The 57,671-nt window shown below is 41.2% G+C and carries 41 protein-coding genes, 1 tRNA gene and 2 pseudogenes (1 of these 44 running past the window's edge); 24 read left to right on the top strand and 20 right to left on the bottom strand.

The window, feature by feature from the left end; genetic code table 11:
• Positions 1–4,109 carry the 3' portion of a translocation/assembly module TamB domain-containing protein gene (locus HWQ43_RS23650; protein WP_366932889.1) on the top strand. Its footprint begins 1,369 nt before the window's first position, so 4,109 of the gene's 5,478 nt are visible here — the last part of the coding sequence; its start codon lies off the left edge, out of view; its stop codon occupies positions 4,107–4,109.
• Positions 4,110–4,292: 183 nt separating this feature from the next.
• Here the strand turns inward: HWQ43_RS23650 and HWQ43_RS23645 are convergent, their stop codons facing one another.
• The 3 genes from HWQ43_RS23645 to HWQ43_RS23635 form a co-directional block, all read right to left on the bottom strand.
• Positions 4,293–5,225, bottom strand: a complete 933-nt coding sequence (locus HWQ43_RS23645; RefSeq protein ID WP_292738419.1) for a polysaccharide deacetylase family protein — start codon at positions 5,223–5,225, stop codon at positions 4,293–4,295.
• 454 nt (positions 5,226–5,679) lie between these two features.
• Positions 5,680–6,018: a hypothetical protein gene (locus HWQ43_RS23640; protein ID WP_292738418.1), complete on the bottom strand. Its 339-nt coding sequence runs from the start codon at positions 6,016–6,018 to the stop codon at positions 5,680–5,682.
• A gap of 243 nt (positions 6,019–6,261) precedes the next feature.
• Positions 6,262–7,620, bottom strand: a complete 1,359-nt coding sequence (locus HWQ43_RS23635) for a Rieske 2Fe-2S domain-containing protein (RefSeq protein ID WP_292738417.1) — start codon at positions 7,618–7,620, stop codon at positions 6,262–6,264.
• A 368-nt stretch (positions 7,621–7,988) separates the two neighbouring features.
• Between HWQ43_RS23635 and HWQ43_RS23630 the strand changes: the two genes are divergently transcribed.
• On the top strand, positions 7,989–8,252 hold the full coding sequence (locus tag HWQ43_RS23630; RefSeq protein WP_292738416.1) for a hypothetical protein: 264 nt from the start codon (positions 7,989–7,991) through the stop codon (positions 8,250–8,252).
• Positions 8,253–8,603: 351 nt separating this feature from the next.
• Here the strand turns inward: HWQ43_RS23630 and HWQ43_RS23625 are convergent, their stop codons facing one another.
• Positions 8,604–8,969: a Lin0512 family protein gene (locus HWQ43_RS23625; protein ID WP_099101269.1), complete on the bottom strand. Its 366-nt coding sequence runs from the start codon at positions 8,967–8,969 to the stop codon at positions 8,604–8,606.
• Between the two features lie 188 nt (positions 8,970–9,157).
• Positions 9,158–9,526, bottom strand: coding sequence for a Crp/Fnr family transcriptional regulator (locus HWQ43_RS23620; RefSeq protein WP_292738415.1), 369 nt, complete (start codon positions 9,524–9,526; stop codon positions 9,158–9,160).
• 427 nt (positions 9,527–9,953) lie between these two features.
• Here HWQ43_RS23620 and ileS point away from each other — a divergent pair, with 427 nt between their 5' ends.
• Both ileS and HWQ43_RS23610 read left to right on the top strand, forming a co-directional pair.
• Positions 9,954–12,836, top strand: coding sequence for an isoleucine--tRNA ligase (gene ileS, locus HWQ43_RS23615; RefSeq protein ID WP_292738414.1), 2,883 nt, complete (start codon positions 9,954–9,956; stop codon positions 12,834–12,836).
• A gap of 726 nt (positions 12,837–13,562) precedes the next feature.
• Positions 13,563–14,714 (top strand): histidine decarboxylase, encoded by a 1,152-nt coding sequence (locus tag HWQ43_RS23610; protein WP_292738413.1) that lies wholly within the window; start codon positions 13,563–13,565, stop codon positions 14,712–14,714.
• A gap of 73 nt (positions 14,715–14,787) precedes the next feature.
• Here the strand turns inward: HWQ43_RS23610 and HWQ43_RS23605 are convergent, their stop codons facing one another.
• Entirely contained in the window at positions 14,788–18,171 is a 3,384-nt protein-coding gene (locus HWQ43_RS23605) for an amino acid permease (protein WP_292738412.1), read from the bottom strand.
• A gap of 426 nt (positions 18,172–18,597) precedes the next feature.
• Positions 18,598–19,482 carry a ParA family protein gene (locus tag HWQ43_RS23600; RefSeq protein ID WP_292738411.1) on the bottom strand — a complete coding sequence of 295 codons (885 nt, stop codon included), beginning with the start codon at positions 19,480–19,482 and terminating at the stop codon, positions 18,598–18,600.
• A 912-nt stretch (positions 19,483–20,394) separates the two neighbouring features.
• Here HWQ43_RS23600 and HWQ43_RS23595 point away from each other — a divergent pair.
• From HWQ43_RS23595 to HWQ43_RS23585, 3 genes are all read left to right on the top strand, one after another.
• Complete coding sequence (locus tag HWQ43_RS23595; protein WP_292738410.1) at positions 20,395–20,805, top strand: 2TM domain-containing protein; 411 nt, start codon at positions 20,395–20,397, stop codon at positions 20,803–20,805.
• Between the two features lie 340 nt (positions 20,806–21,145).
• Positions 21,146–21,469 (top strand): phasin family protein, encoded by a 324-nt coding sequence (locus tag HWQ43_RS23590; RefSeq protein ID WP_094352173.1) that lies wholly within the window; start codon positions 21,146–21,148, stop codon positions 21,467–21,469.
• A gap of 78 nt (positions 21,470–21,547) precedes the next feature.
• Positions 21,548–22,069 carry an FKBP-type peptidyl-prolyl cis-trans isomerase gene (locus HWQ43_RS23585; RefSeq protein WP_292738409.1) on the top strand — a complete coding sequence of 174 codons (522 nt, stop codon included), beginning with the start codon at positions 21,548–21,550 and terminating at the stop codon, positions 22,067–22,069.
• Between the two features lie 75 nt (positions 22,070–22,144).
• Here HWQ43_RS23585 and HWQ43_RS23580 read toward each other — a convergent pair whose 3' ends face one another.
• From HWQ43_RS23580 to gloB, 3 genes are all read right to left on the bottom strand, one after another.
• Positions 22,145–24,025 (bottom strand): replicative DNA helicase, encoded by a 1,881-nt coding sequence (locus HWQ43_RS23580; RefSeq protein WP_292738408.1) that lies wholly within the window; start codon positions 24,023–24,025, stop codon positions 22,145–22,147.
• Positions 24,026–24,140: 115 nt separating this feature from the next.
• Positions 24,141–24,599, bottom strand: a complete 459-nt coding sequence (gene rplI, locus HWQ43_RS23575) for a 50S ribosomal protein L9 (protein WP_094352304.1) — start codon at positions 24,597–24,599, stop codon at positions 24,141–24,143.
• Positions 24,600–24,931: 332 nt separating this feature from the next.
• Complete coding sequence (gene gloB / locus HWQ43_RS23570) at positions 24,932–25,705, bottom strand: hydroxyacylglutathione hydrolase (RefSeq protein ID WP_292738407.1); 774 nt, start codon at positions 25,703–25,705, stop codon at positions 24,932–24,934.
• A 426-nt stretch (positions 25,706–26,131) separates the two neighbouring features.
• On the opposite strand from gloB, the gene HWQ43_RS23565 reads away from it, so the two are divergent.
• The 8 genes from HWQ43_RS23565 (at position 26,132) to HWQ43_RS23530 (ending at position 36,264) form a co-directional block, all read left to right on the top strand.
• Entirely contained in the window at positions 26,132–27,496 is a 1,365-nt protein-coding gene (locus HWQ43_RS23565; protein WP_292738406.1) for a glycosyltransferase, read from the top strand.
• Positions 27,497–27,618: 122 nt separating this feature from the next.
• A complete protein-coding gene (locus tag HWQ43_RS23560) occupies positions 27,619–28,782 on the top strand; it encodes a glycosyltransferase family 4 protein (protein ID WP_292738405.1) in 1,164 nt (387 codons plus the stop codon).
• Positions 28,783–28,823: 41 nt separating this feature from the next.
• On the top strand, positions 28,824–31,064 hold the full coding sequence (locus HWQ43_RS23555) for an ATP-binding cassette domain-containing protein (RefSeq protein WP_292738404.1): 2,241 nt from the start codon (positions 28,824–28,826) through the stop codon (positions 31,062–31,064).
• Positions 31,065–31,131: 67 nt separating this feature from the next.
• The gene (locus HWQ43_RS23550; protein WP_292738403.1) at positions 31,132–32,349 is read left to right on the top strand and encodes a glycosyltransferase; all 1,218 of its coding nucleotides are present in this window, start codon (positions 31,132–31,134) and stop codon (positions 32,347–32,349) included.
• A 31-nt stretch (positions 32,350–32,380) separates the two neighbouring features.
• On the top strand, positions 32,381–33,340 hold the full coding sequence (locus tag HWQ43_RS23545; RefSeq protein ID WP_289798677.1) for a glycosyltransferase family 10: 960 nt from the start codon (positions 32,381–32,383) through the stop codon (positions 33,338–33,340).
• Between the two features lie 3 nt (positions 33,341–33,343).
• Entirely contained in the window at positions 33,344–34,324 is a 981-nt protein-coding gene (locus tag HWQ43_RS23540) for an Npun_R2821/Npun_R2822 family protein (protein WP_292738402.1), read from the top strand.
• A gap of 3 nt (positions 34,325–34,327) precedes the next feature.
• On the top strand, positions 34,328–35,218 hold the full coding sequence (locus tag HWQ43_RS23535; RefSeq protein WP_292738401.1) for an Npun_R2821/Npun_R2822 family protein: 891 nt from the start codon (positions 34,328–34,330) through the stop codon (positions 35,216–35,218).
• A 17-nt stretch (positions 35,219–35,235) separates the two neighbouring features.
• Positions 35,236–36,264, top strand: coding sequence for an Npun_R2821/Npun_R2822 family protein (locus tag HWQ43_RS23530; RefSeq protein ID WP_292738400.1), 1,029 nt, complete (start codon positions 35,236–35,238; stop codon positions 36,262–36,264).
• Positions 36,265–36,322: 58 nt separating this feature from the next.
• Here the strand turns inward: HWQ43_RS23530 and HWQ43_RS23525 are convergent, their stop codons facing one another.
• The 3 genes from HWQ43_RS23525 to HWQ43_RS23515 form a co-directional block, all read right to left on the bottom strand.
• Positions 36,323–36,697, bottom strand: coding sequence for a hypothetical protein (locus tag HWQ43_RS23525; RefSeq protein ID WP_292738399.1), 375 nt, complete (start codon positions 36,695–36,697; stop codon positions 36,323–36,325).
• Between the two features lie 29 nt (positions 36,698–36,726).
• On the bottom strand, positions 36,727–38,451 hold the full coding sequence (locus HWQ43_RS23520; protein WP_292738398.1) for an AarF/ABC1/UbiB kinase family protein: 1,725 nt from the start codon (positions 38,449–38,451) through the stop codon (positions 36,727–36,729).
• A 500-nt stretch (positions 38,452–38,951) separates the two neighbouring features.
• Positions 38,952–41,573 carry a M1 family metallopeptidase gene (locus HWQ43_RS23515; protein ID WP_292738397.1) on the bottom strand — a complete coding sequence of 874 codons (2,622 nt, stop codon included), beginning with the start codon at positions 41,571–41,573 and terminating at the stop codon, positions 38,952–38,954.
• A 1,083-nt stretch (positions 41,574–42,656) separates the two neighbouring features.
• Here HWQ43_RS23515 and HWQ43_RS23510 point away from each other — a divergent pair.
• The 4 genes and pseudogenes from HWQ43_RS23510 to HWQ43_RS23495 all read left to right on the top strand — a co-directional run bounded on the left by HWQ43_RS23510 (position 42,657) and on the right by HWQ43_RS23495 (position 47,098).
• Positions 42,657–44,333 carry a DUF3352 domain-containing protein gene (locus tag HWQ43_RS23510; protein WP_292738396.1) on the top strand — a complete coding sequence of 559 codons (1,677 nt, stop codon included), beginning with the start codon at positions 42,657–42,659 and terminating at the stop codon, positions 44,331–44,333.
• Between the two features lie 242 nt (positions 44,334–44,575).
• On the top strand, positions 44,576–45,496 hold the full coding sequence (locus HWQ43_RS23505) for a class I SAM-dependent methyltransferase (RefSeq protein ID WP_292738395.1): 921 nt from the start codon (positions 44,576–44,578) through the stop codon (positions 45,494–45,496).
• The gene (locus tag HWQ43_RS23500; protein WP_292738394.1) at positions 45,489–46,484 is read left to right on the top strand and encodes a PrsW family glutamic-type intramembrane protease; all 996 of its coding nucleotides are present in this window, start codon (positions 45,489–45,491) and stop codon (positions 46,482–46,484) included. Before HWQ43_RS23505 ends, HWQ43_RS23500 begins: the two co-directional genes overlap by 8 nt.
• A 32-nt stretch (positions 46,485–46,516) precedes the next feature.
• Positions 46,517–47,098, top strand: a pseudogene (locus HWQ43_RS23495) (Uma2 family endonuclease).
• A gap of 76 nt (positions 47,099–47,174) precedes the next feature.
• Here the strand turns inward: HWQ43_RS23495 and HWQ43_RS23490 are convergent.
• From HWQ43_RS23490 to psbD, 7 genes are all read right to left on the bottom strand, one after another.
• Positions 47,175–48,047 carry a 6-carboxytetrahydropterin synthase gene (locus tag HWQ43_RS23490; RefSeq protein WP_292738393.1) on the bottom strand — a complete coding sequence of 291 codons (873 nt, stop codon included), beginning with the start codon at positions 48,045–48,047 and terminating at the stop codon, positions 47,175–47,177.
• Positions 48,048–48,202: 155 nt separating this feature from the next.
• Positions 48,203–48,904, bottom strand: coding sequence for a J domain-containing protein (locus HWQ43_RS23485; protein WP_292738392.1), 702 nt, complete (start codon positions 48,902–48,904; stop codon positions 48,203–48,205).
• A 15-nt stretch (positions 48,905–48,919) separates the two neighbouring features.
• Entirely contained in the window at positions 48,920–49,882 is a 963-nt protein-coding gene (cysK, locus tag HWQ43_RS23480) for a cysteine synthase A (protein WP_292738391.1), read from the bottom strand.
• Between the two features lie 70 nt (positions 49,883–49,952).
• A complete protein-coding gene (locus tag HWQ43_RS23475) occupies positions 49,953–50,390 on the bottom strand; it encodes an Rrf2 family transcriptional regulator (RefSeq protein ID WP_099101920.1) in 438 nt (145 codons plus the stop codon).
• 334 nt (positions 50,391–50,724) lie between these two features.
• Entirely contained in the window at positions 50,725–52,449 is a 1,725-nt protein-coding gene (locus HWQ43_RS23470) for an iron uptake porin (RefSeq protein WP_292738390.1), read from the bottom strand.
• A 490-nt stretch (positions 52,450–52,939) separates the two neighbouring features.
• Positions 52,940–53,221, bottom strand: a complete 282-nt coding sequence (locus HWQ43_RS23465) for a 4a-hydroxytetrahydrobiopterin dehydratase (RefSeq protein WP_292738389.1) — start codon at positions 53,219–53,221, stop codon at positions 52,940–52,942.
• A 787-nt stretch (positions 53,222–54,008) separates the two neighbouring features.
• Entirely contained in the window at positions 54,009–55,064 is a 1,056-nt protein-coding gene (gene psbD, locus HWQ43_RS23460; RefSeq protein ID WP_012409998.1) for a photosystem II D2 protein (photosystem q(a) protein), read from the bottom strand.
• Between the two features lie 354 nt (positions 55,065–55,418).
• Here psbD and HWQ43_RS23455 point away from each other — a divergent pair, with 354 nt between their 5' ends.
• From HWQ43_RS23455 to HWQ43_RS23435, 5 genes and pseudogenes are all read left to right on the top strand, one after another.
• Complete coding sequence (locus tag HWQ43_RS23455) at positions 55,419–55,691, top strand: hypothetical protein (RefSeq protein WP_012410874.1); 273 nt, start codon at positions 55,419–55,421, stop codon at positions 55,689–55,691.
• A gap of 13 nt (positions 55,692–55,704) precedes the next feature.
• Entirely contained in the window at positions 55,705–56,382 is a 678-nt protein-coding gene (locus HWQ43_RS23450; protein ID WP_292738388.1) for an ABC transporter ATP-binding protein, read from the top strand.
• Between the two features lie 288 nt (positions 56,383–56,670).
• Positions 56,671–57,222 carry an NYN domain-containing protein gene (locus HWQ43_RS23445; protein ID WP_094352149.1) on the top strand — a complete coding sequence of 184 codons (552 nt, stop codon included), beginning with the start codon at positions 56,671–56,673 and terminating at the stop codon, positions 57,220–57,222.
• 144 nt (positions 57,223–57,366) lie between these two features.
• Positions 57,367–57,438, top strand: a tRNA-Asn gene (locus HWQ43_RS23440).
• Positions 57,439–57,462: 24 nt separating this feature from the next.
• Positions 57,463–57,606, top strand: a pseudogene (locus tag HWQ43_RS23435) (aminotransferase); the annotation flags it as partial.
• Between the last annotated feature and the right edge of the window lie 65 nt (positions 57,607–57,671).

The raw sequence follows: 57,671 nt of genomic DNA, 5'->3' as shown, positions 1-57,671 counted from the left end.
ATGGGGTAATATTTAATGCTCAAGCTGATGGCATATCAGGAGATATACTAGCACGAAGCTATGGCGTTACTCTACCGATCGCAGTGGGGAATGTTTCAGCAAAAGCCCAAATTTCTGGCTCACTTCGCAAACAGCCCTTGAAACTTGATGTTTCCAATGTTCAAGTAACGCCGCCAGCCGGAGGGAAAATCACCGCTAATGGTCAAATTCAACTGGCTCCCCAAGGTGAAGTAGGCGTAGATATTCAAGCTCAAGGTATCCCAGGAAATGCGATCGCTCAAGGTTACGGCATTTCAACTCCCATTAATATTGGTGGTATATCAGCGAACGCTAAAATTTCTGGTTCTCTGGGTACACCGTTAAACGTCAATATTTCTCGCGTTCAAGCAAATCCAGATGTGGGAGGGCAAGTCACAGCTAGCGGACGAGTTCAGCTTGCACCTCAAGGTAGGGTGGCATTGAATGTCCAAGCAAAAAATATACCAGGGGATGCGATCGCCAAAGCCTACAATTCCTCACCTTCCATCACCATTGGGAATGTCTCGGCAAATGCCGATATTTCCGGCACTCTGAGCAATCTGCAAACAGTCGCGCGGGTGCAAGCGCCTAGTGCAACTTATCCCACTACTGGACGAGTTGTTGTTACCAAACAAGGAGAGAATATCGTCTTTCCCGATGCGGTTGTGAACGTCGCAGGTGGGACAATCACAGCTCAAGGTCAACTTGCACAACAACGCTGGCAAGGAACTGTCAAAACTTCTCAAATTCAACTCAGTCGTTTCTCACCACAATTGCGAGGACGGCTGAATAGCAATATTCAGTTAGCTGGCACAACAAAATCTTTCCAACTTGCGGATATTCGCGCCGCCGGACAAATCAGCCTTCCCCAAGGAGTAGCGCAGCTGGCAAAACCTGTTACCGCAAAATTTCAGTGGAATGGACAGCAGATTATCGTTGAAAACGCAAGTACCGCAGGATTTAGTGCTAATGGTGCGATCGCTATTCAGTCTCCCCCAACTGGCGCACCCCAAATTGCGGGATTTGATTTAAATGTACTGGCGCGAAATTTCAACTTACAAAATACTGGCTTTAAAGTTCCTGGGGACGTAGCAATAGCAGGGCGACTTGATTTTAATGGGAAAGTTACAGGAACTCCAGATGTACCGCAAGCTAATGGGAATATCCGACTGCGGAATTTCAATGTAAGTAACTTGGCGTTTGACCCACTTTTAACCGGAAATGTGAATTTTCAAGGCGGACAAGGAGGAAGTCTGCGATTAGCTGGGAAACAAGATCGGATTGCCCTTAACTTAGGCGCAGATTATCGTCCCACTTCATTTTTAGTTAAACGCGATCAGGCAGTTACTACAGGTAGAACTGAGGGAGATAACTTGATTATCAACGCCCAACAGTTTCCCATCGCACTTGTTGGCGGCTTTTTACCTAACAATCAATTGAAACCTCTGGGGGGGCAATTATCGGGTAATTTAGTTGTCAATCTGAATAATTATGCCATTGCGGGGGATGTGGCGATCGCAGCACCTCGCGTTGCCAGAGTCGCAGCAGATGAATTTCGCGGCAGCATCAATTATGCCGATGGAACTGCTAGCTTGGCTAATGGTCTATTGCGGATTGGCGATAGCAACATCGCTCTCAGTGGTAATGTGCAAGCAGGGAATGACCCGCAATTTCAATTCCAAGCTAATTTTGCCGAAGCCAAAATCCAAAGACTTTTACAAGCGTTTAATATCTTCGACTTTCAAGACTTTAGTACCGGGTTGCAGCCTCCGATGTTAGCTGGTGCAGAAGCACTGCCAACTGAATCTATCAGTTTGCCGAATGCAGACTTGAAAACACAGTTAGCATATTTCTCGAATATTACAGCAGCGATGTCTACGACGGGCTACGCCAACGCCAAAGAACAGCAAGCAGAGAAAAAACAAACCCCATCTTTGCCCAGCCTTGCAGAATTAACAGGTGCTTTAAGCGGAGCAATTACAGCCAATGGCTCCTTAAAATCTGGGTTGAATGTCGGCTTTAATTTTCAAGGTGCTAATTGGCAATGGGGTAATTATTCCATCAATCAAGTCGTTGCTCAAGGGACTTTTGCCGATGGTATCGTCACACTTTCGCCCTTGAGTGTGGGGATTAATCAAGGACTAGTGGCCTTTTCGGGACAGTTAGGAACTGAGCAACTATCTGGAAAATTGAATGTAGCCAGTCTACCTCTATCACTTTTAGAGCCTTTTATCGAAAAATACCCCGTAGATATCACTGGTAATGTAAATGCTGATGCCACCTTAGCAGGTAGTTTGCAAGACCCTAGTGCGAAAGGCAAAGTGACGCTAGCAAATGCGACTCTTAACAAACAACCTGTGCAAACAGGAGAGGTGAACTTTGATTACAACAAAGCTCGCTTAACTTTTGATAGTACCTTACTAGTAACAGGAACGCAGCCAGTTGCAATTACAGGTAGCGTACCTGCTCCTTTGCCTTTTGCCAAAGTGCAACCTGATAGCAATCAAATCAACATCGACGCCAATGTGCAAAATGAAGGATTGGCACTGTTAAATCTGCTTACCAACAATCAAGTCGCTTGGGTAGATGGTCAAGGAAAAGTAGATTTAAATGTTCGAGGTACTTTAAATGAACCAATTATCAACGGCAATGCCACACTTAATAATGCGACCTTTCGCGCTGAAGCCCTATCTGAACCTCTAACCAATGTCACAGGAACAGCGCAATTTAATGGTAGTACGGTAAGCGTTGAAAATATCCAAGGTAATTACAATCAAGGGCAAGTAACTGCATCAGGTATCTTGCCAATTTTTGATGCTCAACAAGCCGCAGCCAATCCCCTGACAGTATCAATAGCAGACAAACTCAACTTTAAGCTTGCAGGACTGTATGAAGGCGGTGTTGGTGGCGATGTCGTGATTCGCGGCACAGCGTTAAAACCTGTAATTGGTGGAGAGATTAAACTGAGTGATGGTCAGGTAATTATTGGCAACTCGACTACTACTGCTAAAAAATCAGCAGCGACAGCAGAGGCTAACACTAACGTCATAAATTTAGATAGACAAGAGGTTAACCCTAACGTCACACCGACAGCAGAGAATAGCGCTAACCCAGTAGCTACAGTAGACGGAAGCAGTAAGCCAGTGGCGACAGCAGACGGAAGCACTAGCGTCGCAACTCCACCCAATTTACCTGTAGAGTTTGCAGATTTAAAGTTGATTTTAGACAAAGATATTCGGGTTACAACTCAGTCTCTACTCAGCTTTGTACCAGGAGGAGCAGCATTAAGTCAGCCTTTATTGAGCTTTGACGCTAAAGGCGACTTAACTATCAATGGTACATTAGCCAAACCACTTCCTGAAGGAGTCATTCGTTTGACAGGAGGACGACTGAGTTTATTTTCCACTGAGTTTACCTTGGCGCGGGGCTATGAACAAACTGCGCGGTTTACCCCAAGTCAAGGACTTGACCCGACTTTGGATGTCCGACTGACCGCAATTGTACCGGAAGCATCAGCAAGGAACACTCAAACTTTGGAATCACCCTTGTCTTCTGAAGTCAGCGATGTTTCTGTCAATAACTTTGGGACTTTACGTAGCGTTACCGTTCAAGCTAGGGTGAACGGGCCAGCTAGTAAATTGGGTGACAATCTAGAACTGACGAGCGAACCTAGCCGCAGTAAGGGAGAAATAGTTGCTTTGCTGGGTGGCTCAATTCTAGGTTCTTTCGGTCAAGCAGATGCAGGACAAGGACTGACTAATTTCGCTAGTTCTACCATTTTAGGTAGTTTACAAGGAACTATCACTGCGATCGGACAGGCTGTTGGTTTCAGTGAATTTCGGATATTTCCGACTCCATCTATTAATAATGAAGAATCAAAAGCATCAAGAGCTTCAATTCTTAATTTATCAGCGGAAGGTGTGTTTGATATTAATAAAAATTTCTCTGCCTCTTTATCACGCGCTCTTTCTAGCGATGACTCTTTCCGTTTCAATGTCCTCTATCGAGTCAATGACGAAATTCTGATGCGAGGCTCAACTGATGTGGGGGATGACAATCAACTTCAAGTTGAGTATGAAACTCGATTTTAGATTGCTACATTGGCATTGTCAGCCAACACAATCGCATTGCTGGCCAATAAACTAACTAATTACCTGGACAGGATATCAAGGATATCACTCAATACTGTTTGGTTAAGGCAAGACGCGATGAATCGCCGTCTTTGACGAGCAATAATTTTCATCAAAAAACCTTAACCGAACCGTATTGGGATATCACTGATGATTAAGTTGTTGGTTTGGATGTTCTTGATTTTTTACCACAGGTGATACTTCTGTCTCCACACTTTTTTCTTGGGCTTGTATTTCCAGTAGTTGGGGAATCGTCACAAATCTATAGCCTTCGGCTTTTAAACCTGCGATCATTTCTGGTAAAGCTTTGACAGATTTGGAACGGTTGCCGCCCCCATCATGCAACAGTACAATTGCACCAGGTTTTGCATATTTCAGCACATTTTTGACCAGCCCCGTAACTGGAGGCGAACGACGTTCAGCATCTCCCGATTGTTCTGACCACATCATGACAGCGTACTTCTTGTTTCTGGCATATTCGGCTAGTCCATTATTCAGAAAACCGCCAGGAGGACGAAATAGACTAGTTTTCTCTCCAGTAGTCTTGTAGATGATCTCTGCTGTACGATCGATTTCACTGGCCGCAGTAGCTAAGTCCATGTGACGATACCAATGATGCCATGTGTGATTACCAATTACGTGACCATCAGCAGCCACTTGCTTGGCAACTTGAGGAAAATATTTCACCATTTGCCCAATCATGAAGAATGTGGCTTTGACATCATTTTTCTTCAAAATTTCTAAAATCTGTGCCGTATTTTTGGGGCCAGGGCCATCATCAAAAGTTAGGGCGATAACTTTTTCATTCGGTTTTAGTTTCCCTTGATAAACGATTGTTCCCTGAAATGCCTTTGGCACTTCATTCATCTGGCCTGTTGCTGGAATGATATTCTGTGCATCTGCACTCATCAGTTTGTTATGACTCGCTTTAGCACTCTCGCTTTTTGGTTTTATAATTCCAAACAAATGCTCAAATCCGCTTGTGGTTAAAAGCAAGCTGATACATAGACTACTAGCACCAGTAACCAATGTAATAATTATTAGTTTTAGTAACAAAGATAATTTACGACTAGACACATTAAATCTCCTCAAATATTAGTTATTAGTTATTGGAGATTGGTTTCTCCCTGATGTTTCCATACCTTTACCCGGACTTGATATTACTCGTAGCCTGTTGTAATTAATATATCTACTGCTGAAAGAAAAAAGAAAACAATAAAATACCTTGAAACATTCCAGCTAAAGCTAAAGAATGTCTCAATTTAATCTGTACTAATTTGCTACTATTATTAATCTGAATAAAATAATACTCAGTAGATTTAGCTGACCAGTAGAGTCAGCAATGATAGCAGTATAACCGTAACCTGGACAAATGCTAGATAGTCATTGATTTACATAGTCGAGGACTTTGCAAGTGTCAATATTCGTTATTTGCTTGCGATCGCTTCCAGCGGGCGGTTACGCCATCGCAGTTTTTGCTTATCCTTGCCTAGAGAGGCAGAAGGTGAAAACCTACTACCTCATATCCTCTTCAATCTTCATCAAGGGCTGGGAAAGCTTCTTCAAGCTGCCACAACCGATCTTTATTTTCAACGAACCAAACACGAGTTTCTGGAGTTAATTTACTCCAAATGTCTTCAACAGGGATGTGAGGAGATGCATACTGGTACTGCTGACCAAGTGATTTGAGATTGTCCGCTACATCACGGGGAATTCCGAATTGTTCCCAGTCAACTGTTATATGTCTTCCCGAAACTCCGGCTGTGGGGTCGAAAACCAATTGTGCCGATCTGACTAAATCAGCAAAGTGTTTCGGTTTGAGTTTGGTGATTTCCTGAAGTTGGAGTGATTCGTTATGCTCTTGAGACATGATCGCCGCAGTGGTAAAGATTAGTGATTCAGTTGAACTTACTGCCAGAGATTTTTATCCCAATATTTTTACTTTAGCGCAGACCCATTAACTCGATCGTGACTTAACAAGACTTGGGGTTTGAGCAAATCGTTTGAGGTGAGCAAATTTACCACACATCTATCAGTAAAATGTCTAAGCTAGTAATGAAAAGTTTGTAGTAAGCACTAAAGTGCTTACTACGAAATGTTCTCAGCACTTATTTTAGTGACGAGTGTAGGAACGCTCAAAGCGAGTTTTGAGTGTATGAGCCATAACAGATATGACAATTGCTGCTATGGAAAGCGATATTGCTGCGATTTTGATTCTAGAATCATCTGCAAGTATCGCTACAGCAGCTAGAGCGATCGCTACTCCGATACAACTTTGTTTAACCCGATTTGTCACTTGATAAGCTCGATTGCAAGAACTACAAATAAGTGTGTGTCGTGAAAATCTATCTAGCAAAATCGGCTTTGAATTCAACTCGTCATTCTCAACATTTTTCCATGTAGAATAGCCTTGATAAAAAGGCAAAGATGACCCAAATTTATCTAGCCACTTACGGAACTCAATCACTAATGTGTCAGATGTTTTTAGCGGCAAATATAATTCTTTGAGACTTCTTCCCAAGCGCTCAATTTCTGCCTGTTGTCCCGCAATCAGAGGCAAATCCTGCTCCAATATTTTGTTTGTATTCAAGTGATCGAGCCAGCGCGGCCTCAGCTTGACTCCCCAAGTCATGAAATTACGATAACCTCTAGCTAAAAGACGGCATCGCCCTTTACCTAAAGGAATTGAATACAAAGCTAGTCCAAATGTCCAATCTTTTTTTTCAATATAAGCAGTGTTCAGCACAAGACTTGGAGCAACAAAATCAACATACTTCCAGGCTTCATTTGATTTGTTAGCTCCCCGCCACCTGCCTTTAACCCCCTGAACCGAATTCTCTAGCACTTCCATTTCTAGCGGTTGGGCATTTTTACGATTACCACCACCCCTAGTGCCATTATGGCTAATAGCAACATGAGCCGGATCGATAACATTTTCGACTAGATATGTTTGGTCATAAGGCAGATCCAATATAAAGTCTGCACACACAAATCCTGACTTATCTAAATCTGGCAAAATTGGAATAATTTCATCAACAGCAGTTTCTTTTTCGCCAGCCCATACCCAAATCATACCTTGGCGTTCCACAACTTTAAAGGATGGCACGCAAGCATTGACTGGAATTTTTGCATCTGTTGGTAATTGGGGAATGTGCAGACATTGACCATCACTGCCAAATTGCCAGCCGTGATATAAGCATTCAATTTTGCCGTCAATAATTTGTCCTTCAGAAAGTTTGGCTGTACGGTGAGGACAACGATCTGCTAAACAAATCAATTGTCCATCTTTGTCTTTGAACAAAACCAAAGGTTCATCGTACAGGGAAAAGCTATGAGGGTGGTTGGCAGGCAAATCTTTTACGAAGGTGACGGGATACCAGCATTGCCTCCAGTTAAATTCTTGCTTTTCCTCTAGTTTCTCAAAGGTAGAAGTTGGTGGTGTCGCCTGTAGTGTTTCTGTTTCTGATGACATATTTCTCTCCAGGTTTCTATTATTTTAGACTTTTGGATTGGTAAATCTTTAGTCCCATAGATAGAACATTTCTAGGGTAAAAATTAAAAAATCACTAAAGTAGAGCGGTGTAAATAATTCAAGGTTTGTAGCTTCAGCCCTATTATGAGGACTAAAGTCCTCTCTGCGAGACGCTTCGCGAACACTACAAACTAATCTCAATATCTTTTACATTAATTAATCTAGTTTTATTTATTCTCACCGAATTATTAATGGGCAAGCATTTTGAACAAGTCAAAGGTCATTTTGCTTGCGGAAAACACTGAAATGAGTAAGCAAACTGGGGTTTGAATAAGTCAAAGTTCGTTTTGCTTGCGGAAAACACCAAAATGAGTAAGCAAACACAGCTTTTGAATAAGTCAAACGTCATTTTGCTTGCGGAAAACACCAAAATGAGTAAGCAAACACAGCTTTTGAATAAGTCAAACGTCATTTTGCTTGCGGAAAACACCAAAATGAGTAAGCAAACACAGCTTTTGAATAAGTCAAACGTCATTTTGCTTGCGGAAAACACCAAAATGAGTAAGCAAACACAGCTTTTGAGTAAGTCAAACGTCATTTTGAGAAAGCATTTAAGTATTTTTAGCAAGTAAACGGGTATTTTTATAAAGAAATGAGGCTTTTTGTTGAAGAAGGCAGAAGGCAGGAGGCAGAGGGCAGAAGGGACAATTAAGAAGGGGATTCAGACCCCTCCTTAATTGGGGCCACCAAATCAGAGATTGTGGTGGGGGTCTTAAACCCTTACTCCCTCCGGTCGTGGCAGAGGGCAGAAAACAGTATTCCTTCTGCCTCCTGCCCTCTGCCTTTCTTGATAAAGTAATCAGCAAATATACTTGACGATTAAAAATAGCGTCGGTACAAATAAAGTAAACGCTCAAATCACTTAATAACTTTTCTATAACTTTCAATTAGTGATTTGTTTATAGAGGAAGGAATTGCCTCAGCTACTCATCTTCGATTAGAACTGTAACAGCAGCGATCGCAATCAACATTTCGTCATTTTTATCGTTGAGTTCGGGAATCGCCCGCCCCTGAACGATCATCCCGCCAGATTCTACGGTGAGGGTTTTTCGCCCAAATGGTAATACAGCGAGTACTTCTTCTTCTCTAACTTGTTCTGGGTATGGCACTGCCACTTGAACTTCTATAATCATTTGATTGGGATGACTTAAACCTGCAACTTCCCAAACACCAGGTAAGGCATTGTGAGCGATCGCATTTCGTACTGCCCTAGATGCTGCTACAGTCGGTTCTTGTCCATGCTGATCGATTCCCATCCCCATCTCAATAATCAATCGTTTACGCGCCATTAGCTACCTCCGGTAAATTTTGCACCTTTGACTTTATATAAATCAGGAGTCAAAAGCCAGCATCTAGAATTCTTTGAATACTGACTTCTAACTCCCCAAGCGAGAGAATTATATCTATGGCCTTCTAAAAAAGGAGGCAAAATTAGTGGTAGATTCTGATTATTGGAACTTATGCCGACTGAGGTGATTTAGACCATACGCTGCAAGCGACTCAAACGCTCGGAGTAACTTTTCATCACCTGTATCGCAAACATAGGTGTTTCCTGAACAGCAAAGAGAAACCCCTCTTCATCAAGGAAACCTAGTTTAGTATCCACCTTAGCAATAGCTGTGTAATTTCTATTTTTTTGCCCTACAAGTATCCCAGCACCAAAAACTTCGCCTGTTTCAATGGTTTCTACAACCTTGCCATTGACTACTATATCTACCTCTCCTTCCAGAATGCCGTACATATTATCACCAGACTGTCCTTCTTCAAAGATGACTTCACCTGCTGAGAATACTTTAGGATCGGGTTGTTTTTGAAAGATACTGACTGTTATTACAGGACTTAGCATTAGAGCAACCCCAAAATTTTTGGTTTTTAGACGAAACTTGTTGATAGCTTTAGGCGAACCCAGAAAAGTATACTACTTTCTGTCGATTAACTCTCAATCTCCGCAAAATTTCTGATTAATCGTCTATAAACCTCTCCCTGGTTTTACAATGCAAAACCGTCCCTCTCGCCCGTCGGAGAGAGACACTTTTACCCCACCCTAACCCTCCCCTTTCTAAGGGGAGGGAACTAGATTTTCTTGTTTCCCCCCAATGCATCGGGGGGATTAAGGGGGGTAATTCGACTTGTGTATACACGCCGAAGCGGAGAGGGACTGGGGGGAAGGTCAAATAATACTTATCAAACTCAGGTTAAAATAGTGAATTTTGGTTTTCAGGCTATCTTCTATAATTAATAAAACCTGCACACCTAATTCTAGGCATGAGACTGTGACCGAATCAGGAAGTTACAAAGATACTGTAAACCTACCCAAGACTAATTTTGATATGCGGGCAAACGCCATCAAGCGCGAGCCTGAAATCCAAAAATTTTGGGAAGAAAATAAAATTTACGATCGCCTCTTTGAAAATAACCCCGGCGAATTATTTATACTGCACGATGGGCCTCCCTACGCTAATGGCTCACTCCATATTGGTCATGCCTTAAATAAAATTCTCAAAGATATTATTAACCGCTACCAAATGTTACAAGGGCGTAAAGTTCGCTACGTTCCTGGTTGGGATTGTCACGGATTGCCAATTGAGTTAAAAGTTTTGCAGAACATGAAGTCAGCAGAACGGCAAAATTTAACGTCTTTACAACTGCGGCAGAAAGCAAAAGAATTTGGTCTAGCTACGGTAAATGACCAGCGCCAAAATTTTAAACGCTACGGTATTTGGGGGGATTGGGAAAACCCTTATCTAACTCTGAAGCCGGAATATGAAGCGGCTCAAATTGGCGTGTTTGGTCAGATGTTCTTAAAAGGCTACATCTATCGCGGTTTGAAGCCGGTTCACTGGAGTCCCAGTTCTAAAACCGCTTTGGCTGAAGCTGAGTTGGAATATCCAGAAGGTCACGTTTCCCGCAGTATCTATGCAGCTTTTGCAATCACAAGTTTGGCGGAAGCTGTAAAACCACTGTTGGCGGAATATCAATCAGATTTGGGCGTGGCTATCTGGACGACTACACCTTGGACAATTCCAGGGAATTTGGCTGTGGCGGTAAATGCAGATTTAAATTATGCAGTGGTGGAAGTTTCTCGCCCAGAGGGGGAGGCGCAGAGTAATTTCAAATACCTAATCGTTGCTGCTGATTTAGTAGAACGTTTATCTTCAACGTTGGGAGTTGAGTTAACTGTAAAAGCCACGTTCAAAGGGAATGATTTAGAACATACTACTTATCGTCATCCTCTATATGACCGCGAAAGTCCGATTGTCGTCGGCGGTGATTACATTACTACTGAATCGGGTACGGGATTAGTGCATACTGCTCCCGGTCATGGTCAAGAAGACTACATTGTTGGTCAACGCTACGGTTTGCCTATCCTTGCACCAGTAGATGACAATGGCAATTTTACCGAAGAAGCGGGACAATTTGCGGGGTTAAATGTTCTGGGTGATGGGAATCAAGCGGTAATTGATGCATTAAATGCGGCTGGTTCTTTGTTGAAAGAAGAACCATACCCCCACAAATATCCTTATGATTGGCGGACGAAAAAGCCAACGATTTTCCGCGCCACTGAACAATGGTTTGCTTCGGTGGAAGGATTTAGAGAAGAAGCATTAAAGGCGATCGCCACGGTAAAATGGATTCCAGCCCAAGGTGAAAATCGCATCACGCCAATGGTGGCGGAACGTTCCGATTGGTGTATCTCTCGTCAACGCGCTTGGGGTGTACCCATTCCCGTTTTCTACGATGAAGCCACGGGAGAACCACTGCTGAATGAGGAAACTATTAACTACGTCCAAGCAATTATCGCTGAAAAAGGTTCCGATGCTTGGTGGGAACTTTCGGTTGAGGAGTTATTACCCGAATCCTATCGTAATAATGGCAAGTCTTACCGCCGGGGTACAGACACAATGGATGTATGGTTTGATTCTGGCTCATCTTGGGCAGCTGTCGTTCAACAGCGTCCAGAGTTACGCTACCCAGCTGACATATATTTGGAAGGTTCCGACCAACATCGCGGTTGGTTTCAATCCAGTTTGCTCACCAGCGTAGCAGTAAATGACATTGCGCCTTACAAAACTGTGCTAACTCACGGCTTCGCTTTGGATGAACAAGGGCGAAAGATGAGTAAGTCAGAAGGAAATGTGGTTGACCCAAATACAATCATTGAAGGCGGAAAAAATCAAAAAGTAGAACCGCCTTACGGTGCAGATGTATTGCGATTGTGGGTATCATCGGTTGACTACTCCGGCGATGTTCGCATTGGCAAAAACATCATCAAGCAAATGAATGATGTTAGAGGCAAAATTCGCAATACGGTGCGGTTTTTGTTGGGTAGCTTGGATGATTTTGACCCGGAAAAAGATGCAGTTCCCTTCGAAGAATTGCCAGAACTTGACCGTTATATGCTGCACCGCATCACCGAAGTATTTGAAGAAGTAACCGAAGCCTTTGAGAGTTTCCAATTCTTCCGCTTTTTCCAAACAGTGCAGAATTTCTGCGTGGTGGATTTATCCAACTTTTATTTAGATGTTGCCAAAGACAGGCTGTACATCAGTGCAAAAGATGCTTTCCGCCGTCGCAGTTGTCAAACGGTGCTGAAGATAGCTTTAGAAAATTTAGCACGAGCGATCGCACCAGTGTTATCTCACACTGCCGAAGATATCTGGCAATATTTCCCTTACAAAACACCTTACAAATCGGTATTTGAAGCCGGTTGGGTACAGGTTGAAGAAAAATGGCGTAATCCAGAGTTAGCGGAATTTTGGGAAACGCTGCGACAACTTCGCACCGATGTGAATAAGGTGTTAGAACAAGCCAGGATAGAAAAACTCATTGGTTCTTCCTTGGAAGCCAAAGCTTTGATTCATATACCTCACAAACAATTAGGCGATGCTATCAAAGCCTTTAACCCGGTTAAAGGTAACGGGATTGACGAACTGCGGTATTTATTGCTGACTTCCCAAGTGAAATTATTAGATTCTGCTGAGGGTTTGCAAGGATTAGAATATACAGCACAGACAGAAGACTGGACAATTGCTGTAGTAAAAGCAGATGGGCAAAAGTGCGATCGCTGTTGGAACTACTCTATTCATGTGGGAGAATCAGCAGAACATCCCCTAATTTGCGAACGATGCGTTGCAGCCTTAGCTGGAGAATTCTAAAAGCAAAAATCCCACAGTAGGAGTGAAAAAGAATATAGAGACGAGCAGTGCTAAGTCTCTATTAGGGTTCTGTATAACGCCTATTTAATTTCTGGAAATATTTTTTTAGCTTGATGAAGTCCGCATAAGCGGACTTCGCTTGTATAGCTAGTGTTCTGTCCCATTAATTTTGATGGGTGAATCAAATTTCAAATTCTCTTCTTTCCTTCTTCCTTCGTGTACTTCGCGCCTTCTCTGCGAGATGCTACGCGTAGCTTCTCCGTGGGAGTATGCGGTTCGTTCTCTTGGCCCTGAAATGTAATGAGACAGACTACTAGTACAGCACGGCTTAAATAAACATACCATTTCAAATGGCGCAAGAAGCTCGGAATACAATTCTTTTGACTTTTGACTTCCGCCTTGCGGTACTAGTCATTACCAGAAATTACGCAACTTGCACAAAGTTAAATATGTGATTAAATCAGGTTGCAGTCAGCGACTGAAAAAAGATTTTATGTAATACGCATTATAGTTATCTCGTATTATGTAGAAGTTCTAAGTGTAATATACTTTTACATAAAAAATTTGGGTATTATCACTGAATCTTCGTCAGTATTTTCACTGTATTATTTTCAATTAAGGAGCCAAACCAATAGATTGTTAAGAAAATCTAAAGGTATGGATTAATACGTAGAATTTAGTTTAAAACATCCATTAACTCAATCAAAATTTAACAGATACAAAGATATGTCAAATAAAGTTGCTAAAGAATTGGCTGATTTTCTGATGCAAATAGAACAGCGATCGCAGCTTCATGCAGGCTATCCATATAATTTAAGTTGTGATTATAGTGCGATCAGCAAATTTTTCAATTTTCTATTAAATAATGCTGGAGATCCATATATTGAACCAGATTTTGGTCTCCATTCTCGTAAATTTGAGCAAGAAGTATTATCTTTTTTTGCCCACCTGTACAAAATTCCAGAAAATCAGTTTTGGGGTTATGTTACTGCTGGCGGAACTGAAGGTAATTTATATGGAATATTCTTAGCAAGAGAAATCTATCCCGATGGCATTCTTTACTCATCACAAGACTCTCATTACTCCATACCAAAAGCAGCAAAACTATTCCGCATCAAACATAATATTGTTAACTCACAAATTAATGGAGAGATGAATTATGAACATTTTGAAAAACTTGTTAGCGAAAATCGGAATTATCCTGCGATCGTCAATTTGAATATTGGGACTACTGTCAAAGGTGCAATTGATAACTTAGACAAAGTTCTCGAAATCTTAGAACGCAATCAGATTAAAGATTACTACATTCACTGTGATGCTGCACTTTCAGGATTAATATTACCCTTTCTAGATGGCGCTCCACAAGTTAACTTTCAAAAACCCATAGATAGTATAGCTATTTCTGCTAAATTCATTGGTTCTCCCTTACCTTGCGGTGTAGTTTTAACCAAGAAAAAATGGGTAGAAAAAGTTGAAACAGAAATTGAATATATTGGTTCATCAGATACAACAATTCTGGGTTCTAGAAACGGTCATACCCCTCTGATTCTCTGGTATGCAATACAAACAAGAGGTTATGATGGATTAGCCAAAGAAGCAAAAACCTGTATAGATAATGCTCAATATCTTTTCCAACAACTTAAAATCAGAGAATATCCATGTATGCTCAATAAATTTTCCAATACCGTAGTATTTCAAAAACCTTCTCAAAAATTAATTAAAAAGTGGCAGTTAGCAATTTATGAAAATTGGGTACACATCGTAGTCATGCAAAATATCGAGCGGCACAAAATTGATACTTTTGTTAACGAGCTTTTGTTAGAAGAAGGGTTACTTGATAACGTAGAAAATTTCCAGCTACAGTCAGCGCTACACTAAAAATAAATTGGCAAGTGAAATTTATTGCCCAGGTTGAAAAGTGTTTCTCTAAACAGAATTTGCTCCCAAGATTTTATCTTTTTAAAAAGTTTTTTCCGCACAAGTTAGCAGCAAGTAGTATTTCTACTTCTGCCCGTTCCATAGGTGGTAAGAAGAAATACCCTTGCCCATAATCACATTGTAAAGCCTTCAATTGCGCTAATTGGTCTAAAGTTTCTATGCCTTCTGCTGTTACAGACATATTTAAATTATGGGCTAATGTCACAATCGCGCGAATAATTTCTAAGTTTTCTCCTCGACTACCTATACTAGTGACAAAAGAGCGGTCAATCTTAATGGTTTTGATTGGTAGGCGATGTAGATAACTCAAAGATGAATAGCCAGTCCCAAAATCATCCATGTGCATCTCGACATTCAGCGCTGTTAACTGGGAAAGGACGGTGGTAGCTAATTCAAAATTATCCATCAACAAGCTTTCAGTAATTTCCAATTTCAAATAGCATGGCTCAAGTCCAGTTTGCTGCAAAATATGTTTAACCTGTTTAAACACATCAGGTTGTGTGATTTGCTTACCAGAAAAATTTACGCTAATTGTCAGAGGTTGTGAGATAGGAAATTGTTTATGCCATTTCTGCATTTGGTAACAGGCTTCATAAAGCACCCATTGTCCGATACTAATAATCATGCCAGTTTCCTCAGCCAAAGGAATAAAATCTTGAGGGGAAATAAGCCCTCGTTCTGGATGATACCAACGTATCAGTGCCTCAAATCCAATAATTTTGCCAGTTTCTAGTGAAATAATTGGCTGGTAATCAAGGCGAAATTCTTCTTGCTTGAGCAGCGCATTTCGCAGAGCAGTTTCTAACTCTAAGAGTAAAGCTGCACCCTCGTGCATCTTTGGATCAAAAACCTCATAACGTGCTTTACCAAGTGATTTAGCACAATACATTGCCACATCAGCATCGCGTAGAATCTGCGCTGCTTGCTCATAATCTGCTCTACTTAAAGCAATGCCAATACTAACATTAGTAAACACCCGATGCTCATTTAATTGAAATGGCAAAGCTAGCACCTTTTTAATTCGCTCGGCCACCTGTATTGGGGTGTTAATATCCTCAATTTCGTCAATTAAGATTGTGAACTCATCTCCGCCAAAACGAGCAACTATGTCTCCGCCTCGCAGAACTGACTTTAGCCGATGAGAAATTGCAATCAAAAGTTGATTTCCTAGTAGATGTCCAAGGCTGTCATTAACAACTTTAAAGCGGTCTAGGTCTAAGAAGAGTACAGCAAATAAATAATTATTTTGCTGTTTACCCTGTTCTATTGCCTGCTGCACCCGCTCCATAAATAATCGTTGATTAGGTAATCCAGTTAGCCCATCATGAAGACTATTGTGCAGTAATTGTTCTTGTGCTTCTTGACGTTTAACAATGTCTTGTTGAAGTTGTTGATTAACTCTAATCAGTTCAATAGTGCGTTCTAGCACCAACTGCTCAAGCTGATAACGATACTGGACTAATTCTTCTTCTGCTAGCTTTCGTTTAGTGATATCACGAACAATCACAATATACTCCCGTAGCAGAGAATTAAATGGCTGTGAAATCGTCGATTCAACAATTCGCAAACCTTGGTTAATTTTCAAGCTTTGCTCACTCCGAGTAGACCATTGCTCCGGTTTACCGCGATAGCATATTAGAAGTTGACTCAAGTTTTGTCCAAGCAGCTGCTGAACACTTGTCTGAAATAATTCTTCAGCAGCAGCATTTGTCTGAGAAATTGTCCCGTCTTCATCTAATACTAAAACAGTATCGGGAACGGTATCGAGAGTAGTGATAAATAGGTTTCTTGCTTGTTTGCGTGCTTCATCAATAGCAATAATTTGTGGTAAAGTTGTCCAGCAAGCGATCGCAACCCCTGTAAAAGAAAGCGTCACTAATAAAATCGCTAAAAAAGAATGTTGAGGATTACTAGAAAGTCTATCTAAAAAATCGCGAATAACCCAACTGATTGTGGCAGTAATACAAATTAATGATACTAAAACAATCACTTGTAATACTACAAAATCTGGATTATTTCTACTAGACTTAGTATCGTAACGCTGTGTCCACCAAGTTGGGTGTAAAGGTGCAAATCTTAAGCGGCGTAGTAATAAATCTCCGAGCATCAAAATAATGGGTAATAATAATCCCACTAAGAAATCTCTCCAGTTCCAAGCTAAACCTCCCACTATTAGAACTACTGCTTCTATCAAGAAAAACCCAAGCGACAACCAAGGCCATAACACGTAAGGTTTACCACGGCACATCCATAATCCCAGATGTAGACCCATAATAGACATGAGATAACAGGTGCCTGCTACTGTGACAAGTTGAGATATATTTCCCAAATTTAGACAAAGCAAACTGAGTAGAAAGGTAACTAAAATAGCAGGGACAAGGACACCTTGACGGGAAACTAATGCAAATATAGGAGCAAGCTGTCTGTCTAAGGCAAGCTGATATAATATCCGAGGAGAATTAGAAACTGCTGTAGCAGAACTTAGAAGGCAAGATATAGTAATCAGAAGTGTTACTAAAAAGGAGGTAGATTCACCCCAAAAAGGTTTAGAAGCCGCTACCAGATTTAAGAATACATCGTCACCTATTGTTGAATTGGGAGCAGAACACATTAATACCCAAGAACCACCTAGAAACACCGGAGGAATTAACCAAGCAGCTACGGTTAAAAACTTTAAAGTTTTATATGGGTGGCGACTATCAGCAACAAAAGAAGAAGTGGTTTCACAAGCATAAATTGAATAGCTAGCTAGAAAAAACCACTTTGCCCATTCTTGAAAGCTCAAGTTATGTGTGCTAATTGGGAGAAAATTAAAATTAGCAGATGAGAAGGTTAACCATAATACGCCTTGGACACAAAACACTAACAGTAATAAAATTGCTGGAAATACAAAAAATAAATGTAGGAGCGCCAAAGCACGGGTGCCACTGAACGCTAAAATGAATGGAATGGCTGTAAATAAAACTTTTAAGAAAGTTTCTGGACAATAAAGACCTAATGTTTCAAAATTGACTTTAATTAAGTTAGTGAGAATAATCGCATACAGTGCTGGTGCTGCTGCCCAGCTAAAAAAGTATCCTAATGCTACGTAACGGCCTAAGCTAGGAAATTTCTTTAATAACCTTGTGGTATAGTTTGGTGTCCCTCCAGCAACATCTAACCAATGTCTACCTAGACTTTGTACTTGCAAGTTAAGCAAAAAGGAAATAATCGTGCCAAAAAACCAAACTAAGATAGCTTTTGGGCCTAACGCTGCATGAATGATGGGGGCAGTACCAATCCATCCAACATGACCAGTTAACCCGAAGCCCCAGGTTTCGAGATAACTTAGAGTCCGTGGTAGGCGCATTAGCAAGTGTTGATTGTTCTCCGCCCGTGCAGAATCATTACTAACCATTGTTTCTTAGTGAGATTTACTGACCTTTTCACTCAATAGCTGAATCTCACCGATTATAGCTTCCGTATAACTGCTGAACTTTAGAAAAGGATAACTCATTTGTCACTGAATTGTGAATTTTAGATTTTAGATTTTAGATTTACCCCATACCTAAAGCCTTTTTCTGCAAGAAAGAATTTTAACTTTGGGATTTGAGATTTGTTCCACGTAGCTTGTTTCTCACGGAGTAAATATAAATTCTCTTTCTTTAGACCTTTGTGAAAATCGAAAGGTTCAGATTTCTGACTTAATTTAATAGACAGCTCCAGAAATTAATTATTCATTGCCTGAAACCCTTGTAAAGACGTAGCATTGCTGCGTCTTTACAATTCATATCTCTAATTTAATAAATCAGAAATTATGTTGTTCATCAATGATTAAGTAGGGCTATAGCTTTTGCAACAACTCCTGAGTTAATTGCAAGAAAGCTTTTGAACCTGCTGATTGAGGAGCAATTAAAACAGCTGGCATAAAACTATCAACAGCCTTAGCAACGTTGACATCAACTGGTATTTGTACTTTGCAAATTTTTTCGACACCAAAATCTTCTACAACGCGGTGCATTACTTGTTTATAGTATCTCCCCGTGAGCAGGTTAGCGCTAGACATACTAAATACAATTCCCAACATTTTTATATCTATCTTGGTTTCATGTCCGTGACTATCTTTTAATTGGGCAATCCGTCTTTCTAGGAGTTGAATACCTACTACAGATAATGGTTCTGGTTTCGCAGGGAGTATGTAGAAATCACTAGCGGCTAAAGCGCTACGAGTCAATAGATTATAGCCAGGGGCGCAATCGAGAAGGATAAAATCATATTCTTGACGTACTGGTTTTAAGATGTTATTAATTAAGACCCTTTCAAAGCGATTCCAAATCGTTTCAAAGTCCTGTTCGCCCAAAGCAGTTGCTTGCTGATGCAGCATTTCTGAAACAACAAATTCATCATATAAATCGATGTCTCCTGGCAATAAATCTAGTCCGGGAAGATTACAAACCTGGGATTGAATAATATCCTGAATTGTAAGTTTTGCTTGTGGGTCTGGATTGATAACTTCGTCTATCAGATACCTAAATGTCTTACTTTGTTTCCGACGCTTGGCAAAATCTAAAGGCGACATCAAGCTGAGTGTGGCACTAATTTGGCTGTCTAAATCAAGGACAAGCACCCGCTTGCCATGATTTTTAGCTAAACAGGTAGCTAAGTTGACGGTGAGGGTGGTTTTACCAACACCACCTTTCATATTGGCAGTAGCAATTACATATCCCATTGATTGAGTCCTCTATTGACGCATTCCCACTAGTACCGCAAGGCGGAAGTCAAAAGTCAACTGATTTTGGATTTTAAATTTTGGATTTTGGATTGATCCCGACCACAAGGGTCAACTGATTTTGAATTGACGATTTTGGATTTTGGATTAAAAAATTCTCAATCTAAAATCTAAAATTGGCACGGTCAAAAGTCAAAATGAATACAGCGTAAGAGTTTCGTTGATTTGGAATGGGTGGTTTATTTACGCCGTGATGTACTAGTCTGTCAAGAAATAATTGAGAGGTGCGGATTGTTTGTAGTTAGCGTTAAAGCACAAACTACGAACCTAACGCGGTGTGCAACTTTCTCTCAAACCTAACCCCCAGCCCCTTCCCTACAAGGGAAGGAGAGCAAGACTTAAAGCCCTCTCCCCGCTTGCCTAACGGCAGGCTGACGCCAACGGGGAGAGGTTTAGAGAGAGGTTTCAAGAATAAGTCGCACATCGCACAACCTATCAAATCAAACTTGACAGACTAGTAGGTAGCGTACACCTCTGCTGATATTTTAAATCTTCCATTAAATTTAATATTTTCGGAAATTCAAAAGAGTGATTTCAGCGATGTTTACTCGATTGAGGCAGCAATATGTAGTTGGATCTCTTTACCTGGAATCCAGCTAACAGCCTTCTTTACTCCATAATGGCAATGTTTGGCTTAATGCCGTAACAGCGATCGCTCTTATCAAAGCAATTATAGAGGTATTGACAAATACAGTAGCCCTAAATCAATTGTGAGAAAATAATAGTGTTGTGAATATCACTAAGTATTGGGTGCAAAATGTGGATGCATTTGCTAATTGAATTGAACGAAGCGGATTGATAATTTCGTGAAATCAAAGGCGCATTTACACACAAACTTATAAGGTAATTAAAATGACTTACGATTCAGAAGATGTAGAACAAATCCTGCAAAAAGCACTCACTCGTAAAGACAAAGGTGAATTTTCACGAGAACAGCTTTTAGAAATGGCATCTGAGTTAGGTATTTCTTCTAATATTTTGGAAGCAACTGAACAAAAGTGGTTGGCTCAACAAGAAGAGAAACGTTTACGACACAAATTTAATACTTTCCGACGCAGAGCCTTTTGGACACACTTTGTTTCTTTCCTAGCGGTGAATTTATTCCTCATTCTCTTAAATTTAATCACTAGTCCTAGTTATTTTTGGGCTATTTTCCCAGTATTAGGATGGGGGTTAGGATTATTTTTTCATTGGTGGAGTGTTTATCAGAGTAAATCAGAGGATTACGAGATCGCTTTTCAGAAATGGCGTACACAAATTTAACTTCTCCTTTAACGATCAATCTTAGATATTCAGCGATCGCTATTATCCTAATTTGTGCCTCCTTCTAGATAAAATCTTCCCATAAACAACTCACATTCACCGCCAGGGGTGAGTGTGAGCTTTGTAATTTATAGGGAATTGCCTCTGACATCGCAAAATAGGTAAATTTGGGCAACCTTAAACTTGAGGAGTTGTGTAATCACGCCCTTTGATCCTTATCCTTGTGCTTGCCAATTTGCCAAAATAGAGCTGTAGGCTAGAATAACTACGCTTTAAGAAGCTTGATTGCCTAAACTCAGGAGCAAGAGTCGGCTGGTTAATAAGATAAAAGGAAGGGAATATGGATAACAACAACTGGTTGCAACAGCTAATGATGGTAGGCCTTGGTACAACGTCTATAGTCGCAGAAAAACTGCGGCAAGTCAGCGATGATTTAGTCAAAGACGGTAAACTCAATCCTGAGCAAGCCAAGGCGGTAATAGATGATATTGCCCAGCAGTTAAAGTCGGAACAGGGAAACTTCGATGTGCAAATGCAACGGCAAATGCGAAATATGATGCAGGATTTGGGGGTGGCTCGCCAGTCAGAAGTGGACGAGTTGAGGGGTAGAATTGACCGTTTAGAGCGGCAATTGCGCGATTTAGAAAATAAGCTTTGGCGTTAGAATGTCCTTTGTGATTTAAACTAAATGTGTCCTGTTGGTAATCTTTTTGCCAGGATACCTAAGTAAGGAGAACTGATTTTGAAACCAATTTTCCTCAGCGTGGCGTTCATGCTGGTGTGTGTTGTGCTTTTGGTTGTGGGGCAAGTAGGAAGTAAACAGAATACTGCCATTGCTGCCGAGTTAACCCAAACGCCGCCAGTATCCACAACTGTAACTGAAAACAATATCTTAATTGCGAGTAATACTATGTCTGATGCTAATGCCGTAACCACTCCCTCTGGATTAAAGTATGTGGAGTTAAAAGAGGGGACTGGGGCGACTCCTAAACCTGGACAAACGGTTGAAGTTCACTATGTCGGCACTCTAGAAAATGGTACTCAGTTTGATAGTTCACGCGATCGCGGTCAACCCTTCAGCTTTAAAATCGGTGCTGGACAGGTAATCAAAGGTTGGGATGAAGGACTTAGCACTATGAAAGTAGGCGGTCGTCGTCAGTTAATCATCCCATCGGAGTTAGGCTATGGCGCTCGTGGTGCTGGTGGCGTAATTCCACCCAATGCAACTCTAATTTTTGATGTGGAATTGCTGGGAGTTAAGTAAAAACTAGAGTATTGGGCATTGGGCATTGGGCATTGGCTTCTCTTAGTCCCCCATTCCCAGTCCCCAATTCAATGGCTAAATTTTTAAATTTTGAAACTTTGTAAATTGTGGATTAAACAAAAGTTTCGCAGTACCTGTAGGGCCATTGCGATGTTTAGCTATAATTACTTCTGCAATGCCGCGATCGGGAGTATCGGGAGAGTAATATTCATCACGGTATAACATTATTACTAAATCAGCATCTTGTTCAATGGAATTGTGAACAATAATATTATTTGCAACAAAATTATGCAAACCAGGAACGGTGAGGTCAAACACTTCTTCCTCGCCACTATATTCAATTGAAAGTATCTCATCCCAATAAACATCACTTGTGGCAAGAGTAATCAGTTTAGATGATTGAACAACGTTGCTGACTTTTAAATGTCCTAATAATGCAACTTCCGCATAAGTCATGCTTTGTTTATCAGAACTAGGGAGATGTCTTGGTAAACATAGATGTTGTTTAGGAGTTAATTCATCAAGTCTTTCCCAGCCATTAATTGTTAAAAACTTGTGATTACCTGTGGCACGGATTTTTCGACCCAATCGAGTTGTTAAAGTAAACAGAGGCTTTACACCGGTGGAAAAAGCATTGCTAACAATTGCTTTTTCTAGCTGCATTGTAGCTTCGTTCAACGCCCAAACTCCAAAACCAGATTTACCTGCTAATTCCCTAATTGGTACTTGCAGTCCTGAAGCAGCTAATGTCACCAGACTATCGCCTGCTAAACAACCGGATTCTCTCAAATCTGATAACATCGGACGCTTGTTAGTACGCGCTTCCACTCCTCGACTTAACTGAGATAAGGCAATAACTGGTACAGATAATTCCCGCGCTAAACCTTTGAGTTGTCGCGTAATTTTTGATAATTCTTGTACGCGATTATCACCTGCTCCTTCCATCAATTGCAAGTAATCTATTACAATTAATCCTAATTCAGTTCCAATTTCAGCTTGCAGTCTTCTTGATTGACTACGCATTTGTGTAACTGTAATATTCGGCGTGTCATCAATATAAATTGGCATCTCAGAAAGGATACCAATAGCACGGCTTAAAGGTTCCCACTGCGTTTGACTCAGGCGGCCAGTTCGCAAATAACTACTTTCAATTTGCGCTTCGCTAGCTAATAAACGTTGCGTCAGTTGCTCTTTTGACATTTCTAAGCTGAAAAAAGCAACTGGTAATTTATAAGAAGCGGCGATATTATGAGCAAGGTTTAAGCAAAATGCTGTTTTTCCCATTGATGGGCGGCCCGCGATAATAATCAAATCAGAACGCTGAAAGCCGCTGGTCATTGCATCTAAATCGTAAAATCCGCAGGGAATTCCAGGTAAGGCAATACCTTGGTTTCTATCTTCAATATCCTGGAAATTATTAATTAGAGTATCAGAAATGTGAACTAAACCCGATTGGGGACGCTCTTGAGTAACACCGAAAACTTTCTGTTCTGCCTGATCTAAAACTTGTGGTAACTCGGTTTCTGTCTCGTAACCAAGATGTACAATTTCATTCCCAGCTTTAATTAACTGTCGCCGCAGGTATTTTTCCATGACTAACCCTGCTAAGGCGTCGATGTTAACGGCTGACACTGTACGGTCTACCAGAGTTGCTAATTTATTTCTACCACCAATGCGGGGAAGCAAATCATGGTCAGTCAGCCAACTTGTAACTGAGAGTAAATCTGTGGGTTTACCTTGAGCGTGGAGCCTCACAGCAGCTTGATAAATATCTTTGTGAGCGCTAATGTAAAAAGCTTCGGGAAGAAGGCGATCGCTAACTCGACTAATCGCTTCTGGATCTAGCAAAATACCCCCCAAAATCGCTTCTTCCGCCTCAATATTTTGTGGTGGGAGGCGTAGTTTACCGCCGTAGGCATCGCTACCATCGCCTTGAAAACTCAATTCTTCAGCCATAAACGATTTTAGTTTTGAGATTTTGCGAGAGACGCGATTAATCGCGTCTGTACAGGAGTTTGGAGTTTGTATTTACCCCTACTTTCCCTGCTTCCTATGCTCCCACTGCTGTCTCCTAGCTAGCTACGACTTGAATATCGACTTGCGCCGCTACTTCCGAATGCAGCTTGATTTCGGCTTGATAAGTACCAAGGTGGTTAATATCGGGGATGGTAATTCCACGCCGATCGATTTCTTGACCAGTGGCTGCCTTAATTGCATCTACAACATCTTGGGTGGTGATAGTACCGAAAATTGCTTCGTTTTCACCAACTGGCTTGGCAATTGTCAAGCTGCCAACTTTTTCTAAAGATTCTTTTTGCTCAAGAGCTTGTTGTCTGAGTTCTAATTGCCGTTGACGCTCTTGCTCGCGACGGCGTTCTACTTGCTTGAGAATACCAGGAGTGGCATTGGTTGCCAATTTCTGGGGAATCAGATAGTTACGAGCGTAGCCAGGAGCTACTTCCACTAAATCGCCAGATTTTCCTAGCTTGCTGATATCCTGATTTAAAACTAACTGCACACGTTTCGCCATCGTTTTTCGTTTTTCCTGTAAAATCTGATTAATTTGGGTGGGTTTGGGCAGCATAGCTCACTAAAACAATGCTGTTAGCAGTAGCGGGGCCTTGAGCCAGTGCTGTTGCGGTAGCAGGGCGTTGAGCCAGTGCGGAGTCAAGAGTCCTGAATAACTAGTGTTTTTTCAGAACTTAGAACTCCTGAAATGAGTATATTTTCCCAAGTAGCTTTGCCCATACCTTAAAGCTTACAGATCCTAGCGAAAGGAAGGGTGCGATCGCAACTATTAGCGCTAGAAAGTTGGAGGAATGGGGGATGAGGGAGCAGGGGAGAAAAATCAATGCCCAATGCCTAAAAGTTATTTTTCATTTCCCGTATCCGCGCAAAGGTTTGCACTCCATCGCTACCTTTAACAGTTGATTGTAAGGATGGCTGATCCCAACGTAAAAAAGGATTGGTTCGCTTCTCAACTCCCAGCAGCGAGGGTATAGTAGCTTCTCCTCGACTACGGTAAGCCTTCACCTCATTGAAGCGTTTTTGTAAGTCGGCATTGTCGCCATCTACAGTTAGGGCAAATTGCAAATTTCCTAAAGTGTATTCGTGGGCACACCAGATACGCGTATCATCTGGTAGATAGCGCAGTTTGGTTAAAGAATCCACCATTTGGGTTGGTGTTCCTTCAAACAAACGACCGCAACCGCCAGAAAATAAGGTATCACCACAGAATAAATCGCCTGTCTCACCAGCTTTTTCGGGGGGAAAGTAGTAAGCGATGTGAGCGCGGGTATGTCCGGGGACAAAAATAACTTCAGCTATGCGATCTGCAAACTGGACGCGATCGCCTTGTTGCAAAAACACCTGCTGTCCGGGAATTCGCCCGCGATCTTCGACGCCACCGTAGACTGTTAGTTGCGGGAAGTGTTCTATTAATTGCTGATTGCCACCTACATGGTCATTGTGGTGGTGTGTGTTGAAAATCGCTACCAACTCAACTTTTAACTGTGCAAGTTGCTTTAGTACTGGTTCAGCCTCTGCTGGATCTACAACCGCAGCAATTTGTTGCTGGCGATCCACCAGCAAAAATATGTAGTTATCCGAGAGTGCCTCAAGCCTGATTACTTGCATTAATATCTCCCTTTCAAGATAAGTACTTTGGAATTTATCAGCAATCTTAAATATCTCAGTGAGAAAAGGTTGAGAAAGTCCATAAATACTATGATAGTACACAACCGTAATAATACTTAAGAATATGATAAGTAACTATAAATTATGATTTGGGTATATCAGTAAAATTTCTCTGGGAGGAAGTGTAAAAGCTAAGTTAGATTTATTCTGTTCTTTTTGTCCTAAATTGTCTTTTTTACTCAAAAACACCAAATCAGTCATCGAAAATTTTATTTGTACATACTAACTATTAATACGGATAATACGGAATTTTATAGATTCACTTTGGGTTATTTATAAAAGATAGATGTTAATAACGATTAAATAGAGCAATCAATCGTGGTAAAAAAAGATGAGCTTTCCAATTTTTTCTTTGCAGGTTCATAAATGAAGCTAATCCATACAACTAGCTGGTATTTTCCTGATACATCAGCCGGTGCTGAAGTATACTTAGATTCACTACTGCATGGCTTACAAGTACATGGACTAGAAAGTATTGTTGCTGCTCCTAAACAAGGTACAGAAGAAGATAGCTACGAATACAATGGCATCTCAGTTTATCGTTATCCTGTTTTTCCCAACCCCAGTAAGATAGAGGTACACAAGCAGCTACCCCACGGCGGCTTTAAAACTTTTGCTAATTGGCTAGAAAACAATCGAGCCGATGTATATCATCAACATTCTTGGCGATTTGACTGCGGTTTACATCACCTTGCTCTCGCCCGCCAGTTAGGGATGGCTACTGTAGTCACCGTCCACATACCTGAGCCTATATGTCTGCGTGGTACAATGATGCGCTGGGGTGAAGAACCTTGCAATGGGCTGATTGACTCTGTTAATTGTAGTCAATGCTTGGGAGTAGCAAAACAAGTATCGCCTTGGATGCTCAAGGCTTTTAGTCAAGTTCCCTTGGATGTTGGCATAGCAGCAGAAACAAAATTACTTACCTCTAAAAATTTCAAGCTGCGTCTACTTGGTAAAACTCTTGGTATTCCTACCCTAGTGTCTCAACATAGACGTAATTTGATGCAACTAGCAAAACTAGCCGATCGCATTGTTGTAACGAGTAATTGGCAATACAATGCTTTTGTTGCAAACAAGGTTCCTCCCGAAAAACTTACTGTCTCTCGACAAGGTGTTGCTAATACTTTCAAACGTGAAGTAACACCAAATAAACTACAAAACTCTACATTAAAAATCGGCTTTTTGGGCCGCTGGCAAGAAACTAAAGGGGTACAAGTTTTAGTAGAAGCCGTACATAGTCTACCGAATGATGTACCTGTAGAGTTAATTCTTCATGCTACTCATCCGGGAAAATACGGTGCTGCCAATCGTGAAAAAGTTATGGCGATCGCATCTCGCGATCGCCGGATTCGGATTGCTGAACCACTTGCACGCGAAGCAGTACCAGAGGCATTAGCCGGTTTCGATATACTAGCAATACCATCGCAGTGGTTAGAAACTGGGCCCATAGTTGCTTTAGAAGCGCAAGCTATGGGCATTCCCGTACTAGGTTCAAATTTAGGAGGAATTGCTGAGTTAGTCCGTCATGGGATCGATGGTTGGTTAGTTCCAGCCAAGGATGTCCAAGCATGGGCTGAAGCGATCGCAACTTTAGCCAAAGACGGCGATTTACTAGCTAAATTACGTCAAGGTATCCAGCCAGTACGTACAATGGATACTGTTGCTTCAGAGATGCTGACACTTTACCATGAAATATTAAAAATCCCTCAGAAAAACTTTGTATCTTGATGGATTGACACCTAATTTATTTAGTTGCTCCAGCTCCTACAAAACAAATTAAATTAATATTTGCAGATTTAGCAACAGTTGACAAATCCTTGAAAAATTAAATAATAACCAGTATAAAAATAGTGAGAAAATTTTATAAAATATCCTTGTTGGTTTCAGATTTATCAAGTGCAGCGATTCTGCGTGCATACTTGATAGCAAAAGCTCTCAATCAGTTAGGATATGAAGTTGAAATTATGGGTTTTTTATTTGGAAATAACTTCTATTTAAATTTACCATCCGAATTCAACGTTTATAACTTACCAGGCAAAGACTTTCCAGACTTTTTTGGAGAAATTCAAAAAATTTTACCAAAAATAAATGGCGATATAATTTATGCCATCAAACCACAAATAGCAAGTTTTGGAGTTGGACTATTAAAGAAAATATTCACTAGAAAGCCATTAATTTTAGACATAGACGATTGGGAACTCAGCTGGCATGGAGGTGATAACTGGCATTATCATCCTACACCCAAAGAATTTGCTAGGGACTTGCTGAAACCACAGGGCGCACTAAAAAATCCTCATCATACTTTATATGTGAAATGGATGGAAGGTTTGGTAAGTCACGCTGATGCTGTGACAGTGCATACTAAATTTTTGCAGCAGCGTTTTGGTGGTACATTGGTTCCGAATGGCAAAGATGTTTCTTTATTCGATCCCGCTCAATATGATGCTGAATCCAGTAGGAATCGTTATGGTTTATCTGAATATCGCATTTTAATGTTTCCCGGTGCGCCAAGACCTTATAAAGGTTTAGAAGATGTTCTCATCGCGCTCGATAAACTTAATCAACCAGACTTGAGACTAGTAATTGTAGGTGGTAGTCCTTATGATGATTATGATAAACAACTTCAACAAAAGTGGGGACGTTGGATTATTAAATTACCTAAGTATCCAGCCGACGTTATGCCTGATTTGGTAGCAGCTGCTCACATTGTAGTTGTTCCCCAGCGAGATACTCCAGAAACTCGCGCTCAATTTCCCTTGAAGTTGACAGATGGGATGGCAATGGCTAAACCTGTATTATCAACGCGTGTTGGAGATATTCCCCAAATTTTAGGTGATACTGGTTATTTAGTCGAGCCTGGTTGTCCTGAGCAAATTGCTGAACAAATTCAATTGATTTTTCAGAATTTAGAGTCAGCAAACCAGAAAGCTATCAAGGCAAGAGAAAGATGTGTCGAACACTATAGCATAGAGGCTATGGCTTCTACGCTCAAGTCAGTAATTGCTCAGTTGTGAATAATATTAATAATTAAGTTAAATTTGCATAAAAATACCCAATGTCTACCAGAAAACTAATACTAAGATTCGCCAAACCCTATCCAGGTTTAATTATCCTAACAATGCTGTTGGGATTTTCTGGTGCTTTATTTAATGGTGTCGGTGTGACTTTGATTGTGCCAGTAATTTTGAGAATTGTCGGACAACCAGTAGATTTAACTGGTTTTCCTCCGATTCTCAAAGCTGTGATGTTCCCATTTGATAATCTTCCCGAAAATTATCGTAATTTGGGAATGGCTGGAACAATTATATTTATAATTTTATTAAAAAACTTATCTAGTTATTTTAGTATTTTAACATCGAGTGTTTTCACTCGGAGATTAAATGCGGATATTCGCGAAGCTAGCTTAGAGTTATTGCTAGATATTGATATAGACTATTATTCAAAAACGAAAGTAGGCGATATTATTAATCGGCTTGGTTCGGAAACTGCCCGCACTTCTAGCGCTATCGGTAGTATTATCAATTTAATTATTTTAATAATTACAATTTTAGTTTTCGTTGCCTTATTATTAGCCATTTCTTGGCAGCTAACAATCGCAGCAACAATTTTGTTGGGTTTTATAACATTAATCAATCAATACACAATTAGTAGAGCGAAACAATTTGGTCAACAACTATCAGAAATGTCTACCTCTTATTCAATCAGTGTTTTAGAAACATTGAATGGAATTCGTTTGGTAAAGTCAACTGCTAATGAAGACAGAGAATATCAAAAGATTACCAAATTAATCCGCGATCGCGAAAAAGCAGATTTTCAATCTCAAGTAAACTCACAAGCGATCGGGCCGATAAGTGAGGTAATGGGAGTTATAGCCTTACTTATGATTGTGTTCTTGAGTAAAGCTTTCTTTGCCAACCAGGTTTCTTTCATTTCTACAGTACTACTGACATATTTATTAGTATTACTGCGACTGCTGCCTTTGGTATCTCAGTTAAATAGTCTTCGTAGTAGCTTTGCTAATAGTGCTACTAGCGTAGAAATAGTAACTGAGTTTTTAAGTCGCGATCGCAAGCCGTTTATGAAAAACGGTAATGTTATCTACACAGAATTAAAAAAAGGAATAAGTTTTAATTCACTTTCTTTTGCCTACCCTAGTCATGAAAAGTTAGTACTGAAAGATGTAAATTTATTTTTACCCCGTGCTACAACTCTCGCTTTGGTAGGTGGTTCTGGTGCTGGTAAGTCAACCTTGGCTGACCTCTTACCCAGATTTTACGATCCGACATCTGGCAGGATCTCTATCGATGGCACAGACCTGCGTGATTTTGATATCAAATCTCTCAGAACACAGATGGGAATTGTCAGTCAAGATACATTTCTCTTTAATGACTCGGTGCGAAATAACATTGCTTATGGAAGACCTGAAGCTACAGAAGATGAAATTATCTCAGCAGCCAAACGAGCCAATGCTTATGAATTTATTGATAAATTACCTCAAGGGTTAGACAGCCAAATTGGCGATCGCGGCGTCATGTTGTCTGGTGGACAAAGGCAAAGATTAGCGATCGCTCGCGCCCTCCTGCAAAACCCAGAAATTTTGATTTTAGATGAAGCCACCAGCGCTTTAGATACCGTTTCCGAACGCTTAGTACAAGCTGCACTCGACGATCTAAGTCGCGATCGCACAACCCTTGTAATTGCTCACCGCCTTTCCACAGTCCAAAAAGCCGATCAAATTGCCGTTTTAGATCAAGGACAGGTGGTAGAAGTGGGAACCCATGAAACACTTTTACCAAAAGGTGGCTACTACTCACGCCTCTACTCAATGCAATTTGTCGGACAGACTGAAGTTTCCACCAAAACTAATCCTAGCTTTAACCGCATTTCTCACGAACTGCGTACAAGGCTTAACTCAATGATTGGTTTCCTGGGATTATTAGTTGACGATCTAGTAGACAATTCCCAAGAGCGGCAGGAATTAATTGACCAATCATACAACTCATCTGTAAGAGTTCTCAACGCCATCGATCTCTTCAGCGATGTAGTTAACCTGAAAATTAACTGGCAGTTATCGTCAGATATAGACCAAAATCAAGATGAACATAAGCAGTATCAAAACTTTAGTCATATCTCGGATGAGTTTCGCACGTGTCTCTATCCTCTCATTAGCTCTCTGCGTTTGCTAGCCGATAAATTAGAATCCGAACCCCAAAAACAAAATCTATTAATTGCAGAATCTTATCAATCTGCTATTTACCTATTAGATATATTAAAAGTTTTTGAAAATAAAGTTTAATTTTAGTTAATGTCAGGAACAAAAGTAGTTATACCACAATCTTTAAAAACCTATCATCCCCAAAAAAATGATAAATTCTTCAAATAAAAATCAATATATTTTTTATACCGGAGAGCTATCATTCAAGCCGGACACAGCACACGAAATTCATGATGTTCTTTGTGCCAATGCCGCAGCTAACTTAGGCTACTCCTCAGTTTTAATTTATCAAGATAAAAAAAATTCTTCTGTTAATTTACTATCGTTAATTTATCCTTATCAACCCAAAAAACCCGGCAGAGAATTTATCGAATTTTACGATGTTCAAGAAAAGCTCAAAATTGCGGCATTGCCAATGCCTTGGCCTATCGATCGAATAGGTGGTAAATTTACTAACTCTAGTACAGTAGTAACCAAATATTATTTACCAGTTCATATCCTACCTCATACTAAAGTTGTCCATACGCGAGATTGGAACTTTGTGAAAGCCGCAGTCAAAAATAAAGTTCCTACAATCTATGAACGTCACTATTTTCAAGACCGAAAATTTGAGCAGGACATCATCCACAGCCCCTATTTTAAAATAGCCATAACTCAGTCAGAACCCATCCGGCAAAGCCTAATAGAAAATGGAATGCCACCGGAAAAAGTAGTTTGGCTACATAACGGATTCAATCAATCATTTTCAATCAGACAGCCCCAAGAAGCCGAAAGATGGCGGCAAGAATTACTTATCAATGGACGGAAGCATTTAGTTGTCTATTCAGGTGCTTTGTACCCTTTCAAAGGAGTCGATCTCTTAATTGATTCTGCTAAAGAATTGCCAGAAATTCAGTTTGTAATCACAGGAGGAACAGAAGCACAAGTACAAGCATATCAACAAATAGCCAGAGATAAAAATATCGAAAACGTTAAATTATTAGGCTGGATACTTCCACGAGAACGATTAGTCAGCTTGTTTCAAGCAGCTGATATTTTGGTTCATCCTCACTGCGCTGGAAAATCAGCAGATTTCACGAATCCAGTTAAGTTTTTTCAGTACATGGCTGCTGGCACTCCTATAGTTGCAACTGAGATTCCACCCTTAATGGAATTCAAAACATCGCCTTTGATTGCCAGTTGGTGTACACCAGATAACCCGCATAAACTTGCCCAATCTATTCAACATACTTTAGAAACTTATCCCAGGAAAATAGAGGGTTATGCAGCTAGTATAGATTTTGCCCAGCAATTTTCTTGGGAGAATAGAATTACCAAAATATTAAGCTACGTAGAAGAAGATCGGCGTCCACCAATTCTGGGGTAACGGTACAAAAATAACCGAATAAATACGATTTATGACTATTAAAACTGTTGGCATGATTAGCAGCTATTCAGGTCTTGCTAAAAACAAAGATTGGTTATGGCAACAAACTCCGCACTACTTTGGTGTTTGGAAGAACATGCAAATGTTGAAAATGGCACAAAAGCCAGACTTTATGTTGCTGTATCAATTTGATTTTCCTCAAGCATCGCCGCAAAAATCTTGGTTAGATAGTTTTCGCAAACAGCAGCAAAAACCAGTAGTAAATGTTGAATCTCTACTGCGTGGTGTTAACAAAGAGCGGATTATTTATTTGCTCAGAGAACCGCCTTTAGATGAGGTTGTAAAAATAACTAATCATAATTATCAAGAAGCCCAAAAGTATTGCGGCTACGTTTCTGGCCCCGATGATTTTGCTCCCATTCCTGACTATATGCCTGCTATTTGGTATCACTCAAATTCATTTCAAGATTTAAATGAAATGCCACCGCCCCCAAAAGTTGCCCCATGTAGTTGGATTACTTCGGGAATTAGCCGCACAGCCAATCATCGTCAGCGTTTAGATTTTTTACAATCTTTGCAATCTAGTGGTATGAAATTTGATTTGTATGGGCGTAACTTACCAGAATGGGCGAACAGTTCGGGAGAACTAGGTAACAAATGGTATGGAATGGCACCATACTATTACAATCTGGCAATTGAAAACTATGCTGATAATAATTGGTATGTGAGTGAGAAACTTTGGGATAGTTTACTTGCTTGGTGTTTACCAATTTACTATGGTGGCCCGGCTGCTGATAAATTATTGCCACCAGGTAGTTTTTTGCGGTTGCCCAGTTTAGATGAAAAAGGCATTGCTTACATCCAAGAAGTGACAGCTACACCTGATGCTTGGTATGCTGCCAAAGATGCGATCGCAGAAGCACGTCAAATCATTTTACACAAATTAAACTTGCTTAACTGGTTATCAAACTTTGTCGATCAACACTCATAAATTATGAATGGTATTTGTACCCTTGGCAATGATTATGTTTTCGATCAACTGGTGGCTTTGCTCAACAGTATTGATGTTATCTTAGGCCCAGAAACTCCTGTTTGTATCTATCCTTTCGACGATCGGACACAACGGATTGCTGACGAAATAGCTAAACGCCCTAATGTATTTCTTTACGATGACCAAGAATCAATCAACCGCTGGGATCAATTTATGTTGGCAGCAGCCCCAGAAAGATTGAATCGGAGTAAATCTCGTCTTTATGGCGCTCACCGTCGTTTTTGCGCTTTTGATGGGCCATTCGAGAAGTTTATCTATTTAGATGCAGACACCTTGGTGATGAACTCACTAGCGACGGTGTTTGAAAAGCTAGAGAGTTATGATTTTGTAGTCTATGATTTTCAATTTACAGATGTTAGCAAAATATATAATGTTACTTCTCCCAAATTACTAAAATTTTTTGAGCAAAAACGCATTGATTCCGAAATATTTTGCTCAGGATTTTATGGCGCAAAAAAAGGACTATTCGACTCGGAAAAAAGAGATTGGCTAATATCAAATTTACAAAATGGAGAGTCAGAAATTTTGTATGGTGGTGCTGGCGAACAACCATTAATCAACTATATGGTAATGAGGTCTAATCTTTCTATTTATAACTTTGCTCGCCAACTGCCAGATAATGAAAAAACAGGATGTTCTGCTAGCTCTAAACATTTCGAGGAACGAGAACATATTCTTTACGATCGCGGTAATCAGCTAACTTATCTCCATTACATTGGGATTCCTCCTAATATCAATCAAGCAGTCTGTGCGGGAGAAAATATTCAGTTTCCCTATCGAGAGTTATTTCTCTATTATCGTTACTTACACGAACCAGAAAAGCGTCCAGTATTTACCAATCCTCCTAAAAATTATAATGACGCTCCAGCGCCAAATTTCCTTACCAGAGCTTTGCAAAAACTTAAGTTAATTAACCAAGGATAATTTATGAGTAGGGGCATTTATATAGTTGCCAATGACCGCGTTATCGATAATGCTATTGCTCTACTCAATAGCATTCGTTACTATGACCCAGAAGTTACTATTTATCTCATACCTTTTAATGACAATTACCACAAGGTCGCAGAACAGCTTGCTACCTTACACAACGTCCAAATTTTCCCAGATTTAGAACTTATTGATACCTTTACCAAACGCATCGGAGAAATTTTTGACCGAGATTTCCTCGCCTTACCCAACAAAATGCGTAAATTGGTGGCGTGGTTTGGACCTTTAGATGAATTTATTTATATTGATACGGATATTGTCGTTTTTGAAAAAATTGCCGACAATTTAGACAAACTTTCAGAAGTCGATTTCTTCTGCTGTGATTACCATCATGCTAATGAAAAGCTGCGAAATATATTTTCCCCATTTGTGAAAGAACAGCAAATTTTTTCCGATACCCAACTTCAAGATGTTTTCAACAGCGGTTTTTGGGCTTCGAGAAAAGGAGTTATTACCGAACAACAAATGGATGAAGCTCTACGCGAGTGTGCAGCACATCGCGAATATTTCGATTTTTCGGAAGGAGTTACAGACCAACCAATTTTAAATTATCTTGTTCTCAAACTAATTTCTAAACGTGGAAATCTCGTCAAAATTCCTGGGGGAGGGCCTGGTAGTTGGGCAGGTTCGCAAAATTTTCAACAGCAAGATTACGCCCTCTATGACCGAGGACAACGACTCAAATATCTCCATTGGGCTGGTACGCGGATGAAAACTGGTAGTCCCTATTGGCAATTGTGGGAACACTATCGTTATCTGCATGAGGGTAAATTTGCCTTCATCCCCAAACTGACTCGCCGTTTATTTCCCTTTGTTTCTGCGCGTACTTAAATATTAGGAGTATTCCAATGATTGATGGTATTTACACCTTAGCGAATGATGTTGTCTATGACCAACTAGTTGCTTTGCTCAACAGCATAGAAGCTAATGCTGGTAGAGAAATTCCTGTTTGTGTAATTCCATATAATGACCAGCTAGAGAAAGTCAAGGCAGAAATTGCATCTAGAGATAATGTTACTTTATTTGAAAATTCTGATTCCATAGCCTACTGGGAGGACTTTGGCTCTCGTATCTGGAAAGCTCACCCAAGGGCGTTAAAGCTATGGCGAGAGTATGGTTTGCCAGAGAATTATCGCATAGAAAGACATCGAAAACTCTGCTGTCTAGATGGCCCATTTGACAAATTTATCTTCTTTGATGGAGATACATTATTGATGAAATCACTCGATGATGTTTATCAAAAGTTGGATGAATATGATTGGATTACGAATGACTTTCAATATAGATCCGATTTGAATTATATTTTCAACTGGACAGAAGATAAGCTAGCAAAGATTTTTCCTATAGAAGATATTAGGAATCAAATTTTTTGTTCTGGTTGGTTTGCTTCTAAAAAGGGTGTTTTTAACGATGCTAATTTAGCAACTTTACTAGCAAACTTAGAAGCAGGTGAAGCTGATGCACTAGCATGGGCAGATTCCGATCAAACAGTTCTCAACTATTTAGTTTTACGTAGTGGAATTTCTTACTACAATTACGCCTATCACGGTAAAGCGACTGGTTGCCATTGGACTTCTAAATTTGATGTTGTAGATAATATTCTTTACGACCAAGGGCAGAAATTGACATACTTACACTATATGAGTGTATCTTCTTCAGCTTTTACGAGGCTTTGTGGGGGTGAAGATGTTGATATTGCTTACCGCGATGTTTTCTTATATTATCGCTATTTAAAATCACCTGAAAAACGTCCTCAAAGCTTTAAGCGCCCAAGCAGACTAACACTTCTGCAAAAGTCCACTAGTAGCTTTATTCAGCAAAGAATAAACAACATTAAGCTAAAGTATCGCAACTTTAAGCATAGAATTGCTCAATAAACATTAAAGAGAGTCTGAAACTCTCTTTAATTTTAAATTATTAATTTCCTACTCTTTTCTAAGAAAAAGAATCTAAATCTAAAGATTGCATACCTTCACGTTCTATAAAAGTCATCATACTTCCCAACTGCAACCAAACTAGCAAACAAGTAAAAAGACTAATTGGTAGACCGACTCCTAAAGCCAAGGATGAGGGAAAGCCAAATATCTCTAAACCTGAAGACATAAATAGACAAGTACCGCCTGTTATACCGATAAATGGTACAAGTAATTGTTTCAGTGAGGAACGTGGCTGAGTATTTTCTGTTCGTTCGCTTGGCCATTTCTGCACAATTACTTTCAAAGTGCCAGATAATGCTAAACCAGATGTTAATGCTATCAAAAAGCCAACAAGTAAGAGAAAGTAAGGCGGTTGCTCAGGAAAATAATACATGAAAACTCCTAATTTCTATTAAAGATTTTTTACTTTTTATTTGTTGACTGGTTCTCAGCAAAAGACCCAAGTAATGTCGCTTTTGGCAGGATAGCGGCTGCCCCTTCTCTGGATAACTCTGTTAAAATCCCGATCGCTACATTTAATAAACGATCCGGTTTTAAGTCATCTTTAACCAGGTTCCACAGGCGTTGGACATCTTCGGTGTGTAGGCGGTCATCTTCGGTGAGAGCAAGCACCAACTGTCGCCGAAGAAACTTGCCTTCTTCCGACATTAAGTATTGGAACCCCATCTGAGCTGTGGGCAATACATCAAAGTTGTTATCGGTACGAGCGATCGCAATCAAATTCTCTAACCGCTGCCACTGAAATTTACCATCTTTGAATAACACATTCAATAATCGTCGTCTTAATTCCGGCGATTCTCCTGTCAGCAACCGCCGCGCTATATAGGGATAACCCACTTCAACAATTTTGAAATCGGGGTTAAGGCTAAGGGCAATACCTTCTTGGGTAACTAGAGAACGAATAATCAAAGCAAACTTTGCCGGAACTCGGAAAGGATATTCGTACATCAGTTCCGAAAATTCATCGGTAATAGTTTTGAAGTTAAAATCCTTGACATTTTTGCCAATAGCGTTTCCTAGCACCGCTTCTAGCGCTGGCACTATTGGGCAAATATTCGTATCTGGAGTCAGAAACCCTAATTTTACAAAGTCTTCGGCTAAGTCGGTGTAGTCTTTATTCACCAAATGTACTAGTGCATCTACCAATGTTTCTTTGGTGCTTTCTTCCAACTGATCCATCATGCCGAAGTCAATATAAGCCATACGACCATCGGGTACAGCAAACAAATTGCCAGGATGAGGGTCAGCATGGAAGAAGCCATATTCTAAAAGCTGTTGCAATCCTGATGTAACACCAATTTGGATGATCGCTTCTGGGTCTAAACCCGCTTCGCGAATGCGTTGAGTATCCGTCAGCTTGAAGCCGTCAATCCATTCCAGGGTTAAAACGTGGGTATTGGTGTAACGCCAGTAAATACCTGGAACTTTTACTTCTGGGTCATTGTGGAAGTTGCTAGCAAATTTTTCGGCGTTGCGGCCTTCATTAATATAGTCAATTTCTTCAAATAACTTTGTGCCAAACTCGTCCACAATTAAAGTTAGGTCGTGACCGAGATTTAAAGGCAACCAAGGAGCTAGCCAACCTGCTGCCCAACGCATCAGATATAGGTCGCGTGTAATTACCGGATGTAAGTTAGGGCGTTGCACCTTCACGGCGACTTCTTCGCCGCTAACCAAACGACCCCGGTAAACTTGACCCAAGCTAGCAGCAGCTACTGGGTGAGGTGACAGTTCGCTAAAACTTTCGTGAATTGGACGACCTAGTTCACTTTCGATAATCTGGTAAGCGATCGCATTATCGAAAGGTGGTAACTGATCTTGTAACTTTATCAGTTCTTCTAAGAAATCTTTGCGTATCAGGTCAGGCCTAGTGGAGAGGGCTTGACCAACTTTAATAAAAGTCGGGCCGAGGCGGGTGAGCAGTTCTCGCAACTGGATAGCTCGTTTACCCTTGTTCTGCTCAACTTTATCTTGCCACTCGTCCCACTTCAGACTGAATATAAATCCTGCAAAGGAGGAGATAATTCTCAGCACTCGCCCCCAGGCTAGCCAAGGACGGTAACTATAGTAGCGAGCGATCGCATCTGGATTATAGAGTTTTAGTTGAGCAGGTTGATACTGACCCACGCCTTTTTTTGCCTCTTCAACTGAAAAATTTACAATGATTGTTTTTCTCCTGACCCACAAGTTAGTTGCAAGTTCAGGATAGCAGTAGCCTTTTATCTAAAACAACTAGAACTCTACCCTTTGGGGATAGTGTTCGAGGCGATTTTAGCATCTGTTACTGCCTAGATTTGTTTATCTTTTTCTTAATTATACTTTATAAAACTACAACTACTTATCCAACTTTTAGATGATTTTATCTTTTCTTAACCATTTTTTATAAAAATATAAATATGTACCTATATATGCAAATTGAAACTCAGTAACCGCTTACAACATAAAGATCCCCGACTTATGTTAGAAGCCGGGGATCTTGATACTATGTTTATTTATACCTGTGATTTAAGTGGAAAATAAAATATTTTATGTGTCCACAATAAAATTACAGTATCAACTAAAACCTTGGTAATTGTTAATAGCTTTGCCACAATTACCAATTACCTGCTTTTAATTGTCATGTAGTGCTATTTAGATTTGGCCTCCAAGTTTTCTAAACGGCTTCTCAATTCCTGATTTTGTTGTTTGAGTTGATCGAAATCTTCACGCAATTGACGCAGGGTTTTTTCTGAACCAATGTTCTTTTGCACCTTGGAAATTTCTTCTTCAGCAGAGCGACGTACACGCCCATCAGCTGTTTGTTCAGCTAGCGATCGCAAAATCCCCACTGCTTTAGGTGTTTCCATTTGTCCTAATGCTGCTGCTACCGACACTTGCGTTAAAAAGAAGCTTTCTTTGGCTAGTTCTGTTAATTTGTCTAAAATCCGTTCCAAATTAGCCGGACTTTGACCGACAGAAATTTTTCCTAAAGCACGAATTGTGGCTAAACGTAGAGGTTGTGGCACACCGATTTTGGTGTATTCTAGCAGCAGATTTAAAGCTGCTTCCGAGGTTTTGAATTCAGCTAAACCGGCGATCGCCCCACTCCGCACGACTTCATTCCAACCCGCCTTTTCTTCTAAAACGCCTTTTAGCAGTTTTAATACCTTGTCTTCCTTGGGTTTTTCTTCCAAGTTTGATGAGGCGATCGCCCCGATAACACGAGAAGCTGCTGCTTCCACGTAATAACTGGGATCGCCCTTTTGCACTAACCCTCTCACAACTTTATAGCTTTCAGCAGTTTTGAATTGAGTAAGTGCTTCCACTACAGATCGTCGCACATAAGCATTTTTATCTTTTAACCCAGCAATTAAGCCATCAAAGGCTTGATCTAAATTGATTTGGGCTAGTTGTTTTGCCACTTCCACCCGCACACCCCACAATGGGTCATTTTTTAGCGATGCAGACAGTGCAATGATAGCTTCTAACCCACCTTTTTTCGCCAAAGCTGCTGCTGCATAACTACGCGAAATCGGGTCAGGATCAAATTCTAACTGTGCTTTTAACTCCGCGATTGGATATTCTAAAGCTACTGTTTTTAGATAATTATTTCCAACATCAAAGCTGATAAATTGGGGTTTATTTTCTAGAGGAAAGTAGAAGCTTTGTTCGCGTTCATTCACCCGGACGGTGAAAGTTTTGAGTGCTGAGAATGAAGTACTGAGTTTTCCATGACTCCCGACTTCTTCCTGTTGGGTATAGCCAAAACCAATAGGTATTTTTAAATCAAACAAATCCTTACTGCCATTTTTACCTTCATCAGCTTGGGTTTGAGTGACTGTAATTTTTGCTAAATTAGCATCTCCATCCCAAGAGTAAGCTACTTTAAAATCGGGATGACCACCACGATAAACGTATTGGTCAAACAGAAACAAAAGATTACGTCCAGTTGCCTTTTCAATCGCCCTGAGTAAGTCTACTGTTTCTACGGTTTTGTGGGCATTATCTTGGACAAATGTTTGAATTGCCTCCCAAAACAACTCATCTCCCAATTGGGCCCGAATCATGTGATAGACACAAGATCCTTTTTCGTAGATGTGGCGATCGTAAAGTTCAATAGCTTCTCGGTAAACGTGCGTTACCATTGGACGGCGATAACGACTGCTATCTTCGCTTAAGTAACGACGAGCTTCCAATAAACGATAGTAAGCTGCTTCTTCTGAACTGTATTCCTGTTCTGTCCACATCACCTCAGAGTAAGAAGCCATCCCTTCTTTAATCCAAGCATGAGACCAATGCTTAATCACCACCAAATCACCAAACCACTGGTGCGCGAGTTCGTGAACGACTAAACTTTCAGTGTTGCGGTTATCTAAGGCGGCACGTTCATCCAGCAAACATCTGTCTGTTAACAGTGTTGTGGAAGTGTTTTCCATGCCGCCAAAGATGAAGTCATCAACACAAACTTGGGCGTATTTCGGAAAAGGATATGGATAACCATACTTTTGGCTCAAAAATTCGATCATTCGGGGAGTTTTTTCCATGCTGCGTTTAGCATCTTCCTCCCGTCCCTTTTCTACATAGTAGGTGACAGCTTTACCGTTCCACTCATCTCGAATTTCAGCAAAATCACCTACTGCTAAAGTCATCAAGTAGGTCGGATGAACTTGTTGCTGTAACCAATGATAGACTTTGTAATCACCATCTTCTGTGGTGTCGATTAATTCGCCGTTGGAAATCGCCACGAGAGGGTTGGGAACGCGGACACGAATTTCCGAAGTAGACAGTTGTCCTGGATAGTCAAAACAGGGGAACCAAAAGCGAGAGTCTTCGTCTTCACCTTGAGTCCAGACTTGAGTAGGCTTGTTTGGGTAGTGCTTATCTGGTTGAATAAAATAAATACCGCGTTGCGGTTTTGCCACGGAGTAGGCGATCGCAATCAGCAAGCGTTTACCAATCTGGGTTGGCTGAGAAAGTTGAATAGAAAGCTGTTCCCCGTCATAGTCAAAATTTTGTGGCACTTCGTCCACCTGCACAGACTCAATATTTAGGTTGACAGCATCCAAAGTCAAACGATCAATACCATTACGGATTGGCAAAAGGCGAATGCTACAACTGCCCTGATAGCTTTGCTTGGGAATATCCAAGCTGAGATCGAGAAAAATATGCTCTACCTGTCCGGGGCGATCGGGGTTGTAGTGTGGTCTTGCTCCCGGTAACTCAAAAGGTTTGTGTCCGTTATTATCTGTATCAAAATAAGACTGCGACATTGATGCTTACTGACCTTGTAATCCTGAAAAGTCTGGCTTGGTTGGATGTAGTTAAGTAAAATAGCGGTGTTTGATGTATTTCCCAAATCAACAGGGCATTATGGAGGTGAGAACTCCCCTTTGGGATTGGGAGATTGAAATTAATCTCACCTGAACTTCCGAAGATCGGCTACCGATCCTGAGATTTTTTCTATATCCCTGCCGCATTTACTTTTCCTGATGTTCTGCACTTTTTGGGCATTGAGTCAAGAGTCTCTTGTACCTCTATAGATTCTCATTAAGTACAAATACTCCTAATTATTTTTATAACTTAGGATAGCTTGCTGCTAAACACGCTACTTTGTTTAAAATGAACAGCATATCATTTACAAATTCGCTCCTCATCTGATTGAAGTATTTTTGAGAGTAATTTTAGACCGCTAATTTATAGGATTACTAATTTTATCAGTAAATACCAACTGGAGTTGAAACTAAATGCAGGGTACCAGTTGTGTAAGAGTAAAATAATCGATTTCTGTCTCCGTAAAAACTCCCATACTGGCGAGTACCTGTCAAAGTCGCTCAGAGAGTACGCTTGTAGATTGATTTTGCGCTTCCCAAATCTTCTTAACTTCTTTAACAAATCGGCGGGCGATCGCTAGCTTGTTTGCTGTATAGATGGACTGGGAGATCCAAGTGCTATAGCAATCTGAAATCATTCGTAAACAATCAGATTCTCAACTTCATAAGAGAAGTCGGGAATCTCAGCCTTGCAATTTTTACAAATCAGATAGGATTGCTATGTATTTAATTTGCAAAAACCCATTTATAGTGAAAATCACTTTTAAGTTGGATGTTTGCTGATTGAGACATGACAGTTAACTGAGAATTTTTATTATTAATATCCGATTCATCATGGATGTCAAAAGCAACAATTTTCTTTGAGTAGGGGGTAGACGTGCAGCTTGCCAACAAGTATGCGGCTGAATCCTTTTGTCATGGGTTAGTCTAGCGATGGATTAGCGGAAATATTATAAATCCGAAAACTCTACAGTGACACTTGTATAAATCTCGGTGACAATCTGAGCAAAAGAGGATAACAAAATGCCTGAAAGTAAATCAAAATTTCTCATTCCTGCTGTTGGTGCTGCTGTCGTTGTCGTTGGAAGTATAGCGGCTTATATGTACTTCAAAGGCTCACCAGGAGGTAGTTTAGACGCTCTAGGCAGTGCTAAAGTAGTACCTTCAACAGCATTGATGGCAACTTATATTACTACTGACTCTGAAGCCTGGGCAAAATTACAGCAGTTTGGCACTCCAGAAGCACAAAAGTTAGTGGCAAAAGGTCTGGAAGATTTCAATAAGCAAATTTTCAGTGACAGTAACGTTTCTTATGAAAAAGACATAAAGCCTTGGGCTGGTAGTGTGATGATTGCTGTACTGCCACCAAATCCTGTAAAACCGGCACAGTTAAAAGTGCCCTCTGGGGCACCTAATATACCAACAAATCTACAGCAGGAATCGAATATCTTGATAGTGGTGGGAATCAAGGACAAACTTAGTGCGTTAAATTTTGCTAACAAATTGAAGTCACAAAAAGGGGTGAAATTACAGGAATCTGACTATCAAGGTCAAAAAATTGTCGAAACTACACAAAATGGCAAGCCGACGTATAGCGTAGTTTTAAATGATAGTCAGTTGGTGTTAGCCCCCGAAAAGCAAGCTATAGAAAAAGCTATTGACACGTTTAAGGGACAGTCTTCTTTTGCCAGTAAAGAAGGTGCTAGCAGCATTCTTAAAGGAGTGAATGTTAAAAACAGCCTCGCTCAAGTTTATGTACCAGACTATGCCGAAATGATACAGCAATTAACTGCTGGAAATCCGCAGGCAAAGCAGTTACCCCCACAAACCCTGACGCAACTGAAGCAGATAAAATCTGTGGTAGCGGGTGTTGGTGTTGATGACGCGGGAGTGCGGGTAAAAGCGATCGCTAATTTAGATCCGCAATTAAATAAATTTCAGTATCAATCAAGTCCTGGGAATATAGTCGGGCAATTTCCTGCTGATACCTTTGCTCTGATTAGCGGAAATGGTATCAGCCGTGGTTGGGAAGTGCTAGTAGAACAGTCAAAAGATTATCCAGAAATGAAGCAAGCTCTGGAACAAGCGCGAGGACAACTGAAATCTGTCAATATAGACCTAGATAAGGATATTTTTGGCTGGATGAATGGGGAATTCGGTTTTGGTGCGATTCCATCAAATCAAGGGATATTAGCGAGTGTTGGTTTTGGAGGTGCTTTAGTATTTGATACTAGCGATCGCAAAACTGCCGAAGCTACCTTGACAAAATTGGATACTTTTGCAAAAACCCAACGAATCAACGTCGCCAACAGAAATATCGGTGGTAAAAACGTAACTGAATGGCAAATACCTCAACAGGGAGCTTTATTAGCACATGGTTGGCTGGATCAAGATACTGTATTTTTAGCTCTTGGTGGCCCAATTGCTGACGCAGTTAGCGATCGCAAAAATCCATCTCTCGACACTAGCGACGCCTTCAAAGCTGTGACTGGTTCTTTGCAAAAGCCTAACGGCGGTTATTTCTACCTGGATATGGATAAAACTAAAACTGTGCCCCTGATCAATAGTTTTGTATCATCTAACGCCGATACTATCACCATCCTAAATTCCATTCGTGGTCTTGGTTTTACCGCTATTAGCCCAGATAAATCCACCAGTGAATTAGAGGTGTTGTTAGCTCTCAAGCCTACTGCAAAATAGGGAATGGGGCATGGGGATTAGGTGACAGGTTACAGGTGATAGGGAATAACCTTTTGGATGCGAGATGGGGAAACTGTTTTAGGTTACAGATGATAGAGAATAACCTTTACCCTCTACCCTATAACCTGTAACCTATTCCCTTCTTCACTCCCCATTCCCCAGAATGTTTTTCAATTTGCATCTAGACTGGCCTCCAGCAACTATGTCATAAGTAGAAAAGGCTGTTAAATGCAAACTGATTTATGACTGCTGCTGTAAACACTAATCCTGGTTTAGCTTCCCGCTTGGTAAATGGCATACTGGCTATCCAGCCTTTAGCTAACCTAGCCAAGCATCAAGCTAGACAAATGATGATTAAACGTGCCGAGAGAATTGGTGTGCCTTGGACGCAAGAAGTCGAAACATTACAAGCGCGTGATTGGAAGGACGATCTAGCTCAAGTACAAAATCCTCAGCTTTCCTACCCAGAATACTATTTGCGGTCATTCCATGCCTACGAAGGTGGAAACCTCAGTTGGAAAGCTGCTTGCGAGTTAGAAGTTGCTGCTCGTACTGTCCATGCTGGAATTTGGCAAGATGCTGGAGCAGAAGGAGATGCTAAACTGCGCCAAAGTTACCATGATATCCTCAAAGCGCAAATCCCCAATCAACCCCAAGACATCATAGATTTGGCCTGTGGTGTGGGTTTGAGTACATTTACCATGCAAGAAATTTATCCTCATGCCAAAATTACAGGGTTAGACTTATCTCCCTATTTTTTAGCAGTTGCCAATTACCGCGCCCAAAAACGTCAAGCTAAAATTAACTGGCTTCATGCTCAAGCAGAATCTACCGGGCTACCTGATGCCTCGTTTGATTTAGTTTCTATTTTCCTGATGTGCCACGAATTACCCCAATCAGCAACCCGACAGATTTTAGCTGAAGTGCGGCGCGTTTTGCGTCCGGGTGGCTACTTGGCAATCATGGATATGAATCCCAAATCTGAAGTTTACAAGAAAATGCCAGCCTACATTTTGACTTTGCTCAAAAGTACTGAACCGTATTTAGATGAATATTTTGCTTTGGACATTGAGCAAGCTATTGTTGAAGCGGGTTTCCAAACTCCCATGATCGCTAACAATACCCACCGTCACCGTACAGCGATCGCTCAGGTGAGTGGTTGATTTATCTCTACTGTTGTGGGCAGCAATACCACCCTTGCTGCTGCTAGGCTACTACTACTGTCGGATGCCATTTGCCCCACCTCTGTTAAAGTTACTGATGTTCTTTATCATTGGGGCAATATCTGGTTTTTTAGCCCTTAAACTTGAATGGGATTTTGAAATTGTAGCGAACTCTTTCGTAGACTGGCATCAGATTAAGCGATGTCTGGCGACAAGCTGCTTCGCATCTACGCTTCTTGGTACAGCCTTACGGCAACTTGTGGAAATAGGCCCAATTGAAGAAGGCTGCAAGTTGGCTGCGGTTGTTATCCCAACTTACTATCTGCAACGCAAGTATCGATTACTTCACTCTAGCGTTTTCCTCTTCATGATCGCTGTTGCCCTTGGATTCACTGCTGAAGAGAACTGGATTTACTTTTTCCACGGTACAGCATCGGTTTTTGAACGTACTATCGGCACGCCAGTCCATGCGATGTTTTCTGCACCTTGGGGATATGCATTAGGAACCTATATTTCCTCTAAAAATCGGTTAAATCGAGATAAAAAGTTTATTTTTAGGGCTTGGCTAAATTCTGTCATCTGTCATGCCCTAGTGAATGTCCTATCTAGTGCTTGGGGTTATTCATTACCCTTACGTTTCCTAAGTTACGGTTTATTTCCGTTTCTGTTGTGGATGTTTTGGCGGCTGGAACAATTACTGCGAAAAGTGCAAGGTAAACCTGTAATTACCTTGATTTCAGACCGTACAATCCAGCGCCGTTACTGGCAGAGGAGTTTAGTGCTGTTTGCCCTCGTGCTGGGTGGAAATGCTATTTTTGGGCTGTTTCTCTTAGTTAGGAAAATTAGTCCTTTGAGTCCGTCAAAGTTTTTTGACACTTATATTTTGTGGTTTATATTTAGTCGTTTTTTACTAAATCTCTTTTTTGGAGTTTTAGCGTGGGGCATTTATCGCTATTTGCGACATTCCGCCCGTCGTCGGTATTTTTAAAATATGATTTAGGAAAAGGTTAGGCGGTTTCTATGCAAACAACTCCAGTGCGTTGGACGACTACTGACCTAGAGCTATTTGCTAGCGATTCTCGTTCCGAGACACTTCGTGAACGTAGAAATCGCTATGAGATTATTGATGGAGAACTATTTGTGACTAAATCACTTAGTTAGGATCATCAATCAAGTTGTGGCAATATTGTTACAGTTCTTAATAATTGGTCAGATAAAACTGGTTTAGGTAAAGCTGCGATCGCACCTGGAATTATTTTCTCGGATTTGGACAATGTGATCCCTGATGTGGTGTGGGCAAGTCATGAACGCTTAAAATACTTGCTAGATGAAGCTGGACATCTTACGGGCGCACCAGAGTTAGTGGTAGAGGTTTTGTCACCCGGCGAAAAAAACGAGAAACGTGACAGGGAAACAAATCTAAAGCTGTACTCGGTGCAAGGGGTTCAGGAATATTGGATTTGCGATTCTGTACAAAAGAAAGTTGAGGTTTATCGACGCGAACAGGCTGTATTAAAGTTAGCAGCTACTTTATTTAGTCAAGATGAATTGACAAGTCCTTTGCTACCTGGTTTTAACTGCTTAGTGAGTAAACTTTTTTAGTTGGACATTGGGCATTGGGCATTGGGCATTGGGATGAGATAAATTCCCTATGTCCTATGCCTAAATTTACAATTACCTAAACCCTTGCTAATACTGGTTGATTCAGGGCTGCACTGGCTGAATCTGATTCAGACTCCGTACAGTAGATTTCACAGGAGTTATTGGGACTTTCAATCAGTTTCACTTTGTAAAGTTTAGCTCCCAATTCCTCAATAGGCGATCGCACTAAATTACTAATGTAAAGTGCGATATTTTCAGCAGTAGGTACAACTTCGGCAAAGTAGGGAATATCTTTGTTTAAAAATGTGTGATCGAATGGCTCTAACACATAATCTTCTACCACTTGATTCAGGGCACCTAAATCAATAATCATGCCAGTACGTGGGTCAATTTTACCTTTGACAGTGACTTCTAGATGGTAGTTGTGTCCGTGACCGTTAGGACGAGCGCACTTACCATAAATCTCAGTGTTTTCTTCGTTACTGAGGTTAGGATGAGCTAGCCGATGGGCGGCGCTAAAGTGAGTACTGATGGTGAGGTAGGCTTCCATTGCGTTTCCCATATAATCTGCCCAAAGTTCAGGATGTTCAAATAACTGCACACGCACTAGAGGCAAATGAGGTGCTAGGCGCTGCCAGATAATCCGTGCAATATTCTCAGTCGTAGGCAGAGTTTGTTCAAATTCTGCCCACACATCATTGAGATAAGAGAAGTCCAATTGACTGGTAACTTCCTGTTTAATTACGTGTTTCACATCAGACAAGTTCAACACCATGCCATATTCATCCAATTCCCCAGCTAGGGAGATAAATAAGACATAGTTATGTCCGTGCCCTGGAAATCTAGTACCAGCACCAAATTTCTCAATATTCTCGGCTTCACTCAGTTCTGGCAACCAATAACGATGACTTGCTGAAAACTGGGCGCGGCGATTAACAATACATGGCATGAGTACACTATGAGCAGAATTTAAAATTTCTTAACCTTTTTCTATTTCCAGCATAAACTAATTTCTTAGTCATTAGTCATTCGTCCTTAGTCATCTAGCGCAATTTACCCATGCCCAATGCCCAATGCCCAATGCCCCATGCTCAATGCCAATAATTATGTAACAGATGCTTGTGCCTCACAGTGTAATCTTGTAGCTATGCGGAATAGTTCATGACCTGTGTGTAAATAACGCTCATCGTAGTTCAAAGGAAAATAACCTAATTCATCGAGTCCATCTGCTACTTGGTCGAGGCTGTAGTAAAGGTGAGCCGCTGTTCTTGCGAGACTAGGGGGATTTGGCAGGGAGCGAAAAGTAGTTTGTGCCTGCTTGAGGTCATCTCGACAGGTTTTTAAGTATTCTTGAAATTCATCTAACAACTCGTCATCAAAGGGATCGGCAGCTAATTGCTCCATTTGTTCTTCTAAAGAATAAAGAATCGTACAAAGCAAGTGATTTACTGGTTGGTAAACTTGACGCAGCCATTCTTCAACTTGCTCGTCAACATCCCGTCCAGTTTTTCGTCTTGTCTGGTAATGGTTTTGCGCTGATGCTGTACGCTGTTGGCGATCGCTATTTAATTTTTGGGAGTCATCTTGCAGTTCTTGGTCATAATTACGGCGATTTTGGTTGTCGCCTAAAACTTCATAGGCTGCATTGATGCGGATAATTTGCTCGCGATCGGCTGTTTCCTGATTACTGTCAGGATGAAACAACTTAACCAAGCGGCGATAAGCTTGCTTAATCTCCGCAAGGCTTGCACTTGGACTAACTTTGAGAGTTTCGTAATGGTTAGAAACGTGCTTAGAATTGACCATTAATTCAATGTATCGTTAACTGACGCTAGTGGCTAACCTTGCCTCCAGGTCTTGGAACAACGGTGTACTCAAATACCTTTCACCAAAGCTAGGCTGAATCATCACAATTAAACGTCCCTTATTTTCTTGACGTTGGGCAACGCGAATTGCTGCACATAAAGCTGCTCCACTGGAAATGCCAGATAGTAGTCCTTCTTCTTTTGCCAAACGCCGACTATAAGCGATCGCTTCTTCATCGGTGACGGTAATCACTTCATCAATCAATTTTATCTTGAGTACTTGAGGAATAAACCCAGCACCAATTCCCTGGATTTTGTGGGGCCCTGGTCGTCCCCCAGATAAAACTGGGCTATTGGCAGGTTCAACTGCGATCGCTTTAGAACTAGGCTTGCGTGCTTTAATTACTTCTGCTACACCAGTGATCGTACCACCTGTACCCACTCCCGCCACAATGATATCTACTTGTCCATCGGTATCTTCCCAGATTTCCAAGGCTGTAGTTTCCCGATGCATTTTTGCATTAGCTGGATTGCGGAACTGCTGCAACATATAGGTACTTGGTGTAGTATTAACTATTTGCTGCGCTCGTTGAATTGCCCCACTCATGCCTTCCATTCCTGGTGTTAGTTCCAGTTCTGCTCCGTATGCTCGCAACATTGCCCGACGCTCTCCACTCATCGTCTCTGGCATTGTCAAAATTAATCGATAACCCTTAGCTGCTGCTGCCATCGCTAGGGCAATTCCGGTGTTTCCAGAAGTGGGTTCTACCAATACTGTCTTCCCAGGAGTAATTAGCCCTTCCTCCTCTGCGGTATTAATCATACTTACCCCAATCCGGTCTTTGACTGATGCCGATGGGTTCATACTTTCCAGTTTCACCACAATTTCTGCAACACATCCTTCTGTTTGAAGAATGCGGTTCAACTGCACTAAAGGAGTACGACCAACCAGTTCTGTAATGTTACGAGCTATTCGCATAAATTAGTCCTTAATTATTAATTATTTGTTATTGGTCATTAGTCATCAAAAAATGACAAATGACTCTTGACTAAATGTAGTACATGATATCTAATTGCCGCAGCGAATCTCGTTTTTCACAAAGATCCTGGAGCGTATATTTTTGCAAGACTGAATTTGCCGCGCGGCTTGCTTCTTGCCAAATTTCTTCTATAACTGAACTGTCTATACTTTTGGAATTAACGTTTTCTTCACCAGCCCGCGCCTCTAAGCCTTCTAAACATTCCAAAATCTCAAAAAGGATGATTTTTCGGGGTTCTCGCGTTAACAGATAGCCACCTTTTGACCCACGTTGACTTTTAACTATACCGCCACGCCTCAAGGTTGCTAGTAGCTGTTCCAGATAGCGATCGGGTATGTTTTGTTGTGCTGCAATTTGTCGAATTTGCAGTGGTTCGCCGCTTTCGTAATGAGCGGCCATCTCTAATAAGGCGAGAATTGCGTATTCCGATTTACAGGATAGTTCCACAAGCAGCAATAAGTTAGGGATTAGGAATTAAGAGTTAAGAGTTAAGAGTTAGGAGTTAAGAGTTATTCAATTAACCTCTATTAGAAAAGTTCCCTCAGAAAAAGTTGCTCACGGCGTAAGTTACTTATAGAGTGGGTATTACAATGACCACCCTACTCTGAGCTATTCATATAAAACCCGCCATAACTCATAACTTCTAACTCACAACTCCTAACTTTTCTAGTATACTCCGGTTAATTACTGGGGATTATCCATTGCTGCTACTGAAAACAAAAAACCCCGCCTAATGGCGGGGAGAAATAGAGTTCAAAATTGTCAGTGGATAATCAACACTCTAGAAGGTGAAAGTAGTTCTGAGCGTACCGATAATAGCATCATCGTTATCGCTGTTTTGACCAGGAGAGGTCAACCAGATTACACCAGGGGTTACAGAGATGTTATCCGACACACGATACTTGTAGAAACCTTCAAAGTGGTAGGGTATATCATTGTTCCCACCAAAACCTGGGCGGTTAAAGGAATAGGGTTCTGCACCAGCAAAAACACCTAAAACGTTACCCTTTTTACCGAAATCAGGTAAGGCTACGCCTACACCGTAACTCCAAGCTTCATAATCATCACCTGCACCGACACCTGTTACGTCATGGTAAGAGACGAAGCCACTAATGGACAGTTTGTCGCTGGGTCTAAACGCAGCCGACACACCGTAGGAGTTGCTGCTAGATGGGGTTACACCTCCTGCATTACCTAAAAAGTTAGCTTGTCCAGTACCGACATCAAAACCTCCAGTATTTCCGTCTGTACCAGAGTCGAATAAAGCACCACTAGCGCTATATCCGTGGACGTAGGTAGCAGCTACAGCCACGCGATCGCCTACACTAAAGTTCAACTGTCCTAAAGCGGCATAGTCGCCGTTGGTCAGACCTGAACTAAGAGCAGGATCGTTAGCTTGTGATGCCAAGTAACCCGCAGTGATTGAGCTATTTCCTAAAAGACCGCCACCTTTACCAAGGGGCAGATTGAGCGCTATACCTGCACCACCACCAATCCGATAGATGGGACTTTCAGTAGCAAAGGTAGATAAAGCGCCGTTACCGCCGTCAGTGTTGTCAAAAAAGTAAGGGTTATTGACAGCAGCATAATGGCTATGCCGTCCGCCACTAGCAGCGAGATAAACTTGGGCTGGACCTATAGGAGCTTCATAGGTCAAACGGTCTATCCTTACAGCATTGTTACCACTGCTACCAATTTCAAAGGTTTGTGTGCCTTCAGCAGTACCGATGGGATTATTAGCGTTATCAAGTTGTGTAAAGGCTGTTGCATTACCAGCAGCAAGACGGGTATGTAAAACGTCTCTACCAGTGAAGCTGGTTTGCAAGTCCAAACGTACCCGATCTTGGAAGACAGTATTGTTGTTGTCACCAGTGTTACCTCCAAACACATCAGTAACTGCAAAAATTGCTTCACCGACTAGTTTTGTGGTGGTGGAGAACTGATTCGCTTCCAATTCAGCAGTCCGCGCTTCTAAGGAATCTACGCGACCGCGTAGGGTAGCCAATTCTGCGGAAAATTCTTCTTGTAACCGTTGTAACGTAGCTAAATCTTGTTTAGTTACCAAGTCAGCTGTTGCTGTGGCAATCAATTCGTTAACCCGATCCAAACAGGCATTTAAACCAGCGGCAAATTCATAACGGGTCAAAGCACGATTACCGCGATAAGTCGCATTTGGATAACCTGCAATACAACCATAGCGCTCAACCAAGGACTGCAATGCTTGGAATGCCCAGTCAGTAGGTTGTACATCGGAAAATTGAGAAACCGATGTTACTTGAGACTGAGAATTACCTTGGTTGCCTTCGTTGCTGTAGCGATTAACTTGATCTATGGTTGTTTGAGCCAATATTTCTGGCTGTTGGGCAACTTGGGTTACACCTAGTTGTTTGGCTGATGATACTTCTGTGGTTGTGCTTGGGGCCGCCATTGCTGTTGCCGAAACTAACAATGTTGCTCCCAAAACTGCTGGGCTAACCACTAAGGATTTCCATAATAGATTAGACATCTTCACTTTACTCCTCACACCTTGTTTAGATAATTGGTTTCGTTACACCTAATTCTCGAAAATGCGACATCTCATTGAAACCTATGGATGAGGCATAGTTGGCACTACTACAATTTTAGTTTTTGCAAAGCTAAATAAACAATTAACTTGGGGTTAAAAACTTATGTGATTAACTTATGCAAAAACATATCTTTATATCATAACATTATAAAACATCTGATCTAGATGGCAAGATTGCAGCGATCGCCTTAATAACTGTCACACATACTTATCTAAATATCTAAGTAGGGAGTAGGGTTTGGGTCATTCGCTCTCTACGCAGGCTAAATTGCTGAAAGCTTTAGACACTTAGCCGTTTGCCATCAAAAATTGCTTCTTTCACTTACCCCTCGTATAAATCTCACGCCAGTTAGAACACACTGGTTCGGCATACAAACTGTATATCGCAGTAACTTCCTGTAGTCTGGCACAAGATGTTAGAAGAAATCAGCTAGTTGATCTGGGAAATCACCCGTGCTACATCAAAGTCTGTCTGGGTCAATCCGCCTGCATCATGTGTTGTAAGTGTAATCTTCACTTTATTGTAGGAAATCTCTATATCTGGATGATGTGCGGCTGATTCAGCCGGCTCAACTAGTTTATTGACAAACTCAATTGCTCCAATAAAGTCTTTAAATGTGCGGGTAGTTTGCAACTTGGAGTCTTTAACAGTCCAATCTGACAAAACCTTTGCCTGTTTTTGAATTTCTGCTTCGGTGAGTAGTTGTGGCATATCAAGAAATTCCTACCTATATATTTGTTACAACATTTTGCATCTGACAAAGGCAAACCCCTTTTATTCTCCACACAGAAAGTATGGTAGGATAAATTTAAGCCACAATGCGTATGTCTAGATTTAAATCAAACTTGGCAGATAGACGCTATTTATCACGTTTGGTCATACTCCAAGGTTTAACGCAAGATATTTATGATGTTTTTTAAGAAAACTTAAATAGGTTGCCTTTCTTCCTGGCAGCCATCGCTATCTATCTTTATAAACAGTAAGCATTAATAAAACAAAAATTACCTATAAAAAACTATCCGCCCTGATTTAGATCGGATGATCTAAGTCAGAGCGGTCTAGCGGGTCTTCAGGTTGCAACCAGACTGCCGGAAGGAACTCCGAGCTTGCCTAGCTACTTGAGCTAACTTAGTATCTCAAAGATGACTAAGGCTAACTTTTAGAGAACAGCCCCGGCGCGCAGCCGACTAACTGCAACCTGATGACCCATGCATTTACTACTTTCTATCATGGGCATCACCTCCTTATTGCCTAAGCGGTCTTAGTTTCAAAAGGGCAGAGGATTTACTCTGGGTTCATAACCTTTACCTAACATAACATATAAATTTAGAGATATTAACCATATATAGAAAAAATCTCCCACCTCTTTGATGGGAGACTACTGGATAATAGTGAAAATTGACAATTTATTGGCTGATTACAAGGAGATTATTTTATCTGGGTGTGTCAATTTTCGCCAAGCACAACCCTAATTCAGGTCATGGTCAAATTTGAATTCTTAGAGAGCGTTACCGCGAGGTAGAACTTCTTCAGGGAATACAAATTGTTCGTGTGGTTGATCTTGAGGAGCCATCCAAGCGCGGATACCCTCGTTCAGCAAAATGTTTTTGGTATAGAAGGTTTCAAACTCAGGGTCTTCCGCCGCCCGTAATTCTTGGGAAACGAAATCATAAGCTCGTAGGTTGAGTGCTAAACCGACGATGCCGACGGCGCTCATCCACAAGCCTGTGACTGGCACGAACAACATAAAGAAGTGCAACCAGCGCTTGTTGGAGAAAGCAATCCCGAAAATCTGTGACCAGAAACGGTTTGCCGTCACCATTGAGTAGGTTTCTTCCGACTGGGTTGGATTGAAGGCGCGGAAGGTGTTAGCACCATCACCATCTTCAAACAAGGTATTTTCTACTGTCGCACCATGAATGGCGCACAATAAAGCACCACCCAATACACCCGCAACACCCATCATGTGGAAGGGGTTGAGTGTCCAGTTGTGGAACCCTTGCAGGAATAGTAGGAATCGGAAAATTGCAGCCACCCCAAAGCTGGGTGCAAAGAACCAGCTTGATTGTCCCAAGGGGTACATCAGGAATACGCTGACGAATACTGCAATCGGAGCTGAGAAGGCGAGGGCGTTGTAAGGACGTATCCCTACTAGACGCGCAATTTCAAATTGCCGCAACATGAACCCAATCAAACCGAAGGCTCCGTGTAGGGCAACGAATGGCCACAAACCACCTAGTTGGAACCAACGGGTGAGGTCGCCTTGGGCTTCTGGTCCCCACAACAGCAATAGGGAATGTCCCATGCTGTCGGCGGGGGTGGATACTGCCACTGTCAGGAAGTTAGCACCTTCTAAGTAGGAGGAGGCTAATCCGTGGGTGTACCAAGAGGTGACGAAGGTGGTGCCGGTCAGCCAACCGCCTAGTGCTAGGAAGGCGCAGGGGAATAATAGTATCCCTGACCAACCTACGAATACGAAGCGATCGCGCTTGAGCCAGTCGTCGAGAACGTCAAACCACCCTCTACTAGGGGCACGTCCAACTGCGATGGTCATTAGAGCAAATCTCCAAATGTTTATAAGTACAGGTTGTATCTGTATTATAGACGGCCATATAAAAGCCTTCCATAAGCAGAAAGTTAACCAGGTTGTTAACCAAGTTTACAATTTTTTACACACCTTTAATAATATTAGGTGTAAATCGCTAATTTTTCTAGGGGTTTTGTCATAAAAATTAATTTTTGATTCAGACGAGGTAGATAAAGCAGGGGAGCAAGAGGCGAAAGAGGTAATTTGAATTCTCCCCCTTGCTCCCTGCACCCTGCCCCTCTGCCTCTTCCAATACCCATTTCCCTAGAATCAGTCAGCTGACGCTAAAATGAGTCCACAGTTAAATTTGATTATTGCTAAATGTTTACCATCGATTTAAGCATCAGAAACACTGCTTTCCCAATCTCAGTACAACGTAAGTCAGCAGAGGATGCTGAGGCTGTCTATCAGCTAATTTTGGCAGCAATCCGTTCTGGGAACCCTGACATTGTAGAACTCAAGTGCGAAGGCAAGACAGAGAAAAAAATTGCTGTCCGCGCTAGTGAAATTTCTGGGGTGCAGATTGTTCAGAAAGATGGTACAACCCCTGGTGGTGGCAGACCACCTGGCTTTTTCGCTGTAGCTGCTGAGTAACCAAGGTTGACAAATGGCTCAAGTGGGCATTCAGGTCAAGGATTTAAATTTCAGTTGGCCTAATGGAGAGAAAGTTATCAAATCTTGCTCTTTAGAAGTACCCAAGGGTGAGTTTTGGATGCTCTTGGGTACAAATGGCAGTGGAAAATCTACTTTACTGAGACTGCTGGCGGGGTTATTAGCTCCTGAATCTGGCGAAATTCGGCTTTTGCAACCCGTTGGCTTTGTCTTCCAAAATCCAGATCATCAACTGGTGATGCCAACAGTTGGTGCTGATGTGGCTTTTGGATTGGTGGAAGAAAAGTTGCCACCTGCTGCTACCAGAGCCAGGGTTGAGGAGGCGTTAGGAGCGGTGAATTTGCTTACTTTGCAACGACGCCCTATCTATGCACTCTCTGGGGGACAGAAACAGCGAGTCGCGATCGCTGGTGCGATCGCCCGTCGCTGTGAAGTTTTATTATTAGATGAACCCACTGCCTTACTAGATCCAGATAGCCAGTTGGATTTAGTTGCTGGTGTCCGTCGCCTTGTCAAAAGTCGAGGTATTACAGCTCTTTGGGTAACACATCGATTAGATGAGTTAAATTACTGTGACGGCGCTTTCTTGCTAGAAAAAGGCTCTTTGGTTGATAGTGGTGAAGCCCAACGTCTCAAACAACGTCTGATGGAGGTACACAGCGAAGCCTCTTAATTCAGTGCTGTTAGCGATAGCGGGGCGTTTAGCCCGTGCTGAGTAATGAGTGCTGAGTGAATAAGTAAAATTCATTGTACTTAGCACTCCTGAATACTACTAAGAAAGAACTGTAACGCGCCTTTATTTAAAAGGCGCGTTTTAAGTTGGTGCGTCTATCTGAGGTTTGAGTTTTGTAAGGTTGCCGTATTTTTTATTCTGTGTAGCATAGTGTTACAGACTATGCATCAATTATTATAAAACTTATGAATGAATTTTGTTAACTCTAGAAAATTGTGATTAAAAACCATGCCCCGTTCCTTACTCCAAGCCGTTTTGTTAGTGGACGGCTACAATATCATAGGCGCTTGGCCTTGCCTTAAAAAAACGCGTGATAGCGTTGGACTAGAGGCTGCACGGGGCGAACTTGTGGAAGCGATGACTGGTTATAGTGCGTTTCAAGGTTACACAACTCAGATAGTTTTTGATGCTCAATATCAGAATAGCTCTAGTAATAAAGAAATTATTACTGAGCTTTTATCTGTTTATTACACTGATTTTGGGCAAACAGCAGATACTTATATTGAAAAATCCTGCGCTTCTTTTCGCCACCAAATAGCCCAATCTTTGATTTCGCGTGTGATTGTTGCTACATCAGATCGGGCACAGCAATTGATGATCCAAGGATATGGGGCTGAATGGTTGTCAGCACAGCAACTCTGTGGGGAAGTGGAAACCACTGTTTGCCGAATGCGACAAAAGTATCATACGCGCAAACAATCTAAGAGTCGGTTTTTAGCTAATGCCATTGATGCTAAGGCGCGGCAGCGTCTGGCTGAATTACGAATGGGATTACAGTAGATATTTAGTATCTCAGAGTCTCTGCTTAAGTTCTTGAATCGATTTTGGCTGCAAAAATTCTCTAAATTAAGTTTCTAAAAAAAATATTGGCGAAAGTACTTGCCAAATACTATTTTTAGCCCTAATATTATAAATCGTGAGTGGTCCTCAGTAGCTCAGTGGTAGAGCGATCGACTGTTAATCGATTGGTCGCTGGTTCGAATCCAGCCTGGGGAGTTTATCAATTTTGGATTTTAAATTTTGGATTCTAGATTATCCATCAGAGACTTATGGTCGCTTGACTCGACTGTGACGTTTCTGAATCATGGGTCTTTTGGTGCTTGTCCTAAACAAGTGCTGGAATTTCAACAACGTTTGCGATCGCAGATCGAACATGAACCTATCCCACTAATACCGAAATATGGTAATCTACTTCTCGTATGAGAGGGGTGTATCTGTGTATGGCTGGG

The organism is Nostoc sp. JL31 (assembly GCF_017114965.1).
In the GTDB taxonomy this organism is placed as follows: domain Bacteria; phylum Cyanobacteriota; class Cyanobacteriia; order Cyanobacteriales; family Nostocaceae; genus Nostoc; species Nostoc punctiforme_A.
This window is presented reverse-complemented; position numbering and strand designations above follow the sequence as displayed.

Bases quoted from the DNA above. Each gene is read 5' to 3' on its own strand.
- HWQ43_RS23640 (WP_292738418.1), bottom strand. From the start codon at position 6,018: ATGTCTCAAGAGCATAACGAATCACTCCAACTTCAGGAAATCACCAAA.
- HWQ43_RS23635 (WP_292738417.1), bottom strand. From the start codon at position 7,620: ATGTCATCAGAAACAGAAACACTACAGGCGACACCACCAACTTCTACC.
- HWQ43_RS23630 (WP_292738416.1), top strand. From the start codon at position 7,989: ATGAGTAAGCAAACACAGCTTTTGAATAAGTCAAACGTCATTTTGCTT.
- HWQ43_RS23625 (WP_099101269.1), bottom strand. From the start codon at position 8,969: ATGGCGCGTAAACGATTGATTATTGAGATGGGGATGGGAATCGATCAG.
- HWQ43_RS23620 (WP_292738415.1), bottom strand. From the start codon at position 9,526: ATGCTAAGTCCTGTAATAACAGTCAGTATCTTTCAAAAACAACCCGAT.
- HWQ43_RS23610 (WP_292738413.1), top strand. From the start codon at position 13,563: ATGTCAAATAAAGTTGCTAAAGAATTGGCTGATTTTCTGATGCAAATA.
- HWQ43_RS23605 (WP_292738412.1), bottom strand. From the start codon at position 18,171: ATGGTTAGTAATGATTCTGCACGGGCGGAGAACAATCAACACTTGCTA.
- HWQ43_RS23600 (WP_292738411.1), bottom strand. From the start codon at position 19,482: ATGGGATATGTAATTGCTACTGCCAATATGAAAGGTGGTGTTGGTAAA.
- HWQ43_RS23595 (WP_292738410.1), top strand. From the start codon at position 20,395: ATGACTTACGATTCAGAAGATGTAGAACAAATCCTGCAAAAAGCACTC.
- HWQ43_RS23590 (WP_094352173.1), top strand. From the start codon at position 21,146: ATGGATAACAACAACTGGTTGCAACAGCTAATGATGGTAGGCCTTGGT.
- HWQ43_RS23580 (WP_292738408.1), bottom strand. From the start codon at position 24,025: ATGGCTGAAGAATTGAGTTTTCAAGGCGATGGTAGCGATGCCTACGGC.
- rplI (WP_094352304.1), bottom strand. From the start codon at position 24,599: ATGGCGAAACGTGTGCAGTTAGTTTTAAATCAGGATATCAGCAAGCTA.
- gloB (WP_292738407.1), bottom strand. From the start codon at position 25,705: ATGCAAGTAATCAGGCTTGAGGCACTCTCGGATAACTACATATTTTTG.
- HWQ43_RS23565 (WP_292738406.1), top strand. From the start codon at position 26,132: ATGAAGCTAATCCATACAACTAGCTGGTATTTTCCTGATACATCAGCC.
- HWQ43_RS23555 (WP_292738404.1), top strand. From the start codon at position 28,824: ATGTCTACCAGAAAACTAATACTAAGATTCGCCAAACCCTATCCAGGT.
- HWQ43_RS23550 (WP_292738403.1), top strand. From the start codon at position 31,132: ATGATAAATTCTTCAAATAAAAATCAATATATTTTTTATACCGGAGAG.
- HWQ43_RS23545 (WP_289798677.1), top strand. From the start codon at position 32,381: ATGACTATTAAAACTGTTGGCATGATTAGCAGCTATTCAGGTCTTGCT.
- HWQ43_RS23540 (WP_292738402.1), top strand. From the start codon at position 33,344: ATGAATGGTATTTGTACCCTTGGCAATGATTATGTTTTCGATCAACTG.
- HWQ43_RS23535 (WP_292738401.1), top strand. From the start codon at position 34,328: ATGAGTAGGGGCATTTATATAGTTGCCAATGACCGCGTTATCGATAAT.
- HWQ43_RS23530 (WP_292738400.1), top strand. From the start codon at position 35,236: ATGATTGATGGTATTTACACCTTAGCGAATGATGTTGTCTATGACCAA.
- HWQ43_RS23525 (WP_292738399.1), bottom strand. From the start codon at position 36,697: ATGTATTATTTTCCTGAGCAACCGCCTTACTTTCTCTTACTTGTTGGC.
- HWQ43_RS23515 (WP_292738397.1), bottom strand. From the start codon at position 41,573: ATGTCGCAGTCTTATTTTGATACAGATAATAACGGACACAAACCTTTT.
- HWQ43_RS23510 (WP_292738396.1), top strand. From the start codon at position 42,657: ATGCCTGAAAGTAAATCAAAATTTCTCATTCCTGCTGTTGGTGCTGCT.
- HWQ43_RS23505 (WP_292738395.1), top strand. From the start codon at position 44,576: ATGACTGCTGCTGTAAACACTAATCCTGGTTTAGCTTCCCGCTTGGTA.
- HWQ43_RS23490 (WP_292738393.1), bottom strand. From the start codon at position 48,047: ATGCCATGTATTGTTAATCGCCGCGCCCAGTTTTCAGCAAGTCATCGT.
- HWQ43_RS23485 (WP_292738392.1), bottom strand. From the start codon at position 48,904: ATGGTCAATTCTAAGCACGTTTCTAACCATTACGAAACTCTCAAAGTT.
- cysK (WP_292738391.1), bottom strand. From the start codon at position 49,882: ATGCGAATAGCTCGTAACATTACAGAACTGGTTGGTCGTACTCCTTTA.
- HWQ43_RS23470 (WP_292738390.1), bottom strand. From the start codon at position 52,449: ATGTCTAATCTATTATGGAAATCCTTAGTGGTTAGCCCAGCAGTTTTG.
- HWQ43_RS23465 (WP_292738389.1), bottom strand. From the start codon at position 53,221: ATGCCACAACTACTCACCGAAGCAGAAATTCAAAAACAGGCAAAGGTT.
- psbD (WP_012409998.1), bottom strand. From the start codon at position 55,064: ATGACCATCGCAGTTGGACGTGCCCCTAGTAGAGGGTGGTTTGACGTT.
- HWQ43_RS23455 (WP_012410874.1), top strand. From the start codon at position 55,419: ATGTTTACCATCGATTTAAGCATCAGAAACACTGCTTTCCCAATCTCA.
- HWQ43_RS23450 (WP_292738388.1), top strand. From the start codon at position 55,705: ATGGCTCAAGTGGGCATTCAGGTCAAGGATTTAAATTTCAGTTGGCCT.
- HWQ43_RS23445 (WP_094352149.1), top strand. From the start codon at position 56,671: ATGCCCCGTTCCTTACTCCAAGCCGTTTTGTTAGTGGACGGCTACAAT.